This window comes from Chryseolinea soli (assembly GCF_003589925.1).
Lineage (GTDB): Bacteria > Bacteroidota > Bacteroidia > Cytophagales > Cyclobacteriaceae > Chryseolinea > Chryseolinea soli.
In genome coordinates, this window is the sequence record NZ_CP032382.1 from 5,071,190 (window position 1) to 5,128,860 (window position 57,671).

The following is a 57,671-nucleotide window of genomic DNA, read 5'->3' on the forward strand; positions in this document are numbered from 1 at the left end:
GACGCCCTGGCGACGAATTCGAATTCAAAAAGCGTACCTGGACGGGTACTGGAGTTGGGTAAGTTTTTTTCGAAATATTGGGTTAGATTGGGGCGGTCCGATGGGAATTTTTCTTCACAGCCCCTGCCCGTCAGGGTAAATCATTCTACATACTGCCTTGGATTTGGACCGGAGAACGTCACACGAACATTGGCATGGACAGGTGGCCTTTCTCCCGACAGAACATCGGCAACGCACAAGCGTTAATATAGGATGGACTCGCAGGTGCAGGAATGTTCACGCGTCGACCGCTCAGATTTATAAGAAACAAAAAAGATGAACCTCACACACCCCTCTTCCTCCGTCTTCACCAATCACCAGGTGCTGGTCGATGGCCTTTCCATACACGTGGTGGAGGCCGGCAAAGCAGACCGCCCGGCCATCCTGTTCCTGCACGGCTTTCCCGAAAACTGGTCGGCCTTCGAGCAAGTCATGGCCCTGCTCTACCGCGACTTTCGCGTAGTGGCGATCGACCTGCCGGGCGTGGGCACCACGGGCAGCATTTCGTCCACCAGCAAGACCCCCATTGCCCGGCTGGTGAAACGCCTGGTCGACAACCTCCGCTTGCATCAGCTGACCTTGGTTGGTCACGATATGGGGGGAATGGTCACCTATGCTTACCTGCACACTTTTCCAAACACATTGGAAAATGCCATCATCATGAACACTGCCATCCCCGGCATCGATCCCTGGGAGGAAGTGAAGCGCAACCCGAACATCTGGCATTTTGCATTTCACAATGTGCCGGAGTTGCCGGAGATGTTGGTCGGCGGTAAAGAGCGGGTCTATTTTGAATTTTTCTTCAATGCCATCAGCGCCCATCCCGAGAAGATCAACAAACGGGCACGCTCCATGTATGCCGATGCATACGCCAAACCCGAATCACTAAGGACCGCTTTCAATTGGTATCGCTCCTTCACGCAAGATGAAAAAGATAACCGCGAGAGCCGGTCCACGATCGTCGAGACCCCCGTGCTCTACATCCGCGGCGATAAGGAGTATGGCGACATCAACACGTATCTAAAAGGCTTCCGCAACGCCGGTCTCACCAACATCGAAGGCAAAGTGATCGAAGATTGCGGCCACTTCTCACCCGATGAACAACCGGAGAAACTGGCTGAGGCCATCCGGGAGATGCTGAAAGTAAAAGTTTAGCTGGCCTGATCAGATAGGCGCAAAGTTTGTGGGAAACGGTTTGGGGAAATTTTGTAACAACCCGGGGAGGAATTATCCCAAGGGATTTTCTCACGACATAACACAACGATAATACCCGCCGGCCGCATTCCAAAAACTATGGAATTCAGGGACGTTAGAAGTATATATTTCCGGATATAGTTCATTCCTGTTTTATCCAGGGCATTGCCACAATCATGGCACATTTTTTTCCTTTTTCAGTGCAAGGTTATACGTAAAAGGAATGCTTACATGAAGGTATTGATGTTTGGCTGGGAGTTTCCCCCGCACATTTCCGGGGGACTGGGAACGGCTTGCTACGGATTAACGCAGTCGTTGCGGCTGCATGACGTCGAGATCGTACTGGTAGTACCCAAACTTCACGGCGACGAGCCCGACATGAAGTTCGATCTCATCGATGCCAGTCACGTAACGCTTCGAAAAAAAAATGGACGCATGGCCCCGCGCGTTATTGCCGCAGAGCCCCCTTTTGATATTGCTGAGGAGCCCCCGGCTGTGGTTGCCGGGTACCCTCCTGCGTTCGTCGTCAGTGGACCGGAAGCCCATCGCAAGTCGCCGGTGTATACGACGCGGGAAATCGAAGACCTGACAACCCTAGAGATCCCGTCGTATCTCTCACCCTATGTCAACCCGGCTATGAACGTCCTGCCAAAGTCAATGACCGTTTCAACAAAGCGCAGGATGCGGGAAGCGGTGATTCTGGAAACGGATGATAAAAAAGTCGAAAAGAGGATGGAGATGAAGAACGAAGACACGTATAATGACAAGGATAAGGCAAGTGACAATGATAACGTTGATGATCATCCTGATGATACGGGCGCTATGGCGCAACTTCCCGAAGAAGGGTCAGACTTCTATGCGTTCTCCGGGAAATATGGTCCCGATCTCCTTGAAGAAACAAAATATTATGCAGCGGTAGCCGCTGAGGTCTCGCGCCGCCACACCTTCGACGTCATTCACGTGCACGATTGGATGACCTTTCCAGCCGGCTTGGCGGCGAAGGAAGCCAGTGGCAAACCGCTGGTGGTTCACGTGCATTCCACCGAATTCGACCGGTCGGGTGAAATACCACATGCACCGGTCTATGAAATCGAGAAGGCCGGCTTCGAGGGCGCCGACAGCATTGTGGCCGTGAGCGGGTGGACGAAACGCATCATCGAATCACGCTATCATATCGCACCCTCCAAAGTGAAGGTGGCCTATAACGGCGTAATGCCCCGCGAGATCACACCCCTCGTGCACGGCCATCCATTCGGCCCTCACGTGGTCACGTTCCTGGGAAGGCTCACCTATCAAAAAGGTCCACTCTATTTTGTGAAAGCGGCCTATCAAGTGCTGGAAAAATTTCCGGATGCACACTTCATTGTAGCAGGTTCCGGCGATATGCTTCCCCAGGTGATCGAGGAAGTGGCGCACTTGCGCATCTCCACGCGTTTTCATTTCACGGGATTTTTAAAAGGCGACAACGTCGAGAAAGTTTGGTCCATGACCAAGGTATATGTGATGCCTTCGGTGTCGGAGCCTTTTGGCATCACACCGTTGGAAGCGATCCAGGCTGGGATACCCGTGATCGTATCCAATCAGTCGGGTGTGTCGGAGGTGATGTCGCATGTGATCAAGGTGGACTTTTGGAATACGCACGCCTTGGCCAATGCCATTTGCAATGTGCTGGCACACGAGAGCCTGTCCACGACACTGCGCGAGAACAGCAAGTCTGAAATTCAGCAAATAACCTGGAGTAAAGCGGCAAAGAAAATTAAAACCATCTACCATGAGCTCACAACCTAGTCTAACGCCCAAACACATCGTGTTGTATTTCCAGGCACATCAGCCGTGGAGACTTCGCCCGTTCCATTTTTTTGAGATCGGATCGCAGGGTGACGGGTTCGACAACCCCCAGAACGAAGGGATCGTGCGTCGCGTGACCCGGCAGTGCTATCTGCCGGCCAACAAGATCTTGTTGAATCTCATTAAAAAATTCCCACAGATAAAAATCACATTTTCTATTTCCGGCACCTTGCTGGATCAGCTGAAACAATATTGCCCCGAAGGGCTCGCCAGCTTCAAAGCATTGGCCGACACCGGTTCGGTGGAGTTCCTGGCCGAAACGGATTTTCATTCCCTGGCCAGCCTGCTTCCGGGAACGGAGTTTGAAGAACAAGTGCTCGACCACGTGGCCCACTTGCAAGAATACCTCGGTGTTCGTCCCGTGATCTTTCGAAACACCGAACTGATCTATAATAACGACATGGCGAAGAAGGTCCATGCCCTCGGTTTCAATGGCATGTTTCTCGATGGCATCGATGCCGTACTCCAGGGGAAGAGCCCTAACCATTTGTATGAGCATCCTGAAGAAAACGGAATGAAGCTTTTCGTACGCAATTATTTTCTCAGCGACGACATTGCATTCCGCTACCTGGAGTTTGGTAAGAAATTGACGGTAGGAAAATTCATGGCGCGGCTCAAGAGCATACCCCAGGGCGATCCAGTCATCACGTTGGGGCTGGACTATGAGACCTTTGGAGAACACCACAAAGAGGAGACCGGCATTCTCCATTTTCTCAGCGACCTGCTGACGAGCATCGCCAAAGACAAGAACTATAAATTAGTGACACCTTCCGAGGCCATCCGGCAACTCCAGGATACACCCGTGCTCGACGTGCCCGACACCATTTCATGGGCGGATGCTGAACGCGATCTTTCGGCTTGGTTGGGCAACGACATGCAGCAAGACGCCTTTGAGACCATGGCCCACCTGGAAGGACGTATCAAAGCCATGAACGACTCCACCCTCACCGATCGCTGGCGGCGGCTGATGACCAGCGATCATTTCTATTATATGTCGACGAAGCGGAACAGCGACGGCAACGTGCATGCTTACTTCAGTCCATACGCTTCGCCCTACGAAGCCTTTATGAATTACATGAATGTGCTGCAGGATTTTTTGCATACCGTGAAGGAGAAGGAAAAAGAATTGGCCACGCGACCGGAAAGAGGTGCATTAAAAGCGGAGGCCGAACGACGGGAGATGCACACGCCCATTTGGGCGATGAAGTTGGAAAATAGCTATGAGAAATAAGACAGAGACGATCGAGAAAAAGAAGCTGGATGTGTATCCCGGCTTTGCCTATCCTTTAGGTGCTACCTGGGATGGAGCAGGCGTGAACTTTGCGTTGTATTCAGAAAACGCCACTGCCGTAGAACTATGTCTATTCGATTCGCCCGACGATGAAAAAGAAGTTATAAAAATAAAAATCCGGGAACGGTCACACCAGATCTGGCATGTGTACATCCCGGGACTGAAACACGGACAACTGTATGCCTACCGGGTGCACGGTCCCTACGAACCGGAGAACGGCCATCGCTTCAATGCCAACAAACTGCTGATCGATCCCTACGCCAAGGCAATTGCCGGCAAGATCGAATGGGACGATGCCCTGTTCGGCTACATCGTGAACGACGAAGCTGCTGATTTGTCGTTTAGTGAAGTGGATAGCGCGCCTTTTCTACCCAAGTGTGTCGTGAGCGACACGCGTTTTGATTGGGAGAATGACAGGAAGCCTAACATACCCTATCACAGCACCATTATCTACGAAACGCATGTGCGCGGTTTCACCAAGCTTCATCCGGAGATCCCGGAAAACATCCGGGGAAGCTTTGCTGGCCTGGCGCATCCCGTGGCGATCGGATACCTGAAGAAGCTCGGCATCACGGCCATCGAATTGATGCCGGTGCACCATTTCATTGCCGATCGTCACCTGGTGGAGCAAGGTCTGACAAACTATTGGGGCTACAACACCATCGGGTTCTTTGCCCCGGAAGTGCGCTATTCGGCGAGTGGCATGTTGTGTGAACAAGTGATAGAATTCAAGGAGATGGTGAAAGCCCTTCATAAGGCAAACATCGAAGTGATCCTGGATGTGGTGTATAACCATACGGCGGAAGGCAATTTCATGGGACCGACACTTTCATTCCGGGGCATCGATAACGCCAGCTATTATCGTCTATCCGAGGACAAACGATTTTATTTCGACTACACGGGTACCGGCAATACGCTGAACGCGAACCTTCCCAATGTCCTGCGCCTGATGATGGACAGCCTGCGCTATTGGATCCTGGAAATGCATGTAGACGGTTTTCGCTTCGACCTGGCATCGGCACTGGCGCGCGAGTTGCATGAAGTGAACAAGCTCAGCGCATTCTTTGATATCATACACCAGGATCCTGTCATCTCCCAGGTGAAGCTCATTGCTGAACCATGGGACATCGGCGAAGGCGGCTACCAGGTTGGCAAATTCCCGCCGGGTTGGGCGGAGTGGAACGGCAAATACCGCGACTGCGTTCGCGACTATTGGCGCGGTGCCGACAGCATGCTGGGGGAATTCGCCCAGCGTTTTACGGGCAGCCCCGACCTCTACGAAGGCGACTATCGCAGCCCGACGGCCAGCGTCAATTTTATTACCGCGCACGACGGCTTCACATTGCATGACCTCGTATCGTACAATGAAAAACACAACGAGGCCAACGGCGAAGACAACAACGACGGCGAATCGCACAACCGCTCCTGGAACTGTGGTGAAGAAGGCGCCACAGACGACCCCACCATAAAAAACCTGCGCAGCCGTCAGAAACGCAACCTGCTAACAACGCTCTTTCTTTCACAAGGTGTGCCGATGCTGCTGGCGGGAGACGAACTCGGCCGCACACAACAGGGCAACAACAACGCCTATTGCCAGGACAACGAGGTGTCGTGGATCGACTGGGTCAACGCTGATCAATCCTTGCTGACGTTCACAAAAAAACTCATTGGCCTACGCAAAAAGCATCCCGTACTTTGTCGCAGAGGCTGGTTTCAAGGCCGTCCGATAAAAGGTGTAGGCGTGGAAGACATCGCTTGGTTTTTGCCCGACGGAACGGAGATGACCGAAGAACATTGGAGTCACGATTTTGCCAAATCGCTGGGCGTTTTTCTAAGCGGTCACGGCATCCACACGCCCGGCCCAAAGGGAGAGGCTGTGTTGGACGATAGTTTTTATATGATGTTCAATGCACATCATGAGCCATTGGACTATGTGTTGCCCCCGGCGAAATACGCCATCCAATGGAATCAGCTTTTGAATACCGCCACCGGCCAGATTGGCGAAGGTCCCGAGTACCCTCCTCAGGGCACTGTAACGGTCGAAGGACGATCGATAGTACTTCTCCATCACCCCCTCGACACATGATGCAGGCTGTTGACATCGATCGCCGCCGGCTCGGCGTGAATTTTACCGGTGAAGGTCTCGCCACCGTTCGGCTGTGGGCGCCCAAACTGGAGGAGGTACACATTCGATTCAACAATCAAACCATGCCACTCCTCCCGGAAGCCCACGGCTACTGGACCTTGACCACCCCAAACCTGCAGCCTGGCGATGACTACGAATTCATCACCCCCAACGGCAAGGCTATACCCGATCCGGCATCACTTTGTCAGCCCTATGGCGTGCACGGTGCGTCGCGGGCCCTGGACCTCGCCGCCTTTGCGTGGACCGACCACAAGTGGGTTAACCCCAGCCAGGACGATTACATTTTTTACGAGATCCACGTCGGGACGTTTTCACCACAAGGAAATTTTCAGGGTGTTATCGAGAAGCTGCCACACCTCAAGGCATTGGGCATTACCGCCATCGAGCTGATGCCCGTCGCGCAATTTCCGGGCACGCGCAACTGGGGCTATGACGGGGTGTTTCCCTATGCCGTACACACCACCTATGGCGGTGCGAGAGGGTTGCAGGAATTGGTGAACCGGTGTCACACACTAGGCATTGCCGTCGTGCTGGATGTGGTGTATAATCACCTCGGACCGGAGGGAAACTACTTCAAAGAATTTGGCCCGTATTTTACCTCGAAATATAAAACACCCTGGGGCGAGGCCATCAACTTCGACGATGCACACTGCGACGACGTGAGGCGTTTTTTTATCGAGAATGTACTGATGTGGTTTCGCGACTTTCACATCGATGCGCTGCGGCTCGATGCCGTACATGCCATCAAAGATTTTAGCCCCGTTCATATTTTGAAAGCGATCCGGCAGGAGGTGGACGCGTTCATCCAAAACCATTGGTGCATGCACTACTTGTTTGTGGAGCTGGACCTGAACGACCCCCGCTACATCGACCTCGTGAAACGGGGAGGCTATGGCATGGATGCCCAATGGGCAGACGAATTTCATCACGCCCTTCGCGTCACCACCGGGCAGGAGCGAAGCGGCTACTATGCCGATTTTCAGGGTGTGGGTCACTTGGCCAAAGCATATCGCGATGCCTATGTGTACGACGGGCAATATTCGGAACACCGCCTCAAATGTTTTGGCATTCCCGCAACGCAGCAGGCCGGCAACAAATTTATTGTATTCTCGCAAAATCACGACCAGGTGGGCAATCGCATGCACGGCGAACGCACGAGTGCTTTGGTGAGCTTTCGCCTGCTGAAGGTGATGGCCGGGGCGACCATCCTAAGCCCGTACTTGCCGCTGCTGTTTATGGGAGAAGAATATGGCGAAAAAAATCCCTTCCAATATTTTGTACATCATGGCGACCCGCAGCTCATCCGCCATGTGCGCCGCGGGCGTCGTGAAGAGTTCGCTGCCTTCCACACCCGGGGTGAAGCGCCCGATCCGCAAAGCGAATCGACTTTTATCAACAGCAAACTCCAATGGGACCGTCTGCAGGAGGACGAGCACCAGGCGCTGTTCCATTACTACCAGGCCCTGATCGAGCTGCGCAAGAAACATCCGGCCTTCCATCACCTGGACCGCTTTGCGCTGGAAGTTTTCTGCGAGAAAGAAGCGAACGTGCTGGTCCTTCACCGGTGGCACCATTCGGATCATGCATGGTGCGCCATGAATTTTTCAAAAAGCGCACAGCCCGTTGCCCTGGTGGAAGATCAACCACTGCTGAACGTGCTGGACTCCGGCGATGCGCATTGGAAGGGAGATGAACCCTCACCCAGCATCTTGCACGCCGGCAGCTTCATCCTGCCCCCCGAATCCCTGGTCGTATATACCGGAAAATATGACTAATCCCGCCGTCACCTATCGCATACAGTTTCACAAGGATTTCACCTTCCGCCAGTTGGAAGCGATCATTCCTTACCTGGTGTCGCTGGGGGTGGGTGCGGTGTATGCCTCACCGATTTTTGAATCGGTGCCGGGCAGCCTGCACGGCTACGACGGTGTGAATCCCCACCGCATCAATCCGGAGATAGGCACGGAAGACGAGCTCTACAGGACTTGCCGGAAGTTGAGGGAATCCGGCATCGACTGGATCCAAGATATCGTGCCCAACCACATGGCCTTTCACCCCTGCAATCTCTGGCTGACGGACGTGCTGGAAAAAGGAAGGTATTCCGTTTACGCAAACTTCTTTGACCTGGCGTGGGCAGGCGACCTTTTTCATGGCCGCATCATGGTGCCCGTGCTGGGAGCACCCCGCGAAGATGTGTTGTTCAATAAGGAACTGCAGGTGGTCTACCGGCAGCAACGGTTTGCCCTCAAATTTCATAACCATCATTATCCGTTGCATCCCCGGTCGTACGGCCTCATCTTGAACGACAGCCATCCGCCGGAGGCGATCCAACAATGGATGCAGCAGATCGCCGAACTACATGCCATCGACCATGCGGTGCCCTATTCACTCCGTTGGCACGAGCTGTTGTTGCAACTGGACTCCCTGCTCCAAAACGCGAAGGTGGATGCCTATGTCCAAACCTGTCTCGAACAAGTGAACAGCGACGGCCTGGCGTTGAAAAGGATCCTGGACGAACAAACCTACACGCTAACGCCCTGGCAGGTAACGGATCGTCGCATAACGTTCCGCCGCTTTTTCACGGTGAACGAATTGATCGGACTTAATATGCACGACGAAAAAGTGTTCGATCACTATCACCTGCTCATCAAAAAATTTGTCGTCGACGGCGTGTTCCAGGGCCTTCGCATCGACCACATCGATGGACTTTTTGACCCGCAGCAATACATCGAACGCCTGCGCAAATTGGTGGGTGATGATGTATTGATCTATGTCGAGAAGATATTGAAAAACGACGAAACGCTGCCGCCATGGCCCATACAAGGCACTACCGGTTATGAGTTTATGGCTTGGGTAAACCAGCTGATGACCTATGCGCCGGCGGAGAAGAAATTTTCAAACCTCTACAAACACATCCTGAAAAGCGACACGCCCATCGATACGGAAATTGAGGCCAAGAAAGCGCACATCCTGAACACCCACATGCAGGGCGAACTGGACAACCTGTATCACTTGTTTCTCGAATCGAACCTCGTCGACAAAACGCTGTTGACACCGGAAACCCTGGCAACGATTAAACCGGCGCTGGCGGCATTCCTGGTGCATTGCCCGGTGTACCGCTACTATGGTAACGCCTTTCCGTTGGAAACAGGGGAAGCGGAAAAAGTAAAAAGCCTCTTCACGGAAATTCGCGAACGGTCGCCTGCGCTGGGCGAGGGCGTTGCCGTGCTGGAGCAGGCGTTGCTACGTCCCGGGCCAGCGAACGATGAGACCCATGCAAAACGTGCAGCCCAATTCTACAAACGCACCATGCAGTTCACGGGACCGCTCATGGCGAAAGGATTTGAAGACACGCTGTTCTATACCTACAACCGTTTTATCGGCCACAACGAAGTGGGGGATTCACCCGCAATGTTTGGCATGTCCCCCGACGATTTTCATGCCCGCATGGCCGACCGCCAGCGACACTGGCCGCTCAGTCTCAATGCCACCTCCACCCACGACACGAAACGAGGCGAAGATGCACGGGCCCGTCTCAATGCCATGACGAGTCTTGCCGAAGGCTGGGCCGACACCGCGACCGAATGGTTTGCCTTGACAGACCCGTTGAAAGAAGACGGCATGCCCGACGCCAACGACACCTACTTCATCTTTCAGACCCTGGCCGGCGCTTACCCGCTTTCGCACAGCGATAAATTCGCCGGCCGGCTGGAGACCTATTGTGTGAAAGCCCTGCGCGAAGGCAAACTGAACTCCACCTGGTCCGAGCCAAACGAAACCTATGAGGCCACCACCATCAAATTCATAAAGGCGCTGACCAATCTAAGCTCGCCCTTTGGCCTGGCCCTGAAAAAATACCTGGCGACCATTACCGACGGCGGCCTCATCAACTCCCTTGCCCAAGTGGTGTTAAAGTTTACCACCCCAGGGGTACCGGACATTTACCAGGGCTGCGAAGGCTGGGACTTCAGCCTGGTTGATCCCGACAATCGCCAGGCCATCGACTTCGCAAACCACGAGTCCTCGCTGCACGAAACCATGGCCACCACCGAGGGGCACCGGCTGCGTTCCCTCTGGCAAACGCGCGACAACGGCCACATCAAGCAATGGCTCGTTGCCACGCTGTGCAACATCCGCTGGCAAGAGGCAGCCCTGTTTACGGAAGGCGACTATATTCCCCTGCGAATGACCGGCGAACACAGCCATCACGCGCTGGCCTTCGCACGGAGGCGGGGACGCGATTGGATCGTGACCGTCATACCGCTGCACACAGCGTTGCTGGCGCATCGTCAGGATCTGGACATTCTTTTTATCGACTGGGCAAACACGGCTGTGGTGGTGCCGGCCGAGATGCCGCCAGACTGGGTTAGCCTTTTAACGCCGGGCAAGGGCCGGCACGACGGAAAAATACAGTTGTCGGAGATCTTTGCTTCATTCCCCTTGGCGGTGCTGACCTTAAAGGATCAGACCGGCGATCGCGGGGCGGGCGTGCTCTTGCATGTCAGTTCCTTGCGCTCGCCGTTTAGCGTTGGCGACCTGGGGCCCGGCGCTTATGCCTTTGTCGATTTCCTAAAGCAGAGCGGGCAAACCTATTGGCAAATGCTGCCGCTCAACCCAACCCATGCGTCAAGCGCGCACTCACCCTATAGCGCTTTTTCCAGCATGGCGGGCAACACCTTGTTCATCAGTCCGGAGTTGCTGATCAAGGATGGACTCTTGCCGTCGGAAATCCTGCAAACGCATCGCGCGCTCCCAAGCGAAAGCGTTGACTATCGGACGGCCGAAAGACAAAAAGACGAGTGGCTGGACCAGGCCTGGCTTGCCTTTCAAAAAAAAAATGACGCCCCGGCCCGGGAGACTTTTCAGACCTTCATGGAAAATGAAGATCACTGGCTTCACGATTTTGCACTCTATGTGATCCTGAAAACCATCCATCAGCGTTCGTGGAGGGAGTGGCCGGCCGGCTTGAAGAACCGGAATCCCGCGGCGCTGGAAAAAATTGCCGAGCAGTATGCCACGGAGATCCTGAAAATAAAATGGCAGCAATTCATCTTTCACCGGCAGTGGCACCGGTTGAAAAAATACTGCAATGATGCGGGCATAAAGCTTTTTGGAGATTTGCCCTTCTATGTCATCTATGATTCGGCAGACGTGTGGAGCCACCCGGAAATTTTTCAGCTCGACGAAAACAGCGTGCCACGCTTTGTTGCCGGGGTGCCCCCGGATTATTTTAATGATCGCGGCCAACTTTGGGGCATGCCCGTATTTGATTGGGACGCGCTGCGAAACACGGGGTATGCCTGGTGGAAACGCCGTCTCAAAAAGAACATCGAGTTGTTCGACATGATACGCCTCGATCACTTTCGCGCTTTTGCAAGTTACTGGCAAGTGGCCGCAGGAGCCGCCGATGCTGTCGCGGGACGCTGGGAGAAAGGACCCGGCAGGGATTTTTTTCGTGCCATAGAACAGGACTTGGGCGGCGGTCCGTTTGTAGCGGAAGATCTTGGCGAGATCACTCCCGATGTGTTTGCCCTGCGCGACGCTTTTGCGCTTCCCGGTATGAAGGTATTGCAGTTTGCCTTCGGCCCCGACATGCCACGCTCGCTCTATGCCCCCCATAACTACGACACGAACTTCGTCGTCTACACCGGCACGCACGACAACAACACTACACGCGGTTGGTTTTCGACCGAGATCGGAGACAAGGACCGCGACCGCATCAGGCATTATACCAACCTGAGCATCACCGATGAAAATGTTTGCAAAGCATTTATTCGCATGGCATACGCGTCGGTTGCGCGCATCGCGATCGTTCCGCTACAGGACATATTGGGTTTGGATGAGACCGCCCGCATGAACACGCCGGGGAGCACAACAGCAAACTGGATGTGGCGCGTAACAAAAATGCCGGGCAAGGAAACGGAGAAAGAACTCCGGTCGCTCGCCCGGCTTTTCAACAGGATCTAGATCGTGCAGTGATCCTGTCAAGATCATTTGTCAATACATTCGAACTTTTGACTTCGTTAGCGACTGGACTTGCGGGCCGTTTTCCGGGTAATTCTTTTCGCTGTTTTTCGCGCACCCTTTTTCGCCGGACGTCCCATCCGTTTCGCACTGGTCTTTTTAGGAACTTTGGCGCCGGCCGCGCGTGCCTCGGACAACCCGATGGCGATGGCTTGTTTACGGCTCGTCACCTTTTTGCCACTGCGTCCGCTCCTCAGCTCTCCGGTTTTGCGCTCGTGCATGGCGCGTTTCACCTTGCTTTGAGCTTTCTTTCCATACTTTGCCATAGACTTTGTGTTTGGTGTTGATAAGGGATATGAAAAAAGAATGCCAGTGTTGAAATGGGCATGTTCAACACCAAAGGTTTGCCCGGCTTTCAGCCATGAGGCATCTGTGAATTCAGAACAGACGTCTCGGATGTTGTATTTGGAAAGTGGAATTTTTTTCACGTATCAGAAGTAATCTCTACACCCAAAGCCGGTTTTGCCCTTCCTGAGCATGCCGCAAGTAACTTTGCGAGCCCATCAGCCCCTGTATGATTTTTGAACGACGAACTATAGTTAAACTATAAGGACCATGAAGAAGGTAAATATTCTGTTGATGATGGCGCTATACCCAGATAACTTCACACCTAAAATACTAGAAGGCGAAGTCATGGAGTGGATAAAGGATGATAATTTTTTTGCATTCCCTTATGATAACCCCATGTACAAGCAAAACATGAAGCGACTCAAAGGATATCACTATTTACAACGGGTAGATGTGTTTTATGCTGCGTTGACCTGTAACAACTGAGGCGGTGATCCTATTTTGTTTCCTTTTCCACGCTGCCGTTCACAGGCAGGCAAGTGATGAACTCGGCGCCCTTTCCATCTTCACTCACCACGCGCAAAGAGCCCTGGTGATTGTTGATGATCCCCAGGCTGATCGATAACCCCAGACCGGTGCCTTTGCCAACTTCCTTCGTCGTGAAAAAAGGATCCATGATCTTCCGTTGAAGGGCAGGGGGGATGCCGGGACCGTTGTCGGAGATACTTATTTTAATGACATCATCCTGAAGCGCCGTAGAAATGATCAGGTTCCGTGGCCCTTCAACTTTGCCCAGGGCATAGATGGCGTTGTCGATGATGTTCATAAAGACCTGGCTCAATTGCACGGCGCTGGCTAGAATAGGGGGCAAGGTTTTATAATTTTTGATGACGTGGATATTGCCCTCTTTCAGCTTGCTGTTGAGAATGGTCAGTGCCGCTTCCAGCGTTTCGTGAACGTCGATCTTCTCCAGGCCGCGCGCTTGAGGGGACGAGAAAAAAAGCAGGTTCATGATGATCTTATTCGTCCGTTGCACGCCATTGGCAATGGTGGTGAGGATGTCGCGGATATTCTTTACGGCTTCGGTGAAGTTTTTCTGTAATACCGAAGGATCGTCGGCCGCCTTACTCAGGTCGTCGATCTCGCTGGTCAGTGCTTCGACGCCGCCGGAAATAAAATTCAAAGGGTTGTTGATCTCATGGGCAATGCCCGCCGTGAGCACCCCCAACGAAACCATTTTTTCGGATTGCACGAGATGTTCCTGGGCAATTTTCAGATTCTCGATCGATTGTGTCAATTCCTGTTGATGACGCTCGATGACTTCATTTTTTGCCATCAAGGCGCGATGGGAGGCTTTCTTGTTTTGGTAGGCTCCATAAATAATAACCAGCAGAACAATAAACGTAACGATGGAAGCGATCAGTACATTGCGCTGGAATTTGTTGCGCGCCACTTCGAGAGCGAAGATCTCGTTCCTGGCTTTGAGTAAATTTATTTCAGCGTCTCGCCATTCCATTTCTTGTCGTATCGCATCGCGTTCGAAGTTGGCCTTCTCCTTACCCAGAAAAAGCGAATCGCGGATAGCATTGAGTTTTTGCAAGGCGAACACGGCGCTCTTGTAATTTTCCTGTGCATTGGAAAGATCGGCACGCGCTTGCCAATAATAAAGCCTCACGTTGTTGTCTATGCTGTGGGGCAACAACAGCTTTGCCGAATCCAGATAGACTTTAGCTTCGGGATAACGTTTCATCAACGTCAGCACGCGGGCCACGGTGGCAGCCGTGTGGCAGGCGTCGGAGAACTGATGGAAGGCCATCGCGGTCCGGTATCCGAACTTGATTTCTTCCAGCGCGTCGGGATAGCGTTTTAACTTGATGAACAAGTTTGCTTTGCTCCACCGGATGATGCCAAGCCATACAGGGTTATGGAAGTCGATGGCCAATTGCACTGCTTTATTATACCATTCCAGGGATGCGTCCAGGCTATTGCTATAGAAGTAACAAAGTCCCACAGTGTTATGCGCGCTGATGAATTCGGCGGAGTCCTGCTTTTCAGGTTTTTTTATGGTCCTGAAGTTTTCGATCGCCACTTTGGATTGTTCGATGGATCGGGAATAGTCATTTTCGATATAGTAAATGATAGAGAGAAAATAGTTGCTCCGGAATAATCGCCTTTGATCACCCACGGCACGAAACAAAACGGCGGCCTCCTGTATTTTTTCCTGTGCCTCGGGGAGCAAGTTGATGGCTTTATAAAAATAGCTGATGTGCAAGGCCATCCATCCCCGCGTTGGCTTGGAGCAGGATTGCGCGAGCGCATAGGCGGCATTGAAATTTCCAAAGGCTTCTTTTATGCTACCTTTTTCAAAGTAAAGCTGGCCTAAGGCCGAAGTTGTTTTCACAACGACATCGGTTATTCCCGTTTGTTTAGCCGCCAGCAACACGGCTTGACCGTGCAGGATACTTTCCTCAAAAGGTAATGCAAGGGCGTGCCGGTAGAGCGAGTCCAAAAATGTTTCGAGGCTATCATTCTTCAATACGGCAAACTTTCTTTTCAAGACGTCTTCCCTCACATCTTGCGCGGCGGCTGGCGTTGCCCAGGAATTAAAACAAAGAAGGAATGCGATTATGGCGAGTGTTCGAAGCGGGGTCATGTAAAAGAAAGGCGTTGTGCGTTGTCTAACTTAGCACCTTCGCCTGTCAAATGCAATTTTTTTGTAGTGTAAACGCTTGGCAGGGTCAGCCGATACGTAAGACCAACGGAAGATCAATTTTGTAATGGACGAAACTTTTTGACGCATTGGCTTAGATCAACCTAAACCAATCGATGGGATCTCGGGTTCATGGGATACGAAAACGGCAACCACGGGCAACCCAACCTGTCTCGGTTTTTGGAACGATATGAATAAATTTTCAGATGACGATCATTCGCGTGTTGACCAATGAAAAGGAAAGAGGCTGCGGTCACTAGCATGTAGTGAGAGCAGCCTCTTAGCATCGAGTCCTATCATCCGCTGAGTATTATCTCTCGCTTCTGTTCTCCAGGTCGCTTTCCGATGTCGTGTTACCGACTCCTTTTTTACTTCCTGGGAGTAAAAGACCGACGCTTATCGAAGTCCAACCATCGTGCCAATACCAAAAACAAGGATTGCCCTTCATACGGACTTATAATGCCGTAACAACGGTGTGGAAGTGTTTCGTTTATTCTACCCTCAGGGGAAAAAACTCTACGCTCGCTGGTCCATAGCATTGCCAGAATCGCATCTGAGGTATGCGCATCAGATTGGCACGCTCGTGGCCGGACCAACGCAAGCCGCCTGGCGAGGACTAGCTTTTTGTCTGGCAGGGATAATTATTGTCGGCTATCGTGTATAATGTATACGCTTGTTGATATTCTTCCTCAGGGTCAATCGCAAAAAGTTTTTTTCTGGTCTTCATCCCTGCGTTATTCTCAGGCATGAATTTCGCCATAGCTTCCAAAAAACCAGTTTACATATGAAAAAGACAATGCCTCTTTTGCAACGGGAATCCGTCTCCGATCACACCTCTAAACTCGAAAGACTTTTTGAAGACGAATTGAAGGACATTTATTGGGCTGAGAAGGCACTTGTCAGGGCATTGCCAAAACTGTTGCGCAACGTCACGTCCGAAGAGTTGTATAAGGTGCTCGAGGATCACCTCACCGAAACGGAAGACCAGGTCGTGCGCATTGAAGGCGTTTTCGCAACGTTGGGGAAGGAACCCAAAGCCAAAAAATGCGAGGCCATGGCCGGCCTCATCCGCGAGGCAGAAGCGATCATGAGCCATACCCAGCTCGGGGCGATGCGCGACGCCGGCATCATCTCGGCCGTTCAGAAAGTGGAGCACTATGAAATGGCTTCCTACGGCACCTTGCGCACCTTTGCCAGCACACTGGGGTTGGATAAGGCTGTGAGCTTATTGCAGGAAAACCTCGATGAAGAACGGGCCGCCGACAGCAAACTGTCGGAACTGGCCGTATCGGCTATCCATTTCGAAGCCGCTGAACGATGATCTTTGCTTTTAGTGTATAGACCCGCGTAGGGTATCCGTTACTCTTTCCGAACGGGTACCACGCTTTTCGCCTGATCGTTTGCCAGAAAACAACAACCAGATAATTATGAAAACGAAGGAGAAATCAACTTCCGAAAAAAGGGCCGCGGGAAACCGGAACATGGCACTGGCAAAACCGGTGTCGCGCGTGGCCCCGAAAGTGCGCAAGACCCCCGCGCCGGCTACGCCCTCCAAGCCCTCGAAAAAGAAATGGGACCCTGCCGCCTTATATTTCTGAGCGGCGTTCCTGATCGATAATTGTCTTTAGTCTTTTAAATAATCCGTCAACCCACCAAAACGTTATGTTCTTCCTCGCAACGAGAATTCAGCCGCCAGATTGCAAAGACGCAAGGGAAAGTGCAAACGAACAAAAGCACCGTTGCAGTTAACTTTGCGTCTTTGCAACTTTGCGGTTAGTCCTCCAAGCGCTACCTTGTCTCCCCAGTTGCCCCAAGAAAATCCATGAAGAGTCCCTGGCTGGTCGCGTTGCTTTTTTGCCTTGCCCTGAACGTTTCCGCGCAAAGCAACGACAGCCTTATTGCCGTTTTAAAAAAAGAGATCGCCCAAAAAGAAGTATACGTTCAGCACAAGCTCGATGTCATTGCCACCCTTCGCCAATCGCTGGCGCACGTGAGCCGCCTCACCTTGCCCGAGCAATTCGAGCTCTACAATGCGCTCTATCATCAATACAAGGTATTCATCAACGATTCGGCCTTCAAATACGCCACCCGCCTCATCGAAACCGCCGGCAAGCTCAAAGACAAGTCGCGCCTGGGTTATGCCCGGGTGAAACTGAGCTTTATCCTCAACTCGTCGGGCATGTTCAAAGAAACGTTCGACTCCCTCAATGTGGTGGAGCCGCGCTACCTGGACGATACCACCAAGGCAAACTACTATTGGCTGGTGGGTAAAGCCTATTCCGACCTGAACATATACAACAAGGGCAACCTGTATGACGCCTATTACACCAACCTGTCGCAACGCTATTTCGACTCGGCCCTGCTGTGGTGTCCAGCCAAATCCTACCTGCATTATTATGTGACGGCCGTGAAAAACGGGCAGGTTCACAACTACCAGAAGGTGATCGACACCATCGAAGAACTTTTCCGCACCCAAACGCTGACCCACCCCAGGCAGGCGGTAAACTATTATGACCTCGCCGCCGCCTATCGCGGTGTGAACGACCCGGAAAAAAATCTCCGCTGCCTGCTGATGTCCGCTTTGTGCGACGTTCGTGCCGCCACCAAGGAAACCGCCGCCACCTATACGCTCGCGCGGCTGCTCTATGACCGGGGCGATGTGGCAAACGCCTATGTGTTTATCCGGCAGGCCTTGGATGATGCCGAATTCTACGGTGCGCGCCAACGCATGGTGGAAATCGGGTCCATCTTGCCCATGGTGGCATCCGCCGCGTTGAACCAATCCGAATCGCAACGCAGGCTTTGGTTGGGCTATGGTGTGGGGTTGTCGGTCTTGTTTGCGGTGCTGGGATTGTTCGCTTATGTCAGCCTCCGCCAGCTCCGGAAACTGAAGGCCGCCGAGCTCACCATCAAGGAGGCCAACAACACCCTGCAGGAGACAAATCGGCAACTTACCGAAGCCAATAAGATCAAGGAGGAATACATCGGCTACTCGTTCTCCGTCAATTCCGAATATCTGGAGAAAATGGAGTCGCTCAAACGGTCGGTCGACCAAAAATTAACCCACAAAAAGTACGACGACATCAAATTCATCGTCAACAACATCAATGCCCGGCGCGACCGGGAGGAGCTCTACCACAGTTTTGACAAGGTGTTCCTGAAACTGTTTCCCGATTTTGTAAAGACCTTCAATTCGTATTTCCACAAAGAAGACCAGTTCGTCACCAAGGAAGGCCAGCTGCTCAACACCGAGTTGCGAATCTTTGCCCTCATCCGCATGGGCATCACCGACACGGAGGACATTGCCCGGATCATGGACTATTCTGTCAACACCATCTACGCCTACAAGACCAAAGTCCGCAACAAATCCATCCTCCCCAACGAAGAATTCGACCGGAAGATCATGGAAATACAACCCATCGCCTAGAAACCGGCAATAAAGCATTCATATTTTTTTGTGATGGACAGTCGTTCAATTTACTGACAGTCATTTCTTTACTTCCAACAGGGTGCAAGATTTTTCTATATTCTTTTCATACAAGTTGAAAATAGGAAATAGGGAGACGTGATTTGATCATACAACGCAACCACTAACCCCAACCCCAACCGTATGCCGAAAGTATTACCCAGACAAAAAGGCCGGAGGATCGAATTCATCGGCGACTTCACGAACGACTCCATTGTGATTGGAAACTACGGCGATGTATCCCTGGTAGCCCGCGGCAACTTCAACCTCTCGGGCCTCATCTATTGCGGCAGGAACACCGTTGAAATGGAAATTGCCGGCGATGGCCTGATCGCTTTTAAAGGCGTATGCAAGAAACTTATGATCAAACGCGTGGAAGGCAACTGCGTCATCGATCTTAGCGATCTTACCACCCAGAGTGTGTGGTGCGAATCCGCCCGGGGCAAATCGATCGTCACCCTCGGCCGCACCCGGACCATCGAACTGCTGAGTTTGGATGAGGATGCGCTGGTGCGCTACGAAGGCAAACCCCTGCTGCTCAACTACTCGTTGCGGGGCAATTCAAAGATCGAAAATTGGAAGACAGAGCCGGCATAAAAAGGGCAGACGGCTAACGCCAAAACCCGCGGGCTAGGGAAAGCCGGCGGGTTGGATTAGGTTGGTCGAAGGAGCGCTTAGCGTTCCCAGAAATGCGGGGGCTCGATTCCCAGCGAACGGAGATACACATAGCCCTGCGCACGGTGATGGATCTCATTGTCAACCGTGTAGAACGTGATCCAATACACGGGGCCTTCCCAGGCGCCAAAAGCTTTGTCCATCTCCTGGAGTCTTTCGGAGGTCACCTGAGGCCAGAACCGGTTCAAATCTTCGGTCACGGCATCCCAAAGGGCAAGGAGCTCCGCACGCGTGGAAGCCTGGTATTTTTCACTCTGGGCTTCATAGTTCTCCCATTTTCCCGAAACGATGCCCTTAATACCACCGCCGGCCATCTGGATCATTTCCAAAGCCAGTTCCGAAAATGGCCGCATACCCCCGACAGAATAGGTAAAAAGCTTATCCTCGGGAAAAGCGAGGATCGTACGCCGTGTAAGGGCGCGGTGACCCTGCCAATGGGCCAAAAACGCCGGAATGCTGATAACAGAGGATTGTGCCTGAAGGGTTGTTGTTTCCATAAGTAGTTTTGTTTTGTTTCTGAAGTAAAGGAACGAACAGCTGGTGACAGCCCTATGTCAGGATGGGAGGGGAATCTTTATAAAAAGTGAAAATAATTTTTAAGGGAGGGGATTATTGTGGAATTCAGTAGCCAGTAGCCAGTAGCCAGTAGCCAGTAGCCAGTAGCCAGTAGCCAGTAGCCAGTAGTCAGTAGTCAGTAGTCAGTAGTCAGTAGCCAGTAGCCAGTAGCTAGTAGTCAGTAGCTATTAGTCAATAGTCGATGGTTCAAGATATGCTTTTCTTGGACGGCGACGAAAAACTGGGAATATTGAAAACGGTTGCCCACGCCAGTCTACCACGCTGGCCCTATTGCTCAATTGTCTAGAAAACTTGCGAACCTTTCGATCATATCCTTTCCCTCCTGAACGGTGCTGGGTTTCACCAGGTAATCAAGGGCACCCAAACGCAGCGCTTTGTTTCGCTCGATGTCGTTTTCGGACGTAGACAGAATGATGACCGGAATTTCTTTGAGGCGCGGCAGTTGTTTCATCAGCGCAAGGGTTTGAGCGCCGTCGAGTACAGGCATCAGCATGTCCAATACCACCAACCGTGGCAGATCCCCAGGCTCGGTCACGGAATTGAAGTAGGTCAGGGCCTGTTGACCATTTTCCACAAAGATCACTTTATCGGCAATTCCTTTCTCCTGGAAATAGTCCAGCAAAATGAGGTGCTCTTCCGCATCGTCGTCCACAATCAGTATTTGATGGTCATTTTTCATAGATAACCAGGCTTTTTGACAGCAAGAACTACCTGAACGGAAACAGGTTGTTGAAAAACGCGTGACCGTTCTGTGGAGGAAGCGCAGATATCGTGCCGTGAAGAATCAGGAGCCAGTAGTCAGGAGCCAGTAGTCAGTAGTCAGTAGTTAGTACCTAGTAGTCGGTATTTAATTTGTGAATCACTAGTAGTTAGGTGCCGGACCGTATTTCTATTTCTATTCTATTCATATTTTGAATCCAAGCTCCTAACCCGTGAATCCCTGGCTACGGACTACTGAATGCCGAGCACCAACTCCTGACTACTGACTACTGACTACTGAATGCCGAGCACCAGCTCCTGGCTCCTGGCTCCTGTATCGATTGATCTCCTCCTCCCAATCCCGCAATTCATTCGCATACATTTTCAGAAGCATAACCTGGTTGATCTCGTTTCCAAACGAATTATGCCCCGTGAAATCATAGGTAATAGTTGCTTTCGTTTTGTTTTCATCGTGTGCGCTGCAGGTAATGGTGATCGTCCAATGACGGTTTTCGGTATAGACGAGATATTGGATGAGGTACTGGCGGTGGTCATAGCGGGTAATGATCCAGGTGAATTTTTTCTCTCCGTGGCCCTGGGTTGCAAAAGTTGTTCCCTCTTGGATGGTCTCGGTTTCGGGATAGATCAAGATGGGTTGCCAGCCTTCGGACCATTTCCTTTCTTCGAATGCGCCGAACAATGGAAAGACCTGGTCGGGTGGGCCGTTTAGGATGATGGTGGCACTTTTTGTGATTCGCTCGGAAACGAAGTCCGACTCTTTCAGGGGTTGATGGCAGGAACCCAGCAGGGTGGCTGCGCTAAAAATCGTGATCAATTTTTTCATGCCCCAAACTAGCGATGGGGTGAAAGAGCGACTTGTCGAAAATTGGTTTTTTTATTTCCGTAATGCCGAGGGGACGCATCCATATCTTCTTTTGAAAAGATGGCTGAACGATGCGGGACTTTGAAACCCGGCGGCATAGCAGACTTCCGTGACGGAAAACCTTCCGGCTTTCAATTGCTGGTAAGCCTGTTCCAGTCTCAGGCTGGTCAGAAAGTGATGCGGTGTCATGTGCCTCATTTCTTTAAAGAGCTTCAGGAAATGGAATCGGTTCATGCAGGCCGCGGCGGCGATCTGGTCGAGGGAAATTGTTTCGGAGAGGTGTTCACGCATAAATTCCTCCGCTACAAAAATTCGCCGGTAAATTTCTTCGCGCGTTGAACGCTTTATGGCCTTCAGATTTTCTAACCGGTTCCGGGTGTCATGGAGCATTGGGAAAAAGCCGAGTAAAATTTCAGCCAGTATTTCATCTTCTTGAGATGACTGCAAGGTGGAATAAAGCAGATCACTGATGTGAGCATTCATCAAAAAAGGAACAGCAGGAACAGATAGCGTGGCCGATGTTCCCGCAAGTCCGTCATCCAATAGGGACTCAGCAGAACTTGTGGCGGTTTGAAAGACGTGCGTCACAAAGGTCTGGTCAAACGCAATGAGGAAGGTTTGCAGGGCGTGCTTTTTTCTTAGATCGATTTCCAATTTGTCGCCCGGATTCAGCATGTAGAAATGACTGTCCGACGCCGTTACCTTCCGGGTGTTCAAAACATATTGGCCCGACTCTCTGAAATTGGCCACGAGCAGGTGAGGTGTTTCATGTGTTGGGTAATGATAATTTCCGCGCGTCGTGGAGAAGAACACGTGATTCTTTGAGAAGTTGTGCGTGACAACATCTTTCATGGCGGATGCAGGGAGGTTATGGTGAATCATAAATTGCCAGGCAATATAAGTAAGGCTTCGTCTGAAAAAATCAAATCAATGATCGAGTTGTTCGCCCCTGGGTCCATCTACCGGAAAGGGGGTATTCAGGATCTGTCTTTTTATACGTATTTTAAATGTTGTCGACTATCCTTTTTCTAAACCTTTAAAAACCCCTCTTTATGAAAACGAAATGGACCTTGGCTTTGATCTTTTTTCTATTGGTGACTGTTGCCCGTTCACAGACTAACACGAACCTGGGAACGAATGCGGGTAATGCAGGCAGTGAGAATACATCGATTGGCTACTTGGCGAACAACCTCGTGACCGGCACCTTGAATGTCAGCCTCGGTTCGTATGCCGGATACCAGCTGACGACGGGAGAAGGCAATACATTTCTTGGTCGCGCCACGGGAGCGTCCTCGACGAACGCGCACTACAATACGTTTGTCGGATACAACGCCGGGTATTACAATACGGGCGGTCACTACAACACATTTGTCGGCAGTAATGCCGGATTGAATCACACCAACGGTACGAACAATGTGTTCGTGGGATCAAATAGCGGATGGAGCTTGACCTCGTCGTCTAACAACATCGCCATCGGTTATCGCGCGCTGCTCCTTTGCCAGACGGGAAGTTACAACACGGCCACGGGAACAGAAGCATTGTATAACACCCTTGCCGGGGGCAACACCGGATACGGGTACCAGACACTATGGTTCAACACGAACGGCTACGGCAACACCGCCTGTGGAAGTGGAGCCCTGGTGTTCAACACTACGGGATTTAACAATACAGGACTCGGTTACAGGGCCACGATGAGTGCCGGTATCGGAGACGTGCAAAATAGCACGGCTCTGGGCGCCGAAGCCACCATCACCGCTTCCAACCAGGTCCGCGTTGGCAACGCCAACGTTACCAGCATTGGAGGTGTGGTCGGCTGGTCTATCGTTTCCGACGGTCGCTTCAAGAAAGACGTTAGGGAAGATGTTTCAGGACTGGATTTCATAAACGAATTGCGTCCCGTCAGTTATTCACTCGATATTCCGGCGATGGATAAATTTATCGGTTTACCCGACAGCGTAACACAGGCAAGAACAGCTGCCCGAAAAAAATCAACACGCACCACGGGCTTTGTTGCCCAGGAGGTTGAGGCCCTGACGAAGAAGGGCGGCTATGTCTTTGACGGCGTCGATGCACCTCAAAACGACAAGGATCACTACAGCATTCGCTACGATCTGTTTGTGGTGCCACTGGTGAAAGCGGTACAAGAGCTGTCCGCAAAAGTAAAAGAACAACAAAACCAGATCGAGGAGTTGCTGAACCAGGTCAATACACCAGGCAATGTTAACCCAAGCGTTGGTAGCAAGTCCGTGCTTTATCAAAACATCGCCAATCCCTTCTCATCCGAGACGGAGATCAGGATGCTCATTGCCGAAAACGTGGGCAGTGCGCAACTCATTATCTATAATCTTGAAGGTGCCCAACTCAAGTCGATCGAGGTGAAGGGCAGGGGCGAGCAAACCGTTAAGATTTCCGGCAATGAGTTGAAGGCGGGGATTTATGTTTATGGTTTTATTGCTGATGGGAAGATTGTGGATACGAAGCGGATGGTGCTATTGAAATAACAGAGGTATCACCAGTGAGCCATGCCATACGCGATATGTTCGATAAGAGTCGGACTAAATCCTTAATTTCCAGCATGCCATCATGCTATCCCGCTTCGGATCTTTGTTCGGATGGTGTTCGGATCTTGTTCGAATCAGGTTCGGGTTACTTTCGGCATAGCTTCAGTGTAGATTCGACATAGATTCGACGTAGCTTCGGATAGGGCTTTGAGTCAGTCCGGGTTGCGCACCTGGAAAATGGCCTGGCGATGACCGTGGCGAATGGAATGTGTGGGAATATGTGATCACCATTGAAAACGAACTCTAATTTCCTACACCTACCACTGGCGATGGCTTCGCTTTGTTGATAAAGTGCTTAATCCTGATCCTGAAAATATTGTCGGTGCTGCTATAATCATCACTGATCGCCTCGCGCGATAACTGGAGCATATAAATAAACTCGAAGCGCCACGTGTAGCTGAGCCGGTAGCCCAACCCAAACCGGGCGCGGAAGCGGTTGGCGAAGCGTTCACTCACATCGTCTTGAAGTTTCCAGAGGTATTCTACATCGGCGATGAGGTAATACATTTTGTTCTGGAAAACGTCTTTCGCGTTGAGGGGAATGAGCGACTCCAGCCTGAACCGGGGACGCAGGGTCTTGTCCCATTCCTTGGTTTCTACGTTCTGGAAATTGCGTTGCTCCAGGCGGGCGAGAAAGCGTATGGGAACACGCCGGTTTGGGTTGAAGTGGATGCGTGTGCCCACCATGGGGCGGATCTCGAAGGTGTTGTAGTCTTCGGTTTGCCAGGTGTAGGAGAACGTGCTGCCCACCATGAGGTCGATGTGAGCGGTGAGTGAATATTCCAGGGTGGGAGCGTAGTCGAGCGCGCGCCACCGCGGGGTGTTCAGCAGGGTGCTGTAGGTAACGACGTTTTCCAGGTTGAAGACGTTGGCCATGGGATACTCCAGAAAGTATTCGAGCCAGAGTTGTTCGTTGGTCTGCGCTGCCGCGGGGTGTTGTGGGAAGAGGCATGCGATGGTCAGCAGCAACCGGTGAAGGCCGGTGGAGAGTTGGCGTTTGGTTTCGGTTTGTCTAACGCTTGCGGGCATGGTGTCGGGTGGGCGGTCCCTTCATTTTCCTTTCTCGCTTTTTTCGTCATCGTTGCCTTTGATAAACGGAAATTCCAAACTCAGCGAGAACACGCTGTTCACATTGTTGTCACCGTTCAACAAGACGTACGAAAACCCGCGGTAGTAGCGCGCCTGAATATTGATACCCTTGCCGTCGCGTTGAGTCGACAGGCGATAGGTGGCGTTGACGGCCATGCCCCAGTCGACCTCGTGAAATTGGTCTTCGGAGTTCTTGGTAAACGTGCCGGGCGATCCTTCGTAGATCCGCTTCGCCCCGGTAAGAAAATTGACTTGCGGCCCCAGCCCGAATTGCCAGCGGTTGGTGGGCCGGTAATGCAGTAGTACGGGGAACTCCATGTATTTCGACCGCCATAAGGTCTTTACCTCGTGAAAGGCCTCATCGATGGCCGGGTCGCCTGTCACCAGCGATTCGGTGGATTGAAATCCTTTGTAGCTGAACGGTTTAAATTCAGGAATCAGGTACCAGCTTTTCCCCAAGCGAATGTTGGCGCCCAAACCGAAGTGGGCACCCAGTATTGCTTTGCCGCCGGGATAGTTGGTGACGTTGCAGACATTAAATCCGCCGATCAGGCTGAAGTTGAAATTTTCGCTGGCCACTTTGTCGCCGAAGATCATCACAAGAATGGCGGCTTGCCCGTGAGAGAGGGTACATGCGGCAAGCGTCAGAAAAAAGGTCAGTAAAAATTTATTCACATCCGGTTATTTCACGGTATACGACTTGCCCTCCATGCAGGCGGAGAAAGCTTTCTTGAAGTCGTTCATCAATGCCTGCGTTTGCTGTTGCGCGGCCTGCTCGTTTTTCTGTTGTTGCTGCGCGTCGCCGACCTTTTTGGCGCGACGTCCCGCCAGTCCTCCCGCTACGGCCCCGATGGCTGCGCCCTTGCCTGCGTCGCCGGCGATGGCGCCGATCGCTACGCCTGCAGCAGCACCTTTGGCCGCACCCACTACAGCTGTGCCGTCGGGCGATGTATCCACTTTGGCGGCTTCCACCTTGGGCGGATTGACAGGATCGACACCCGTTTGTCCGACAGCCCACTGGTAGCAATCGTATTCATCTTTCGACTGCGTTTGTGCCGATTGTTTGTTCTTCGGAAACACATACAAACCCAGGCTCTTGGCCATCGATGTCGTGGGCTGGTCGGCTTGCGCCTGGCACAGCACGGCGGCGCACAGGGTAACTAAAGTTAATAAAATTTTCATGGCGATTTTTTATTTAGTGTGATACCAACGTAAACTCATAGCCCAGTTGTCGCAATACATCGGCTTCGTTGTAGAAGGTGCGGCTGAGGGTGATCTTGCCGTTCTCGATCCGGTAGACGGCGTTTACGTTGAGCGACACCGGGCCCCTGCCATCTTTGAATTTGATGACCAGGTGGCACCAGTTCGAGACATAATTCCCGGGGTGCGGGCCGTCTTTTAGTTCGGCGGCCAGGTTTACCGAACGCGTATAGTCGATGGACGCATACAGGTTCTCGGTCAGGTATTTCCAATTTTCTACCGCCATTGTCTTGTTGGTGGAATCGGCTACGGAAGGACCGTATCCTTTGTAGTCGTCCGATAGAAATTCGGTCATGGCGTTCGCGTCTCTGCTTTGAACGGCTTTGATGTAGCGCTCCACCACCGCCACGTTTTCTTGTCTGATCTTCTCCAGCGGATCGGTGCGGGGAGCGCACGCGACGACGAGTAAACAAACATAGATGATTTTCATAAATAAGGTATTTAACAAATTGCAAAATCCGATGTCATGCGAAGAATGCGCACGCGACGGCAGAAATTCTACAGCGCCGTGCATCCATCCCAGCCCATCCAAAGCGCCGCCGGTTTTCCCGCAGCGAGCCCACTGGCGGGACACGCGAAAATGAAAACAGCCGCTAACCGCGACGCTTTGAATAGAGCTCTAAACTTATAGATTCGTCAAAACATGACGAGGAAGACCATTACCGGCCTTGCAAAGAGTTTGTAATTCTTCGCACGGATCCTACGTTCTGAATCACAAAAAAACTTGACGCCGTCCACGAAGCACACAGCACAAACCAATAGCCCGCCCCAAGAAGCTTTTCCAACTTGAGAGAGAATTCTGGCTACTGACTACTGACTACTGGCTACTGAATGCCGAGCACTAGCTCCTGGCTCCTGGCTCCTGACTCTTACGGTTCCTGCAACGCCGAAAGCGTCTGCTCCGATGAATCCGCCACACACCTGAATCCCACATTCGACGATCCCGAATCAAACGCGGTCCCTTGTCGCGCGCTAGGCCGGTAGTTAACGCAATACGTAGAGGTACACAAGAACGACCCCCCGCGACTCACGCGCTTCTGAGAATAGGGGTCCTGGGGATCATAAGACTTCGCCGGCCCGCGTGGATTCACGCTTACGCGCGACGCGGCCAGGGTTTTGTAATAATTCACATCGTACCAATCCTGGGTCCATTCCCACACGTTGCCAATGATGTCGTAGAGTCCATAAGGGTTAGGAGGGAAGCTTTTCACGGGCGATGTGCGTTCAAAGCCGTCCTCTTTGGTGTTGCTCACGGGGAAGCTGCCCTGATAGGTGTTGGCCATGAACTTGCCGTTGGGCGTCACCTCACTGCCCCAGCTGTACCGCTCCTGTTGCTTGCCGCCACGCGAAGCAAATTCCCATTCGGCTTCGGTGGGCAGCCGTTTGTGCGCCCACTTGCAATAGGCGATGGCATCTTCGTAGGCTACGTGCACCACCGGGTGATTCCACCGTCCTTCCAGGGTGCTGCCCTCTCCTTCGGGGTGACGCCAGTCGGCGCCGGGCTGCCACTTCCACCATTGCGAATAGTCGTTCAGGATCACGGGTTGGGAAGGTTTTTGGAATGTGAGCGAGCCGGCAACGAGGAGGCTATCCGGCGGTCTGGGTACGCCAGGCGCTACTTGTTTTTTTAACTCCTCCCAATCGGGTTTGCGTTCGGCGACGGTCACGTATTTTGTGGCGTCGGTAAAAGCTTTGAATTGTGCGTTGGTCACCTCCGTCTCGTCCATCCAAAACCCGCTCACTTGCACGGTGTGCGCAGGGCGTTCTTGCTCGTAGGATTCAGGGTCGTCGGTGCCCATGATGAACTCGCCGCCGGGAATCCACACCATGCCCGGTCTTTTTTCAGGCGCACGATCGCCACGGCCTTCATCCGTCGATTTCCCGGAATGGCATCCGGAGATTGCCACCAAAACGGTCGCGCCCACAATACCCGCGAATAGTTTCATACGTAAAAGATTGAGTGCCCAAGAAAGTTACAAAAAAAATCCCGCGACGTGGAATGACGGCGCGGAGCGACCATTCAAATATTGAAGTGGCGTGTCCAATTTCTTGTTGGTGAAGAACACCAACAAGGGCCGGTGGGGCGATGGCTACTGACTACTGAACGCCGAACCCCAAATTCTGGCTCCTGGCTCCTGGCTTCTGGCTCCTAATTACAACGCCTCACCCGAGCTCCTTCCTGCAGCAAGGAGTCCGAAGTGAGGTTGCAATAAACCCAACCGTATTGGACCGATCGGATGCCGGTCCAGGATGGAACGTTAAGATAGAATATCGTCTGAAGAAGAAGCCCATTACGCGTTTTGTTTATGCCCAGTTTTTTTAAGACTTGGCAATTGCACAAGCGATTTGATTTCCCGGAGATATTCGGAAGGGGGTAGGCCGGCAAATTTTTTGAAGGCGGTCGTAAATGAGTTTCGGTTGCTGAATCCACAGTCGTAGGCCAGCCCTTCTAGTGTGAGCACGTGGCCGTCGCCCTTTTTCATGCGGTCCATGCAATATTCAATGCGGTGCTGGTTCAGGTAGTCGTTGAACGATACGCCAAGGTAGCGGTTGAGCAAAGACGAGAGTTGGTAGGCCGGGATGCGAAGGTCGTTGCTTAGATCTTGCAGGGAATAGCCCTGCCGCAGGTAGGGTTGCGTGAGCATGAGCGCTTTCAGCTGCGTGGTGATGATGAGTGCTTTCTCAGCGTCGATCAATTGCTTGTGCTCGTGTTCGGGCGCGGGGTCTTCACGTTGCTGCACGGAGTCAGGAGAAGTGCGCGATTTATCCAGTGTCGGGTTCACGCGAATTTTGCTGGTCGAAGGGAGCGTTTGCATTTCCTGCACATTTCCATACAAGATGCTGGGATGGGTGAACAAGGCAATAGCGGTGAAGATGATGTTGCCGGCCACGGTAAGCTGTATCAGGACGGTTGATGTATCGGGAGAAGTGAACCATCCATAGAAATAACAGAACACGGGGATCACCTGCAAAACGCAATAGGTGATGAGCCAAATTCTCCAATTCTTATTCGCCTCCGTTTTTGCAAATTGTTCGTGATGGTAATACGTTATGACCAGTGCGATCTGCAGCGACCAATACACCACGAACTGCAAGCTCTGCGCCGGGAAGGGGAACCCTGCCGGAAACAACCATCCTTGGGCATACGGGTTCAGGTGATGAAGGTTGATCAGGTCCTGTTGCAGGACCAGTTGTTTGTCGGCGGAGGAAAGCCAAAAGAATGGAAGGCAATCCACCAAATACAAAAACGCAGGTACCAGATGAAGCAAATCGATGACGCGGAATTTTTTACCGGCAATGGCCGAGCGCACATACAGATAAGAAAAGGGTATGTAGAGAAGTGCCAGCAGATTGCCCGTGCGATAGAGATGGGGCAGGCTGGTGATCCATCCGGTTTCCACCAGGAATACGACCACGAGGGCATAGGAAATACTTGCCATCGACACCGCCAGGTATTTGTTGGGCGTCGTCAGATTTTTGGGGTAGCGCCACAAAACATATGATGCGACGAAGCCCAGTGTGAACGCGACGATCTGTACGACAGCGGTAAGTTTGAAATACGTTTCCATAATAACACAGATTTTGAGAGCGTGAATAATTATGGAGTCTTGAAAAGCGCTACTCTCAATCTGAGCGATGGCAGGAAATGTATTTCGGCGGGCCGCAGCAATCTGCTAGAGGCCCGAAAAGATAGAGGGTTTTCATTTTCGGTTGAGGAATTATTGCATAAACAATATAAGCAAAATCCTGAAGCCTTTGGTGATGTTTTCGCGGCTTTCCGGCACGTTGTGCTGACAATCTTTGACAGTGGTAAGGCCTCGTCAAAAAACCAGCACCGGGCTGGACACGAACCGTCTGGTGGTTAGGAAGTTCAACACGGCGCAAAAGGAGAACAGGGTAAGCCGCGGAGAAGAACTTTGCTGCCAAGAAATCGAAATTCTTGACAAACTCACCAGCCTAAACCGATTGGTCATCCCCGGAATTTTGTACTGTGACAGCATGGTTTCGGATTAAAAGGCATCCAGCTTCTTTTGAATGGCTTGTTTGTCGGCCGGTGTTTTAGCCAGGGTCAGGGCTTGTTCGTAGTGGCGTTTGGCTTTGGCAGGGTCGAGGTCGGTGTACAGGTCGCCGAGCAGCATGAAGTAAAAATGATTGCCCGTAAGTTGCAATTTTTCGGCTTCCACAAGCGCCTGTCGTTTTCCATTGGCCCGCGAAAGCGCATAGGTCCTGTTCAGCGCCGCCATGGGTGAGTATTCAATTTGCAGTAGCTGGTTGTAGAGCTGCAGAATGTTTTCCCACTTTTCTTTCGTGCTGTTCTTTTGTGTATGCCAATAGGCAATACCCGCCTCCAGGTGATATTTGGAGAGTTTGTTTCCGCTGGCAGAGCGGCTCAAAAAATAGCCCCCCTTGTTGATCCACTCGGTGTTCCAAAGACTGGTGTCCTGGTCTTCATAAAGGATCAACTCGCCGCTTTCCGTCAGCCGCGCATCGAAGCGGGACGTGTGAAAACACATGAGTGATAGCAGGGCGTTGGCGGCCGGTGTGTTCGTGATCTTGTTTTCCACCAACATGGTGCAAAGCCGCATCGCCTCCAGGCAAAGTTCCTTGCGCACTGTGCTATTTTGGCTTACCGAATAATAGCCTTCGTTAAATAACAAATAGATCGTAGTCAGCACCGCGGCCATCCGCCCCTCCAACTCGGCTGCGTCGGGCAACTCGATCTTTATTTTTTGTTCGCGCAATTTCTCCTTGCCCCGCAACAACCGCTTGTTGATCGTATCCTTGTTGGTGATGAATGCATCGGCGATCTCCTCAATACCAAACCCGCAAAGAATACGCAGCGCCAACCCCACCTGCGCCTCGGTGGGAATGGCCGGATGACATACTGCAAACATCATCTGCAACTGACTGTCGTTTATGTTTTGAGGTGACAGATCGATCTCAGCTTCCAGTGAACTCGTCGCATCTTTTACAACCGGCACGATTTTGTTTTCATACACGTGATTCCGCTGCAAATACGTTTTAGCCTTGTTTCTTGCCACATGATACAGCCATGCCGTTGGATTAGGAGGGACCCCACCGACGCCCCACGCCTGGGTCGCCGTAAGAAACGTGTCGCTGGCAATGTCTTCCGCCACCTCGATCTGTTCGAAGCCAAAGCGCTTGCTGAGCACCGAAACAATTTTCCGGTACTCGATCCTGAACAAATGCGGTATCAATTCGACGTGATCCATAGAAAAAAAGCGCCCCACAGAATGGAGCGCTTCCAGCTTTATTTTTTATTGTCGTGCACCGAAACTACTTTGCGCACCTCGACACTGTTGCCCGCGCCACCCAATATAGGGCACTCCTTGGCCATGCGCAAAGCATCCTCAAAGTCACTCGCCCGGACAGAGATAAACCCCGCCAGCGATTCCTTGATATCCACATAGGGACCATCGGTAACTACACTAGGATGCTTTACGACTTTCCCTTCGGTAGAAAGTCCAGTGCCACCCACAAACTTGTTCTGAGCAGCAATGCCGCCTACCCAGTCCTGGTATTGTTTCATATAGACTTGCATTTGCTCAGGAGAAGGCTGGATTTCTTTGGTGAGAATGTCAAGACGGAATAGTAAGACGTATTCTTCCATATTGTATGAGATTTTTGAATTGTAAGATAGTTAAAGAGGGACGAGGTAGAAAGAAATTTGAACCGCCCTCCTTCGCCAAAGTTTCGGCGGGCAAGAAAATAGACGCAAAACCTGCTCTCGTCCCTGTTGGTGTTCACCCGCCCTTGTTGGTGTTCTTCACCAACAAGAATTGGACAGGCCATTTCAATATTTGAAAGGTCGCCATGCGCCATCGTTCCATGCCAGCCCCATCACACCTGCCCCGCCGGTCTCCCCCCAGTATCCCGTTTCCCAACCAACGGCACATAATTCAACAACACCACCCCGCTTTTAAAATTCTTCACCGAAGTCAACGTCAAGTCAAGCATATGCGTCATCCCTTTGAACGCCGGCGTTCCATCACCGAGCGCGACGGGGTCCAACATGAATTGATAAGAGTCAATAAGCCCTTTGCCGGCCAGTTGAGTTACAATGCTGCCACTGCCCAGGATCGTAATGTTTTTGTCGCCTTGTTTTAGGGTGCGTACGAAGGCGTCGATGTTGTCATTCACGAGTTGGCTGTTGTTCCAGGTGGCTTTTTTCAGGGTTCGGGAGAAGACGATCTTTTTTGAATTGTTCATGCCCTCGGCTACGGCCGGCACGCTTTGTTTGGCTTGCTCGGTGGGCCAATAGCGCATCATCATTTCGTAGGTCACACGTCCGAACATGAGGATGCTTTCCGTGCTGGCGGCGTTGGAGGCAAATTCGCTTTCTTCCTGGCCGTGTCGATGCCAGCTGATATCGTCGTTGAGGCCTTTGTAGTAGCCGTTGAGGGTGATGAAATTGAATACCGATAAGTGTCCCATGATGTTGTTTGTTTTAGTTTTTCAATGATGTTTATCAATCCCTTATCAAATGAGAAGTGGGGAATGGGACAACGGTTTGGAAATTTTTTTAAGAATTTCCGAAAAGCCAAAAATTCGGCGCGAAAGGTGGTATTTGAGGGATTGCGGAATCGCCTCAGCCGCTTTATTCATGACAAACGGCAGGTGCGAAATGTTTATAATTCCTATCTTCCCTTAGAAAAGATTTCCTGACATCCTATGGAATCGTCACAGCAACCCCTCATCTCCCACGCCGAACCGATCCTTCCCGTAGCCGACATCACGGCCACCGTTGACTACTGGCACAAGGTGTTGGGGTTTCCTGAAAAGTGGACCTGGGGTGAGCCCCCCAATCATGGTGGGGTAGTTTGGCATGGTGCGCACGTGCAGTTCACACTCAATCCTTCGCTCGCTGCAGTTTCCGGTCCGCAGGCCATCTTCATCACGGCGCGGCATATCCAGTCCTTGTATGCGCTGCATCAATCCAGGAATGTGGAGATCGTGTCCCCGCTCGAAAATAAACCGTGGGGCATGGCGGGTTACATCGTCCGTGAAATGAACGGCTACTACATCAACTTTGGCGGGGCGTTGATCGGCGATCACGAACACCGTCATGGGCGTGCACCCGTGCCGATGCGCATCGTTCACAGATCGCCAACACCTGCGGAATACTCCTGGCTCAATGTCGCGGTGGGCTGGTCAAAGTCAACCAACGCCGAGGCATTGCCGGACATCCTGTCTTCGCCTGTGCATGCCGTGGTGGCCGAACACACCCAGACCGGCGAGGCCATCGGTTGCGCCCTGTTGTTAGGCGACAACGCAAGTTTGTACTATGTCAAGGACGTGATGGTGCATCCTGATTGGCAACACCGGGGCGTGGGCACCGCCATGATGGAGGAACTCATCCAATGGTTTGATACCAACGCGCCACACAACGCACTGGCCACCCTCATCACCGGTGAGAACCTCGCGCCATTCTATCAGCCGTTGGGATTCACGCCTGCATTTGGCATGATGCGCTGGTCGCGTAAACCGGGATCAGATAAAAAGTAGGTCTTGGACACCGGAATAGGATGGACGTTTGGTAAAAGCGTTGACGTCATTTGTTGAAGGGAAGCAAACGGGAGATCAGACTTTTTGCTTCAGATATTTTCGCTTCCACACTTTATACCAGTGCTTGTTTTTCGGATAGCTGCGATGGGGTGTGGCATTGTTGCACAACAGCGCCACAAAAAAAAGAATGAGCACGCCACTCAACACCGGGCTGAGCACATACCAAAAACCCAGCGCCTGGATCTTCTCCGACCCAATATTGGCGATCAGCGCCGTAGCGCCACCGGGAGGGTGAAGGGTTTTCGTCATCTGCATAAACACAATCGACAAGGCCACCGAAAGAGCCGAAGTGAACCAAACATCGCCAGGAACGATCTTGTGCACGAGCACCCCCGTGAACGCACAAATAACATGACCGCCGATCAGATTCCGGGGCTGGGCCAGGGGGCTGTTGATGATGCCGTAGATCAACACGGACGAAGCGCCGAAAGAACCGATCAGGAAAAGATTGTCGATAGGAGCCAGGTTGCTGTTGAGCCAACCGATGACCGCGATACCGAGAAATGCACCGATGAACGTCCAAAAATGTTCCTGGAAATCCACGAGCGTTTCCTGGTAAATGATCCGGCGGGCCTTAAAAATGTGGCGTTTGACCTTTCTTTTCACGGCCGCAAAGATAAGGCTATGCCGCGCATGCGCGTGAAAAAAATGGGGCTCGCGACTAGGGGTTTATACGGATAGATGATCGGGTGGAACTTCAGCGCGTGTAAAGGGAAAATCGAGGTGACCCGTTTATAATTTTGTCCCCTGAATTAATATAGACGATTTTATGGATTGTTCCTTCAAATGCAAAAACTTCTTTCGCTCTTCATCGTGTTTGAAGTTCTCAAAATCTTGTTCGGTGTCAAATTCTGCGAGATGAATTTCGTAGGGTCTCTCGATCTGGTTTTCTATGAAGGTGTCGGGGGTAGGTCTCACCCGGAACAAAAGTCTGCCGTTGTATTTTGAAATGGTGGGGATGGCTATTTTCTCAAATTCGTCAAAGACCTTTTCTTGTCCCGGGATGATGTAGATAAGTTGCGTTACGAAAATCATTTTTGTTATGCTTTGAGGGAGTGATTTTGGTGATCAGGAGATCAGATGCAAGAAAACTTCTCACCGGAGATGATTTCCTTGTCTTCATTAATTACCAGATTTTGACGGATAAATCAAAGCCCGCAATCAAAAATCGACCAAGTTTGCCACGTGGCGCCTAGACAAAGAATATTTTGGCGATGGCATAAGCGCCGGTAACCCAAATAGGGGAGTGGTTTTGTCAGTTAAAAGACTGCCGGAATTCCAGAGGTGAGAGATTGGTTTTTGTTTTGAACAACTTGCTAAAGGACTGCGGATGTTCAAACCCCAACGCATAGGCGATTTCGCTCACCGACAAATCGGTGGTGGATAGTTTTTCTTTTGCCTTTTCGATCAGCTTCTCGTGGATGTGTTGTTGCGTACTCTGTCCTGTCAATACTTTAAGCAAGCCCGACAGATAGTTGGGCGATACATTAAGTCGTTCGGCAACGTATTGAACCGTGGGTAACCCTTTGTTTATTAACGCATCATCGTTAAAATATTCCGTAAGAATATCTTCCAGGCGATGGAGGATTTTATGGTTGGTGATCTTGCGGGTTATGAATTGACGCTGATAGAATCTTTCGGCATACGTGAGCAACACTTCCAGCTGCGCGATGATGATGTTTTGACTGAATTTGTCAATGTTCGAATGATACTCCTGCTTAATGTTTTGCACAATGCCGGCCATCGTTGCTTCCTCTTTGTCGGAAAGAAACAGGGCTTCATGTACCGAGTAGTCAAAGTATTCGTATTGCTTTATGGTTTTGGCTAACGGCGTGTTCCACAAAAAATCGGGATGGATGAGTAAGATCCATCCCGACCGTTTTGTATCCGCATCTTTCCCAACCTCAATTCCAAAAACCTGGCCGGGTGATATAAAAAACATGACGCCTTCATCAAAATCGTATTCCTGCTGGCCGTATTTTATTTTGGCATTGAAATTTCTTTTCAGCGCGATAGAATAAAAATCGAATACCCAGTTGATCGGATTGTTCTCCACCGAATGCTTGATGGATTCATAATCCACCAGGCTGATCAGCGGATGTTCCGGTTTGGGCAATCCCCTCACACGGTGAAATTCGCTTATCGTTTTGACCCGGTAAAGTTGCTTGGCTGGCATGCTGCGATGATAGTTACTTTTTGTTGAGGTTGTTGTATGGCTGCGTATTTTTATTTGAAAGCGGCGGCAAACTCCTTAGCGAAATCGGTCAGTTTTGTTTTGCCCAACGCCGGGCGGTTGCGATAGTAGTCTTCGAACAACACCCCGCTATGCATACTGGCATTCATCTCCACCAGGCCTGCGGCCACAAGCGGCGGCACTCCAGCGGCTTCTAAACCGTTTTGCGTCTCTTCGCTGCTCTTGATAACCCATTTCAAATCGGGCTTCCCGATGGCGGCACCCAAGATACGTGCCACTTCACTACAGGTCAGTTCATCACTCGCCACATAACGTACGTTAATGCCTTCCGTGAGGGTCACGAGTTCTTTGGCAGCCACGGCGGCAATATCGAGGGGAGAAACCCAAGGCACGCGGTCGTCCGCACCATAATTCGAAGCGATGACGCCTTGTTTTTTTATGGCGCCTACAAAGCCAAGCAAATTGTAGTAGAAGGCGGTCGGTCGCAGGTGCGTAAGGGCTATGCCCGGTATTTTCTTTAGCGCCTGCTCCATATCATGATGGGCGAGAATGATTCCGGAATCCTTATCCAGGTGCGCGCCAACACTACTCAGATGAACCACCCGCTTCACGCCCGATTGTTGAATGGCTTGTGCATAGGTCTCGCCGATCCCGCGATAGTATGCTGTAGGGTCAAGATTACCATTAAAGTGAAAGTTCGGCGGGATCATGCAATATACCGCGTCCGAACCGGTAAAAGTCTTGGTAAGAAACGCAACATCGTCTATTGAGCCGATGGCGGCCGTGGCCCCTAAGGCTTCGATGTCTTTTTGTTTTTCGGGGTTACTGCTGATAACGGTGACCGAATGTCCGTTCTGCACCAATTCCTTTGTTAGTGGTTTACTGATGTTTCCCAGTGAACCGGTTACGATGATTTTCATACCGTCTGTTTTTTATTTCTACAAAATTCAGCAGTATCAAAGGAGGGGACGTAGTCAAATCTATGGTTGTTGTAGTCAAAAAGCAGGACAGGCTGGACGGGTATCACTGCCCATTGGAATTCCAGATATCATGCGTTGTCAACCATGAACCGTCACCTTGGCGTTGAAGGATGTTGATATATTTCGCGGTGGATACCAGCGTGTCGCCTCCGCTATGCGGCACGAGCTTCACCTTGGCAAACCCTACGCCATAGCCAACGTCGCCAGAGACCTTCACCTCTTCATAGCCGCTCTCCAGAAAGGTTTTGTATTGATCAAAGATGCCCTGATAATAGTTGCGCACAGCCTCCCGGCCTGTGGTTGACTTTTTATCGGGAGCCATCAGCAATCCATTTTCTGTAAAGGCGGCCGCGATAACATCGGCATTTCCCTCATTGAACGCCTTCGCGCGAGCCGCACTGAGTGCTTTGATCTTTGAAATATCGCCGGCCTGATCCGGTGTGCTCCGCCGGTCACAGCAAGTCAAGCCGGTTATCAGGAATATCATAGTGATCACAAGTAATTTCTTCATCGCGCTGATCGTTGGTTTTAAAGATTTGCAATCTAGTGAATGAAACTTGAATGTTTTACTTGCTGAATGCTGCACCACGTCGAGTTCTTTTTCCGCTGAATCTAAGAATTTCGTGTCTTTTGTTACCGCGGCGTTATTTTGGATAATTTGATGGAGATTCAGCGACTTAAATATTTAACATTATCTAATAAAATGCTAAAAGCTATGCCGGAAAAGCGTGAACGTGTAGCATATTACTACCTTTGCCGACAGACCATTTAATGGACAAAATTTGATTTAGGACAATGAAAAAATTCAAATCAGAAATCACTGGACACCTGGACATATTTGTAATCGAAAATGAGGACGAATTAGATGGCGACAAAATGCAATGGAAGCAGATTTTAATTCATGGTGATCCGGACGGGCTAAAATCATTCGCAAAACTTTTAATAAAGTTAGCCGACCTCCAACAAGACCATGTTGCCGGACTTCCAATAGGCGCAAGAGAGCACGTTCACTTGCGACCAAAGTTCGACTTATCAAATAGCTCAGAAGCGGTAATTGTGGGAAGACTCGACGCAAAAGGGACCGGTGCCTTTTACGATAGCTATATTTCAAAGGATAACAGTTGATTCACTGAAAATAATATAAGTTACAACATCGTAAGCCTGTCGGGATGTGGCGGAGCGTTGTCGTCCTCAGTCGGCAGATGTGCAATCACTGCTGTGACAAAATATCAAATTCAAACGCGCTATTTCTTTTAAGATAATATAAGTACATTCGATGCACGGAACGTAAAAGGCATGTAAATCCTTTTCAGGATTAAAGGCCAGCGGTTGCTCTGAGCACAATGTCAGAGTTTATTTATCCATCGATAATTTGTAAGCGAGTGCCTTCCACGCACTTCTGATTCAAAACCTGGAAAAGGTTTACGCCCTGAGTCTTAAGGGCCATCGATATTCTTTAGTACCTGCCTGTTATCTGCTTCAGTTTCTTCTCCGAATAATCCATTCTCCATCATACCTGCTTCAAGAAAGGAGGATATATGTCATTTAATTTACAGCCACCGGATTTTCAGCGGCTGGGATCTTTTCTGATCATAAAAGAAGTTCGCGGCGCTGTAGTATTCAAATGGAAATTTTATGTATTCGTACTCCTGGCCTGCTTCGTCATGCCTGTCAAAAACTGGGGATCAGTGCCGGAATCGTTGCTGACCGGAAAATCCTTTACCGTCAATATGCCCGGCGATGAAGAAGATCCGAATGCCGGTGGGGGTGGTGATGACAATAAATGTGATGTCGACCCGAATACACCGGGCGATCAATGTACGTTCAGAGCAGCGATCCAAAATCACAATGCGAACCGCCACCTGGACTTGAATACGATTTCCTTTAATATTGATACGAAGGCACTGGGGTTGGAGCGCGTCATCATCAAGGTAGGAAGTACCGGCCTGGGACCTTTGCCACCCGTCCTTGGTGCCGTCAACATTCAGGGCCTCAATTCAGGCAGTCCACCGGAAGCCGAAGGCCGGATTGAATTGGATGGGAGTATGGCAGGAGACAACGCCATTGGACTTCGATTGCTGGGGGGCAATTGTCACATCAGTTTCTTCGTCATCCATAGCTTTTCTTCTCATGGCATCTTCATTGCCGGTACCCCTCCGCCCGGAGAAGGTGGACACCGCCTGGAGTCTAACTATATTGGAACAGATGTCACCGCCAAACAAGACAAAGGAAACGGTGGCGACGGTATTTTCATTGAAGACACTCCGGACAATATGATCGGGGGAGCAGGTTTACTCCGGAATATTATATCGGGGAATGAAGGGTATGGCATCCGCATTCTGGGAAGAGATCCGAATGTATCGGGGAGTAGCCGTAGCGGAGCACCAAACAACAGACTGGAAGGAAATTTAATCGGTCTTGATTTCCTGGAACAGAATGTCTTGCCAAATGCAAAGGGAGGAGTATTGATAGAAGATGGCCGGGACATTTCAGTGGGAAGTACGCAGGAGAATAAAGGCAATAAAATAGCCGGTGTCAAGAATGGCGTCACGATTCAGGGCAGCCTTTCGCAAGGTATCAAGGTGACGGGCAATTTTATTGGGAAGGACGGAACAGGATCTAAGTTTTTGGTAGGCATTCTTCACCGTGGAAAGCTGATTACCATCGAGGGGAACCTACTGGAAAACATAGACAGCATTGGCGTCGACGCCTTCCTGAACGCTGATGGCGTGTACAATATCAAGGCTAACCGGTTTGAGGGCAAAATGAGGATCGGAACCAAGTTGACTTTCGGGGAGGGGCGAACGATAAATATAGAATACCTCAATAATTACCATAGCGAAAATGGCAAGGGCGTGCAATTTGAAGAGTCTGTCAAAGGCAATATCAATTGGAATGTTGTCGGAAATTTCGCTAACCTGGGAGCCACCGGTGGGAGCCTTGTCATACGATCGAATGGAACAAAAAACTTCAGCAAGAACACCTGGGAACTCCATACGGAAGCGGGATTCAGATACATTGCCGAAATCGAAAAGAATGTATTCGCGACGGTGACCGTTACCGGCGAAGTGTATGACAGAAACGGGCTGGATGGCGTTGGCATCAAGGCCACGGTGAAAGGAGAGCTTGCCTACGCCTTCCTCAATACGACGAGCAAAAGCAATGGAAAAGACGGAACACGGCTGGAACTCTTCGGTGAGCTTGGCGGCCAGTTTACTTTGCAAGCAAACCAGTCAAAGGCCGAGTTGAACGGAGGAGCGGGGTTTAGAATTATAAATGGATCAACCCGGTTAGATCTATTACGCGCTCACTTTGAAAAGGACCTTATCAATGGCAATCTTGACGGGGGACTTTTTTTATTCGATGGCCAACTCAAATTCAGTGTGCTTGAAAACACCATCACGAACAATGGTCCCTTTGGGATCGAACTTGGAGGTGGCACGCAGGCCAATGTTAAAGGCAATACCGTTTCAGGGAATCAGGTTGGCGTGAATATAATGGATCATGCAGAGGCTACACTGACAAACAACACCATTTCGGATAATAGCATTGCAGGAGTCTTCACACAGCAGCAAGGGGTAGCGACGGTGAACAACAATACGTTTACGGCGAATGGCACAGGCCTGGCCCTGGCGGGAAACGGCACGGGTTCTATCCTGGGAAACAGAATATCTGAAAATCTTGGGCTTGGTATTGACCTAGGCAATGATGGCATCACGGCCAATGATGCAGGTGATGCCGATACGGGAACGAACAACCTGCAGAATTTTCCATTGCTGAGTCAGGTAAGTTCCAACGGTGGCAACACCAACATCCAGGGATCGCTTAATAGTACACCCCATAACGTCTTTCGCCTGGAATTTTTTTCCAATGCGAAATGCAACGCTTCGGGATTTGGAGAAGGAGAGACCTTCCTCGGTTTCGAACAAGTCACAACGGATAACGCGGGCAACGCTGTGTTTTCGGTTAATTTCAGCAACACTATCGTTCCCGATGGCGCTTTCATTACTGCGACAGCCACCGATTCGGCCAATAATACCAGCGAATTTTCTCCCTGCTTGTTCTTTGGAACAATAGCCGATTTGGAGCTCACCCTGCAAGCCGATAAAACTAACCCGACCGTAGGAGAACAGGTGACCTTCACCATTACTTTAACAAACAAAGGCCCTGCCGGAGCCACGGGTATAGCCGTGAAGGATGCCGCTCCGATGGGTTTGAACTTTGACAACATTGCGGCAAGTACAGGTAGCTATAATGCAACCACCGGTATCTGGACAGTTGGCGCTCTGAGCCTGGGAAATAGTGCCACCCTTACCATCCTAGCTACCACGCTGCAGGCGGGCCTCGCCACCAACGTGGCAGAAGTATCAGCCAGCGATCAGGGCGACCCCGATTCAACTCCCGATAACGGGGTTGACAGTGAAGATGACCAGGGTTTCATTTCCGTAGAAGTCCAGGAAGTAACAGGTATAGAACAAATGGAACCGTTGGAAAATGTAGGCCTGTATCCCAATCCGTTCTTTATTTCCACAACTATTACGTTTGAGTTGGTTCATCAAAGCAATGTTCAATTGACAATTTATGATGAGAAGGGAATGAAAACAGGATCCGAATTCAGCCAGCTTCTACCGGCTGGAGTACACACCCTTCGCTGGACTCCAGAGCATTTACGTGCCGGGATATATTTTCTTTGCATACAAACGGATACGTCGAGTTCAACGAGTCGGATGCTGTACATGAAGTGAAGGTATGCCGGATTCGCGTTAACCTAAGGAAACAAATATTTAGCATTTGAAAGAGGGTAACTGGTTTATAATCAATCACTTATGGTGAATAGCCCGTAAAAACCCGCTTGATGGCTGTTTTTTAAAGATGACTTAGGGGGATTGCGAATAAAATGTATCTTTGCGCTCCCTTATGGGATCGGGGCGTAGCGTAGCCCGGTATCGCGCTTGGTTTGGGACCAAGAGGTCGTCAGTTCGAATCTGGCCGCCCCGACGAAATGCACTGATAATCAATGAATTACGGTGTTAGTACGGAAAATTAATACAGAAAATCCTAGCTAAGAATTTACTTGGCTAGGATTTTTTTTGTGATTAAAGTATTGCAAGATTACCGTTTCGCTCCATTCACTCTGGAAACCCCTTTAGCTGTGATTAGTATTGAGCAAATGGCGAACATGAACATGCAATCTGAGCGACGAGATATGGAAGTTCTTATATTCACGCGATTATGATCCACCACACTTCCATGTGAAATCAAAGGACGGTTCAATCAATGCTCGATTTCGTATAGACGACGGTTCCCTAATGCCCGGATCCAGCGACATACGGAACACGGTATTGAAGCGGATAAATTTGTGGTATAGTAGGCATCAAGGTAAAGCTTATGATAAAAGTGATTTGGGACAAGCGAAATCAAATGCGAGCGACCAGTAACCAATAACATTTCTATATGCGCGATAACTCAAACGAGCCTCCTGAACGACCAGAGCCAATCGATATTGAATCCACGTTTAATCAATTTGTGAATTTCTACGGCGGGAAGCAAGTGGCTGATATGTTTCAAAACAAGATTACCACCCCTAACGCTGACTACTACTTTCCAGATCAGAATATCATCGCAGAGTTAAAATGCTTTGAGAAGGATATGGCATCGGTTGAAGGATTTGAAAGAATGGAAAAGTTATTCGAAAGCTGGTTGTCGCGCGGATTGATTAAGGGTGAAGAATTCATAGCAATTGCGTTTGGGCGAATCCCCTATCCCCAACAGTGTATCATGGAACTTTGGACGAGTATAAGGAAGTCTGTCGACTACGTACTCGATAAGGCGGTTAAACAAGTTCGCGAAACAAGGAAACTGTTGGGCAAGCCAGATGCGTCTGGTCTTTTATTATTGTGCAACGACGGTAATTATGGGTTGACGCATAGGGAATTACTCGGTGTGATAGGTAATCTAATGGCAAGTAAATATTCCTCTATGGTTGATGGTTTTGTTTATTTCACATATAATCAAACCGTCAGGATTCCCGGGAGTGACATCGATCACCAATTGTGGACGGCCGCATATTCGGAAAATACACCAGATAAGATCGTGAATTTTGTAGACGATCTAGGTTCAAAATATTTTAAGTTCATGGAGGTACATACGGGTGTGCCAATAGCCGAAAGCCGAGTGATGGATGTAAAGGACGGGGTTTCACTAATCAAGGATATGGTCTATGTTCCGAAAGAGAAGGTCTTCAAGAAAGCCGGGAAACAGAGGTCAAAAAAAGGGAAGTAGACACGTATTTAGATGGAAACATCTTAAATGAATCTTCCAGTTGTTACAAAATTGAAGATGTTCGATGTTCTCACGTCATGGGTTAACCCCAAATACATCAAATTTGCTCATACCAGCTATTGTTGGAGAGTTGCAGGTCATTATGAATATGGTGATCCATATTATGATGTTACTAAGATCTCCAGATTTTACTTGCCTCGATCAATAACTTGTAAATAGCATATCTACATCTTCCTATTAAGATAGTACGCTTTTTTTTAAACGATCATGGAATTATGTAACCGTTGTCTGAGAAGTATTTTTGCCAGAATGAGTACACCTTCGTCACCAATCGTGATACTGGATATTTTGTGCTGTCCTGCAATTCTAAGCCGAGTACGCCTCAGCACCGAACGTGAAATCGAAGGTGTAGTCGAACACGTTGACATAGGTGATGGTTTGGTCTTTCAATACTTTGTGATTTCTATCAAGAAGTATGTGCTTCAGACCGTCGGCTATATCCCGTAGGATATTTAATTCAAGTTGAATTTGAGTGTCAGCATAGCCTTTGATCACTGTGTGGTCATTGGGCAGTAGTATTTCTAACCAGTCGTGGTATAGCTGCCAAGCAAGAATGGCGAATGCTTCCGCCTCATGGTGGTTGCCCCGATCCTTTTGAAATAATTGATAATGGTAGTCTATGCGGTTCCAGTAATCAACCAATTGATCCTTACCGAACGCTGATACGCGTGTTGGGATGCTTTTTTGCTTGGACATTAGATGGATGCAGGTCGTCGAGGAAGAGCCTTGCTATCGGGCTAGTTTTCAACTGTCCAAGTGAAATGCCTTTCCGAGAATTTGGCGACAATTTTACTCACGGTTACAAAGTTATCGGTATCCATAGTGAGGCGAGCCAGTTCTCTGTCGTATGAAAAATATGTGATGCTTGGGATCGCATTGAAGATTGCATCGGCAATCTCTTTGAGATCACCAGCATAGACCATCGTTACTGTTTTCATGATTGTACAATTTTACAATGATGAAGGTACGAAAGTTTTTTGGTATTACGCACTTTTGCACTGGTCGCCAATGATGGCGACCGAAGTCTTGGGGTTTTGCTATATTGCGTGTTAAACTTACTAAGCGAGGGTCCCGCATGACGAACATTTATTGGGCAGTATACAAAAACTTAGAAGCGGAGATCGTAAAACTGACGTATGCGATTCACGTTGATGACAATCAATTAGAAGTCTATTCCTCCCTGATCTCGGATTTAATTCTCAGGGCATCTGCGGAAATTGAATCGATTTCAAAAGAACTGTATAAGGCGAACGGTGGGACGAAAACACAAAAGATTAAGTATGACTCGGACGCGCTAGACCATTTAAATGGTCTATGGAAGATTGACAAGAAGGTCGTGCTTATTAGTTCGATAAATTGTTACCAGACATCAAAAATTTTAATTCCATTCGCTAAAAATGAGACGAGCACATTTCATGGAGGTATGACATATTCTTGGAATAACTCTTATCAAAATTTGAAACACGATAGAGCGAATTCACTTCGATTCGGAAGTATAAAATATCTTTTTGATATAATGGCTGCTCTATTCATTTTGAATATCTATTATAAGAGTGAACGTTATCCCCTTAAAAGAGATGCCCAAGCCACTAGTTTTCCAATCGGTCTCGGGTCGGAACTATTCTCAATTAAACTCCATGCATGGTCAAGTTACGATGGAAAAAATAATTATTTGAGAAGGGATGAGTTTGATGAGTGCCTATACTTCACCGGATATACAAAAGACTCTTTGGAGGAGATAGAAAAAGCGCATGAAGAAATGGTGAAACATCAAGAAGAATTATTTTCGAAACATCCCAAATTTATCAACTATCAAAAGAATAATAACATTCAAGATTATAAGGGTAACAACCTCATGTTTGACGTTTTAGGACGGGATGATTACATGAGTTTGATGGGAATCGCAAGTCCTAAGATGCTCGAGGTCTATAAGACAACCGAATTTGAAGGGTTGATTAATAAAGACGACGCTTAGTATAGATTTTCATTTATATAACGATTTCCGACATGCAGCTTGATGTCGGTACCTCGGAGATACTGTTTGAACTCTTGCGATAGGAATTGGCAAACCATGATGTCCAAACAATCGGACATGTGGGCGTAAAGTTCAAATGTAGAGAATTAACGACCGTCTAAACCAGATGTTGGGGTAGTTTTCTGATTTTTTGCATCACCTCACAACAGCATCCTCTTCATTCGGCCCGTAGTGATTCTACCGGATTTGTTCTTGCCGTCATATAAGTTCTGTAACTCACCGTTATAAAAGAGAAAATAACCAGTGCCAGGCCCGGGAGCAAGAAAAATTCAAAACCCAGATCGATCCTAAGAGCATAGTTATCAAGCCAGTTAGCACCGCCATACACAACCGCCGGAATAGCCAGAATATTGGCGATCAACAAAAGGATAACATACTCCCTGGATAGCATGATCATCAGGTTGCCGGTGCTGGCTCCCATCACTTTTCTGACCCCAATTTCCTTAACCTTCAAGGTGGCTGAATAAGAAACCATGGCAAAAAGCCCAATACACGCAATGAAGATTGCCAATGCCGCGAAAGAAAAAAACATTTTTCCGAATTGAACTTCGGATTGGTACTGTCTATTAAAAGCATCCTCTGCGAAAAAATACTCAAAGGGTTGATCAGGGTAAAAGGAGCGAAACTTAGATTCAACCTGCGCCAACGATCCGGTAATATCGGACATGTTCATCCTGACGGAGATATAGGGATTTAGACTCACATTACTAAGGCTTATCACATAAGGAACATGCGGCTCTCTAAGGGAGTGCCAGTTGAAATTCTCCACTACGCCCACGATCGTTTTTTGTTGGTCTCCGATCACCAGTTTTTGGTGTATTGCATTTTCAGGGGAGTCAAATCCAAAGCCCTGAAGGGCTGATGCATTGATGATCACCACTGCCTCTTCCCGCATGCCTTCCGTGAACGAACTTCCCGCTATAAATTTCAATCCGTAGGTCTCGGGGAAACCCCAGCCGGCAAAAATACTTCTTGTATAGGGAATGGCACTTTCGGGCTGTCCAAGCCTTCGATAAGGATTTACGCCGAACTGGCCGGGTATCACGGTTGAGCTGGTGACTGCCGAAACCTCGTGCAGACCCAGCATTTCATGGCAGAACGAATTAAAATTAGACTGTACAACATTGGTGTCAATGGCTACTTGCTGACTTCTTAAAACCAATATTTTTTCCAACGCGATGGTCAATTCCTGGCCCTTCATAAAGGAGGTTTGTCTATAAACCAGATAAGTGCCCGAGATTAGCAGTAGGGACGTTAGAAATTGAAACACGATCAGGCTCTTCCGCAAGTTTATATTTCCCATTCGGGTGATTTTGTTAGCTCCTAACATACTGATGGGTTTGAAAGAGGATAATACAAAAGCCGGATACAACCCTGAAAGCAATGAACCAAAAAGAATAATAGCAAAAAAACAAAACCAAAACATAGGTTTTTGCAACAGACTTAGTTGTATTTCCTTCCCCGTGATGTCATTCAAGAAGGGCAATAACAAAAAAGCAAACCCGATGGAAACGATCGCAGCGATTAGATTAACCCATAGCGACTCGAACAAAAATTGACTGATCAGTTGCTTTTTAAAGGCGCCTATGGATTTTCGAACGCCAACCTCCTTTGCTCTGGATAGGGATCGCGCAGTGGAAAGATTGATGTAGTTGGCCCACGCAATGAAAAGAATAAAGAACGAGATGACGGAAAAGATTCGGATGTTTTGCATGTTTCCCTCGCTGTTGAGGAAGCCTGGATCCGAATACCTATTGGATTTCATATAAATGTCGGCGATCGGCTGCAAAATCACCTTTTTGACGACGCCTTTGTTATCGTGTTGGGCAATTAATCTGTTTAGCTTTTGCTGAATCAAATCAAGATTGGCGGATTCGTCCACGGTAAGATAAGTGACTACAGAAAACCCATCCCAACCTCCTTGTTCCTTGACGGCACCTCCCCATCCCAATTCAATATAGTTTTCCATGGGAATCAGAAAATCGAATTGCAAGTGACTATTCAACGGCAAATCTTCCAATACCCCAGTCACCGTATAGTCACCGGGTGATGGAGGACCGTTGATGTTTAACACTTTGCCCATGGGATCATCGGCGCCGAAATATTTTTTGGCGGTCGCTTCCGTGATAACGACATTGTATTTGTCATTAAATAGAGACTTTAGGGTTCCTTTTTTTAAAGGATAGTTGAACATTTGGAAAAATGAAGGATCAACGAAAAGCAGGTCGTTGATTTCTTCATGAAAAATCAACTGGTTGACGGAATTCGTGACAATGGCCCCTCTGTTGAAGCGTTGCATCCGCATAAACTGCTTGATCTCGGGAATTTCTTCCTTCACACGCACTCCGAACGAATACCCAATAGCGGGAGAGGTTTCCTTGAGGTCGGTGTTAACTTCCTCAAGGATGACACGATAAGTGTTTCTATAATTTTCATGAAACCGATCATAACTCAGCTCAAAGTAAATGTATTGACAAATCACCAGGCAGACGCCCATGCCAACACCCAAACTCAGTATATTAATGACGGAATAGATCTTCGTTCTGACTAGATTTCGGAAGGTGATCAGCAGATAATGTTTATACATAAAAACCGGGTTATTTTGACTTTTAAATGAATGAAAGGAAGCAAACCCCATGATTAAATGCAGCACGTCAAACCAGTGCATTAAGTTTGCATAGGCTCTTCCCCTTGAGGCTCTTCTTTCGCCGTATATTTCTTCGAGGTCGCCAAAAAATTCTTCCAACAAATGCGTATTGATAAATTTTGAAGCGAGCCAATTGGCAATAGGGGGCGTTTTTTTCTTTTCGCGCGGCCGCATCGGATCTAATTCAATTGTGGGATCAAATTCCACATCTTCTGACGGACATCCTGTGCTGCACGTAATTGCTTCATGCCTATTTTGGTGACTTTAAACAACCGCTTTCTCCGGTCGCCACGCTTGTCAGAATTTCCGCCCATTTTGGATTGAAGAAATCCTTTGTCCTGCAAACGATAAAGCGTGATGTGCACCGCTCCAAGGAGGATCGACCGTCCTGAATGTTTTTCCACTTCTTTTTTCACCGATATACCATAGGCTTCTCCATCCAGGATGCACACCGCCAGGAGCACCAGCTCCTCAAATTCACCCAGTCCCTTGCTTTCCATTAGTTATACAATGTATGTTATACAAAGTTATAAGTAATCCCCAAATTGTTAAATGGATGGATGGGAACTTGTGTCCGGATTCGAACTATTTTTCAAGATCAAAGCTGCTGTTCAGATTTCCCCCATTTCCGGGGCGAAGTTGGGTTAGCAAGCGGTTATATATTATGTATCGTTGAACGTCTAAAGGATCGTGGCCAATCCAGCGTTGGGATTTTTAAGTGGTCAAATCCTCCCAAAAGGTTCAGAAATCAATATGAGGTTTATTTATAAGGGGCCTTATAAATAAACCGAAGTGCATCATAAAACGCCGGCATCGGTTCCGTCATATGCGTTTCCTTGGGGTAGTAGTTGTATTCAAAACGCAACCCTATCACGGTCTTCGCTTTCAGCATGGCATCAAATTTCAGCAGGTTAGTATGAAACGTGCTGGAGTCCGATACCCCCTCGCTGGCGTCGCTAAAGAAGAGCGTTTTGTTTAACGATCCTCCTTTTTTTAGTTTTTGATCGGCAAGTTTCAATATATATTCCCGGTCCCACCAAAACGAAGGACTCACGGCGATGTACGCCTGGAACATCTCCGGATGGGTAAGCAGGCAATAGACAGATGCCAGGCCGCCAAAGGAGTGTCCTGCCAGAATGTTGTAAGGCTGGGTCTTGTAGTGGCTATCCACATAAGGCTTCAGCTCTTCACGGATAAATTGCAGGAACCGCTCATTGCCGCCACTCGGTTTCATCCACGAGACCCTGCTGGTGTCGGGTTGACCAAAATAGTTGATGATGCTTTCGGTAGGGGTGAGGTCGCGGGTGCGCTTGGTGTTGACAATGCCCACGATGATCATTTGGGGAATGACGTTCACATCCCACCGGCTAAGATAATCCGTGTATTGTGAGAGCATCTCGAAATGACTTTCACCATCCATTAAATACAATACCGGATAGGTCTTGTTGGGATTTGTAGAGTCCGCCTTGGGATAATGAATATAGATCGTGCGCGTTTCGTTCAACACCCTGGAAGGAAGTTCCAGGACCTGGCTCGTGGTCTGAAGATACGGTGTGATCTTTTGCGCAGTGGCGTGCAAGGTGAAGAACATGAAAAGCAACACCAGACTTTTCGCGACGCGGGAAATAGGGTTCATCATTTGGCTGAGAATAAAAGGAAGCCAGCATCAGACTATAAAAATAAAAGCAGTAACATCATTCCGCTCTCAGGCTTTTTACTGGATTTTCATTCGCAGAGTTGATCGCTTGAAAGCAAACGGTAGCAAAGGCTATCACCACGGCAACACATCCCGCGAAAGCGAATACCAACCAACTGATCTCTATCCGGTAAGCAAAATCACTTAACCATGCGTTCGCAGCTGTCCATGCAATCGGAATGGCAATAATGGCCGCAACAACCACGAGGATCAAAAGGTCTTTCGCCAGAATAAAGACAATGTTGCCCACCGAGCTTCCCAGGACTTTTCGGATCCCGATTTCTTTTCTCCGCCTCTCCGCAGCGAAAGTCATCAAACCGAACAGACCGAGGCAGGCGATGGACACGGCGAGGATCGTGAACGACAACAACAAGTTCGCCTGCCTACGCTCTGCCTGGTATTGACGCCCGAAATTGTCGTCCAAAAAGTTGTATTCAAATGCGCCGGCAGGATTGAATTTTCTAAAAACGCTTTCCGCGTATGCGATCGCCGCGGGCAGATCGGTCTTACTCATACGGACATACACATTGTCTTTATCCATCTCATCCTGCGGAAGCTGAAGGATCAACGGTTCAACCTTGTGTTGGAGTGAATAAATATTAAAGTCTTTCAGAACACCTACGACGGTGAGAAGTATCGGCCGACCGGCAGAATCGGTACCCATCTGTATTTTTTTTCCAACCGCGTCATCCCAAGCGGCGTCGTCTGCCAGCGTTTGATTTACCAGCACCGCATCGGTCTTGTCGGAGGGTATGGCCGCCGACAAATTTCTTCCCGCCGTCACGGCGATTTGCAACGTGAGTACAAACGTGTCATCGATCGTGAAATAGTTGGCCACGCGTTGGCGGTCTTCCATCTTACCTTGGCGTTCGATCGTGTATTGCCGGCCGCCGATGTTGTTGTTGCCAATCGGGTTGCCGGCGGTGGTTGCTTCTTCAATGAGGGGATTTTGCAAGAGCTGCGTTCTCAAAGCGTCCGTCTGCAGCCGCGTTGCCGGATTGTCAAGATGGAATGTGATCACCTGATCTTTGTTGAATCCCAGATCTTTCCGCGAAACAAAACGCAGTTGCTGGTAGATCACCACCGACGCCGCGATCATGGCGATGGTGACCACAAATTGGAAAACGACCAACGATTGCCGGAAAAGTATGGTGCTGTTCAGATCTCCTGCGAGCCCTTTGAGGGAAGGAACCACCCGGAAGCCCGACATGAATAGGGCAGGGTACACGCCGCTCAACAGACCAGCGAAAACAGAGAAGACAAGCAACGCCGCGATCGTTGGGGCCGTTCCAAATTGCCAGATGTCTGCAGCAATCGGTGCGAAAGACTGGAGCAACGGTACAATAAACGTCATCAACACAACAGCAAGGGAAGAGGCGATGATAGTGACCAGCACCGATTCGGAAAGGAACAACGCCATCACTTGGGTTCTTGTCGAGCCCATCACCTTTCGCATGCCGGTCTCACGAAGCCTCAAGGACGCCCGCGCAGTCGACAAATTCATGTAGTTGATGGAGGCGATGATCAGGATCAAGGCGGCGATGGCGCATAATATATAAATATAACGGGCCGGGCTATTGGCCCCGAGCTCAAAGCTAAGATTGGAATGAAGGTGGATGGCAGTCAACGGTTGCATCTCGGCGCGGTACTGCATGCCGGGGGGCATGGAGGCAGCCATGTGCCGGTCGAAGAAACCCGGCAACTTTTGTTGAACCCTTGTAGCATCCTCGCCACGATGCAATAGAACGTACGTATACAGATAGGCGTTCGTCCATAGCCCTTCCAGATTGTTGGGCAGTGGGCGCAATCCGCTAAATGAAAAATGACTATTGGACGGTACATCGTCGATCACGCCGCTGATGACCACCGGTTCGTTTCCAGCCTGCATTGTTTTCCCCAGTGCTGCCGATTCGTTGCCAAAGATCTTGATGGCAAGTGCGCGGGTGATGATCATGGATTGGGGTTGATCCAGTGCCGTGGCCTTGTCACCATACAGGAATGTGCCCGAGAATATTTGGAAGAACGTCTTGTCAACCAGCAACACATCACCCACTTTGAATTCTTTGTTGTTGTACGTGAACGTGCCGCCACCTTCCGCGTCGATCCGGACAAATTCCGCCACTTCCGGAAAGTCTGCCTTCAGGGCGGCGCCATAGGGCGGTGGTGTAGTGGCACCGTTGAATTCTCCACCATCCCACTGCGCATGCTGTGCGATCCGGAAGATGCGATTTGAATGTTCATGGTAGCGGTCGTAGCTCAGCTCATGGCCCACATACAGGCCAATGATCCAGGTAGCGGCCAGCCCGAGCGCCAGCCCGCCGATGTTGATGAACGAAAAGAGTTTATGGCGAAGAAGATTCCGGAAGGAGATGACGAAGTAGTTCAACAACATGCGAAAAGGGTTTTACGGGGCATTCCAATAGTTATGCCATCCCTAATATAAGACATGAGACCGACAAAAATGCCCTTCCGATCTTAAATGACGTCCGGAACCGGGTTAGGTCGGTCGTTTTTGAACGGTGGTGCCTTTCCATTATATTTTTTGGCCGATGGTCTGCGGCCACTCCGAGCGGATCCTTTTCTTATCGATCTTCCCCACACTGGTCTTTGGAATGGCGGCGACAAAAACAAACTCCTCCGGCATGGCCCATTTGCTGAGTTGACCTTGGTCGATGAACGGCCGGATGTGGTCTTTCAAGTCGTCCTGCTCCACGCGAGCTTCGGCGTGCAACACCACCAAGGCGTGCGGCCGTTCTCCCCACTTAGGGTGCGGCAAGCCTACCACCGCGACTTCGGCAACACCCGGATGCAAAGCGATCAGGCTTTCCAGGTTGATGGACGAGATCCACTCGCCCCCGCTCTTGATCACGTCCTTGATCCGGTCGGAGATCTTGAGCGAATGGTTCGCATCGATGGTCGCGACATCGCCGGTATGCAAGTAGCCATTCTTCCAAAGGGCTGCTCCCTTTTCGGGCTCTTTGACATAACCCTGCGTGAGCCACGGCGAACGGACCACTACCTCGCCGGTCTCTTTATCGTCTGCCGCCACCGGCATTCCGGCCTCATTCCAAACCTGGAGATCGGTAAAGATCGTGGGGACACCCGAGCGCGTCCGGGCCGTCAGTTGGGCTTCCAGATCCCCGTCGGCATCGGTCGCCCGCATATAGCTGACGGCTACTACCGGACAAGTTTCGGACATGCCAAATCCTACATTCACATCCACACCCCGCTCCAATGCCAGTTTGGCCAGACCCTTCGTTAAGGCCGAGCCGCCGATCATGACCTTCCAGCCTGAGAGGTCAATCGCTTTTGCTTCGGGACAATGCAGAACCACTTGGAGTATCGTAGGGACGCAGTGCGAAAAGGTGGGCTTTTCCCGTTTCATTAAGTCGGCTACCATCAGCGGAGATAATTTGCCGATATAGACCTGCTTCATCGAAAACATGGTGGCCAGGTACGGAAAGCCCCAGGCATGAACATGGAACATCGGCGTCAGCGGCATATACACGTCGTTGCTCCGACAACGGACGGACGCGCTGTCGACAAACCCAAACGTCGCGGCCAGGTTCAGCGTATGAAGAACCAATTGACGGTGCGAGAAGTAAACTCCCTTGGGATCGCCGGTGGTTCCGGTGGTGTAAAAAGTTGTGGCAACGGCATCCTCGTCGAAGTCGGGAAAATCGTAGTGCGTATCGGCAGCGTTGAGCAGCGATTCATAGTTGGGATAGGTCGTGTTTGTCGAGGGGCCGTCTGTCGTCACCATGATGTGCTTCACGGAGGGCATCTCTCCGGCGAACTTCTCGATGATGGGCAGGAATTCTTCGTGCACGATCAGCACCGTATCTTCCGCGTGATTGATGGTGTACAGAATTTGGGCGGGCGACAATCGCCAGTTGATCGTGTGGAGCACATTTCCAGTCATGGGAATGGCGAAGTAGCACTCCAGGTACCGGTGGCTGTCATAATCCATAACGGCTACCGTTTCCCCGCCTTTCAGACCCAGTCCGTCCAGCACATTGGAAAGACGCCTCACGCGTTCGTTGAAGGTGTAATAGTTGTAGCGTACCAGGTCTTTGTAAACGATTTCCCGCTCGGGTTCCAGCACCAGGGAATACGCCAGCAGACTTTTTATGAGCAGGGGGAACGCATGGGAATTAGCGGCCGGGGGCAACTTCCTTATTTTCATAGCGAGCAGGTTTAGGTAGGTCGACTTACTAAAGTTAACGATTTGTTGCTTTAGAACGATGAAGTTGTCAACCGGATTTTGCCCCGGTATTATCGTTTTATCCTTTACCTGTGGGAGATTTGACTATTTCGATTTCAACGTGGAATGATAAGGCGAGCGCAATTTTAGATGGAAAAACAAAAAGGAGCTCATTGGCTCCCTTCCTAAGAAATGATATTATCCAACCCAAAGATCGACCGTGTAGTGGGTGTAGTAAAAAGGAATAAACGCTTTCCAGGCATTCCTTTTTTCAATCAGGCCCAATTGTAGCAATCTAAAAATAGCAAGGACGGGTCTGTAAATGGCCACGTAGAGCATAAGGGGGACCGCAAACCAAGTCGGGCCAAGATATCGCCCGAGTAAAAAAACAAAGGCGAAGGGGATGATGCAGAGCAGCCAAAAGCTGATTCGATTACGCCAACGATTATTCATGCTTGTTGTAATTTAAAACCCAAGATAAGCAGAACCGGAAGTTCTTCCAAGCAGAATTTGTTTTGGGCAACGGCACCACTGGACGTATGCTTTCCAGCGGGACCGTAAATCCGATCTTATTCGTTCCTCAGCATGGTTGCCGGATTGGTCAGGGCCGCGCGCAGCGTTTGCGTGCTGATGGTGATCAAGGTGACCAACAAGGTGAATGCTCCCGCGCCAACGTAGGTGAGCATGCTCATGTCGATGTGATAGGCAAATTTGTTTAGCCACTCCTGCATAAAATACCAGGCCACCGGCCAGGCCAATACGTTAGCGATCAGGATCAGGATGATAATTTCTTTGCTGAGCAATTGAAGTATGCTTTGCACCGACGCGCCTAATGTCTTGCGGATGCTGACTTCCTTGCTTCTTTGAACAGCATTGAAGGTGGCCAACCCGAACAGACCCAGCGACGCAATAAAAATGGCAACGGTAGCAAAGGCGATGAACAATTCCTGCTGATGCGCCTCGCTGTCGTAGAGGTTGCTATACCGGTCGTCGACAAACTCGTATTTGAACAGGTCCGGCCTGCCCAATTGTTTCCATGCCTTTGCAATGTGGTCGATGCCTTCTTTCATCGCGGAGGCGGAAACAAGAACGGAGACGAGGCGTGGTTTCACATAGGTGATAAAAACAATGGGTGTAATGGGCTCATGCAACGATTCGAAATGAAAGTCTTTAACAACCCCGGTTACGGTTCCGTTGATACCCCCATTGACGATTTCCTTGCCCACCGCTTCATCCGGACGCCATCCTAACAATTTGCAGGCGCTTTCATTGAGGATGAACCCGCTCGCTACGCCTTCCTCGAAGGATTGACCTGCTCGCGTTTCTTTTTGAAAATTTTTGCCGCTGACAATAGGAATATTGTACGTGCCGAAGAAATGCCGGTCGACGCCCACATTCTTCATGATCACTTTCTCAGCCGAAAGATCCGGCCGCGTGACATAATTTGTTTCCAGCAATCGCACGGTGGGAATCCGGCTAGACCGGGTGGCCTCTGCGATGGCCGGATGTTGTGTGATCGTGTTGTAGAATGCATCGTAGCGATCGTCGGCTTCGGAAGGAAAGGAGAAGGCGATGACCTGTTCTTTTTTATAGCCCAGTTCTTTGGTGTTCAGGAAATCAAGTTGCTGGTAAACGATCAGGGTGGCAATGATCATGATACTGGATAAGCTAAACTGTGTCACCACCAGCACCCGCCGGATGCCACCGCCTTTTAAGGTCGATCCGCTTTGACCTTTGAGGATCTGCGCAGGTTTGAAACTCGAGATAACAAAGGCGGGATACAACCCGGCAAGGGTGCCGATGATCAACACAAATCCGATGAGGACAGCGATGTGGACCGGGTTGGTATAATCAATAAGGACGATGGATTTATTCGTGAAGGCATTCAACCACACCAGGCAAGCGGGCAGCGCGGCAAGGGCAATGATCATGGCCAGCAGCGCCGTCAACGTTGATTCGCCGATGTATTGAAAGATCAATTGCCTCCGCCCGGCGCCGGAAACTTTTCTGAGCCCCACTTCTTTTCCGCGTTCCGTGGCACGTGCGGTGGACAAGTTGATAAAATTGAAGCAAGCGATAACGATCAGAAACACTCCGATCGCGCCCATGGCATAGACGTGGTTGATATCACCATTGGTCTCGACTTCGGAGTCCAGGTGGGAGTAAAGATGGATCGAGGTAAGGGGTTGAAGAAATAGGCTGGTGGACGCACTCGGTTTCTGTGCCTGGTCTCTGACCGGCATGTGTCGGTCGATGAATGCCGGGAATTGTTGAGCGGTCTTTTCCGGGTCGAAATCGTCGGTGACCAGCACATAGGTCTGAAAGGAATTGTTCTCCCATTCATTTTTCATTTTTTCTGCACCATAAAACGCATCGTCGTCGAGCGTCTTGAAGGAGACCAACGCGTTTGGATGCCAGTGCGATTGCGGGGGAAAGGCCTTGAAAGTGCCCGTGATCTCTGCCACCTTTTCAAAGAATTTTACTTCCCTTCCCACAACGTCGGTCGTGCCAAAATACTTTTGCGCGATTTCATCCGAGATCATCAGCGTGAACGGTTTGTCGAGCGGCGTTTGGCGGGTGCCGGATAAGATCTTTATGGAGAAAACTTTAAAAGCCGAGGGCTCGACAAAAAACGCATTTTCAATTTCCCGATAGCTGTCCGGTTTACCTTTTTCCAAAGGCGATACCAAGGCCTCAAAACCACCAGCGATACGCGTAGACTCGACGATGTCCGGAAAGTCATTTTTCAACAAGGGGCCAAACGGAGGGGCGAGGTGCCCGAGATGCATCTGGACGCTGCCGTCGGGGTTGATAAAGTTGCGGGTGACCCGGTAGATGCGATCGGCATGTTCATGAAATCGATCATAACGCAGTTCATCATGGATAAAAATGCCGATCAACAGGCACCCCGTGAGGGCCACGCTCAATCCGAAAACGTTGATCATGCTCACCAGCTTGTTCCGGGTAAAGATCCTGACGGCAATTTTAAGATAATGAAGAAGCATAGGGCCTGCGTTTACTACCGGTTGCCTTGCCAATACCAGGCCAACCGCGAAGGAGTACCAATTTCGTCATTCTGGAATTCTGGGAGACATTTAAAGCGGACAAAATTGTTCGGTTTCGAAACTTCCCCTTCAAACAAAAAAGAAGCCGGCGCTTGAATAGTTGCCTTTCGATAAAGTGAAAATTTGTAATTTGATCGTATGATAAAAACACTCTCGCCAAAAGCTTTTATAC

General features: G+C 50.0%; 48 protein-coding genes and 1 tRNA gene (1 of these 49 cut by a window edge). 20 read left to right on the forward strand and 29 right to left on the reverse strand.

Going from position 1 to position 57,671, the window contains the following annotated elements; genetic code table 11:
• The first annotated feature begins 315 nt into the window (after positions 1-315).
• The 6 genes from D4L85_RS21575 (at position 316) to treY (ending at position 12,485) form a co-directional block, all read left to right on the forward strand.
• Positions 316-1,194: an alpha/beta fold hydrolase gene (locus D4L85_RS21575; RefSeq protein WP_119756249.1), complete on the forward strand. Its 879-nt coding sequence runs from the start codon at positions 316-318 to the stop codon at positions 1,192-1,194.
• Between the two features lie 270 nt (positions 1,195-1,464).
• Entirely contained in the window at positions 1,465-3,021 is a 1,557-nt protein-coding gene (locus D4L85_RS21580; RefSeq protein ID WP_119756250.1) for a glycosyltransferase family 4 protein, read from the forward strand.
• Complete coding sequence (locus tag D4L85_RS21585; RefSeq protein ID WP_119756251.1) at positions 3,005-4,312, forward strand: glycoside hydrolase family 57 protein; 1,308 nt, start codon at positions 3,005-3,007, stop codon at positions 4,310-4,312. The genes D4L85_RS21580 and D4L85_RS21585 overlap by 17 nt, the downstream gene beginning before the upstream one ends.
• The gene (gene glgX / locus D4L85_RS21590; RefSeq protein WP_119756252.1) at positions 4,302-6,458 is read left to right on the forward strand and encodes a glycogen debranching protein GlgX; all 2,157 of its coding nucleotides are present in this window, start codon (positions 4,302-4,304) and stop codon (positions 6,456-6,458) included. Before D4L85_RS21585 ends, glgX begins: the two co-directional genes overlap by 11 nt.
• Positions 6,455-8,293 carry a malto-oligosyltrehalose trehalohydrolase gene (treZ, locus tag D4L85_RS21595; protein ID WP_228450574.1) on the forward strand — a complete coding sequence of 613 codons (1,839 nt, stop codon included), beginning with the start codon at positions 6,455-6,457 and terminating at the stop codon, positions 8,291-8,293. Before glgX ends, treZ begins: the two co-directional genes overlap by 4 nt.
• On the forward strand, positions 8,286-12,485 hold the full coding sequence (treY, locus tag D4L85_RS21600) for a malto-oligosyltrehalose synthase (RefSeq protein WP_119756253.1): 4,200 nt from the start codon (positions 8,286-8,288) through the stop codon (positions 12,483-12,485). The genes treZ and treY overlap by 8 nt, the downstream gene beginning before the upstream one ends.
• A gap of 56 nt (positions 12,486-12,541) precedes the next feature.
• On the opposite strand, the gene D4L85_RS21605 is transcribed toward treY, so the two are convergent.
• Entirely contained in the window at positions 12,542-12,808 is a 267-nt protein-coding gene (locus D4L85_RS21605; RefSeq protein WP_119756254.1) for a DUF6496 domain-containing protein, read from the reverse strand.
• A gap of 289 nt (positions 12,809-13,097) precedes the next feature.
• Between D4L85_RS21605 and D4L85_RS21610 the strand changes: the two genes are divergently transcribed.
• The gene (locus D4L85_RS21610) at positions 13,098-13,316 is read left to right on the forward strand and encodes a hypothetical protein (protein WP_119756255.1); all 219 of its coding nucleotides are present in this window, start codon (positions 13,098-13,100) and stop codon (positions 13,314-13,316) included.
• A gap of 10 nt (positions 13,317-13,326) precedes the next feature.
• On the opposite strand, the gene D4L85_RS21615 is transcribed toward D4L85_RS21610, so the two are convergent.
• Positions 13,327-15,483 carry a tetratricopeptide repeat-containing sensor histidine kinase gene (locus D4L85_RS21615; RefSeq protein WP_119756256.1) on the reverse strand — a complete coding sequence of 719 codons (2,157 nt, stop codon included), beginning with the start codon at positions 15,481-15,483 and terminating at the stop codon, positions 13,327-13,329.
• A gap of 841 nt (positions 15,484-16,324) precedes the next feature.
• Between D4L85_RS21615 and D4L85_RS21620 the strand changes: the two genes are divergently transcribed.
• The 4 genes from D4L85_RS21620 (at position 16,325) to D4L85_RS21630 (ending at position 19,603) form a co-directional block, all read left to right on the forward strand.
• On the forward strand, positions 16,325-16,861 hold the full coding sequence (locus D4L85_RS21620) for a YciE/YciF ferroxidase family protein (RefSeq protein WP_119756257.1): 537 nt from the start codon (positions 16,325-16,327) through the stop codon (positions 16,859-16,861).
• Between the two features lie 106 nt (positions 16,862-16,967).
• A complete protein-coding gene (locus D4L85_RS34490) occupies positions 16,968-17,138 on the forward strand; it encodes a hypothetical protein (protein ID WP_160143904.1) in 171 nt (56 codons plus the stop codon).
• Between the two features lie 224 nt (positions 17,139-17,362).
• Positions 17,363-18,967 carry a DUF6377 domain-containing protein gene (locus tag D4L85_RS21625; RefSeq protein ID WP_119756258.1) on the forward strand — a complete coding sequence of 535 codons (1,605 nt, stop codon included), beginning with the start codon at positions 17,363-17,365 and terminating at the stop codon, positions 18,965-18,967.
• A gap of 183 nt (positions 18,968-19,150) precedes the next feature.
• On the forward strand, positions 19,151-19,603 hold the full coding sequence (locus tag D4L85_RS21630) for a hypothetical protein (RefSeq protein ID WP_119756259.1): 453 nt from the start codon (positions 19,151-19,153) through the stop codon (positions 19,601-19,603).
• Between the two features lie 77 nt (positions 19,604-19,680).
• On the opposite strand, the gene D4L85_RS21635 is transcribed toward D4L85_RS21630, so the two are convergent.
• From D4L85_RS21635 to D4L85_RS21650, 4 genes are all read right to left on the reverse strand, one after another.
• Entirely contained in the window at positions 19,681-20,178 is a 498-nt protein-coding gene (locus D4L85_RS21635) for a DinB family protein (RefSeq protein ID WP_119756260.1), read from the reverse strand.
• A 353-nt stretch (positions 20,179-20,531) separates the two neighbouring features.
• On the reverse strand, positions 20,532-20,936 hold the full coding sequence (locus tag D4L85_RS21640) for a response regulator (protein ID WP_119756261.1): 405 nt from the start codon (positions 20,934-20,936) through the stop codon (positions 20,532-20,534).
• Between the two features lie 300 nt (positions 20,937-21,236).
• The gene (locus D4L85_RS21645) at positions 21,237-21,800 is read right to left on the reverse strand and encodes an SRPBCC family protein (protein ID WP_119756262.1); all 564 of its coding nucleotides are present in this window, start codon (positions 21,798-21,800) and stop codon (positions 21,237-21,239) included.
• Positions 21,801-21,851: 51 nt separating this feature from the next.
• Positions 21,852-22,691 (reverse strand): AraC family transcriptional regulator, encoded by an 840-nt coding sequence (locus tag D4L85_RS21650; protein WP_160143905.1) that lies wholly within the window; start codon positions 22,689-22,691, stop codon positions 21,852-21,854.
• Positions 22,692-22,891: 200 nt separating this feature from the next.
• Between D4L85_RS21650 and D4L85_RS21655 the strand changes: the two genes are divergently transcribed.
• A complete protein-coding gene (locus tag D4L85_RS21655) occupies positions 22,892-24,340 on the forward strand; it encodes a tail fiber domain-containing protein (protein WP_119756264.1) in 1,449 nt (482 codons plus the stop codon).
• Between the two features lie 303 nt (positions 24,341-24,643).
• Here D4L85_RS21655 and D4L85_RS21660 read toward each other — a convergent pair whose 3' ends face one another.
• From D4L85_RS21660 to D4L85_RS21710, 9 genes are all read right to left on the reverse strand, one after another.
• On the reverse strand, positions 24,644-25,429 hold the full coding sequence (locus D4L85_RS21660; RefSeq protein ID WP_119756265.1) for a DUF2490 domain-containing protein: 786 nt from the start codon (positions 25,427-25,429) through the stop codon (positions 24,644-24,646).
• A 21-nt stretch (positions 25,430-25,450) separates the two neighbouring features.
• Positions 25,451-26,164: a porin family protein gene (locus D4L85_RS21665; protein ID WP_160143906.1), complete on the reverse strand. Its 714-nt coding sequence runs from the start codon at positions 26,162-26,164 to the stop codon at positions 25,451-25,453.
• Between the two features lie 6 nt (positions 26,165-26,170).
• Positions 26,171-26,671 (reverse strand): glycine zipper domain-containing protein, encoded by a 501-nt coding sequence (locus D4L85_RS21670; RefSeq protein ID WP_119756267.1) that lies wholly within the window; start codon positions 26,669-26,671, stop codon positions 26,171-26,173.
• A gap of 13 nt (positions 26,672-26,684) precedes the next feature.
• Positions 26,685-27,179 carry a nuclear transport factor 2 family protein gene (locus D4L85_RS21675; protein ID WP_160143907.1) on the reverse strand — a complete coding sequence of 165 codons (495 nt, stop codon included), beginning with the start codon at positions 27,177-27,179 and terminating at the stop codon, positions 26,685-26,687.
• Positions 27,180-27,618: 439 nt separating this feature from the next.
• Entirely contained in the window at positions 27,619-28,695 is a 1,077-nt protein-coding gene (locus D4L85_RS21680; protein ID WP_119756269.1) for a formylglycine-generating enzyme family protein, read from the reverse strand.
• 345 nt (positions 28,696-29,040) lie between these two features.
• On the reverse strand, positions 29,041-30,318 hold the full coding sequence (locus D4L85_RS21685) for a helix-turn-helix domain-containing protein (protein WP_119756270.1): 1,278 nt from the start codon (positions 30,316-30,318) through the stop codon (positions 29,041-29,043).
• 441 nt (positions 30,319-30,759) lie between these two features.
• Positions 30,760-31,983 (reverse strand): RNA polymerase sigma factor, encoded by a 1,224-nt coding sequence (locus D4L85_RS21695; RefSeq protein ID WP_119756272.1) that lies wholly within the window; start codon positions 31,981-31,983, stop codon positions 30,760-30,762.
• Between the two features lie 38 nt (positions 31,984-32,021).
• The gene (locus tag D4L85_RS21700; protein ID WP_119756273.1) at positions 32,022-32,381 is read right to left on the reverse strand and encodes a YciI family protein; all 360 of its coding nucleotides are present in this window, start codon (positions 32,379-32,381) and stop codon (positions 32,022-32,024) included.
• A 230-nt stretch (positions 32,382-32,611) separates the two neighbouring features.
• The gene (locus tag D4L85_RS21710) at positions 32,612-33,205 is read right to left on the reverse strand and encodes a dihydrofolate reductase family protein (RefSeq protein ID WP_119756275.1); all 594 of its coding nucleotides are present in this window, start codon (positions 33,203-33,205) and stop codon (positions 32,612-32,614) included.
• Between the two features lie 237 nt (positions 33,206-33,442).
• Between D4L85_RS21710 and D4L85_RS21720 the strand changes: the two genes are divergently transcribed.
• Complete coding sequence (locus tag D4L85_RS21720) at positions 33,443-34,276, forward strand: GNAT family N-acetyltransferase (protein WP_119756277.1); 834 nt, start codon at positions 33,443-33,445, stop codon at positions 34,274-34,276.
• Between the two features lie 75 nt (positions 34,277-34,351).
• On the opposite strand, the gene D4L85_RS21725 is transcribed toward D4L85_RS21720, so the two are convergent.
• The 5 genes from D4L85_RS21725 to D4L85_RS21745 form a co-directional block, all read right to left on the reverse strand.
• Positions 34,352-34,942 carry an HPP family protein gene (locus D4L85_RS21725; protein WP_119756278.1) on the reverse strand — a complete coding sequence of 197 codons (591 nt, stop codon included), beginning with the start codon at positions 34,940-34,942 and terminating at the stop codon, positions 34,352-34,354.
• 126 nt (positions 34,943-35,068) lie between these two features.
• Positions 35,069-35,371: a DUF1330 domain-containing protein gene (locus tag D4L85_RS21730; RefSeq protein WP_119756279.1), complete on the reverse strand. Its 303-nt coding sequence runs from the start codon at positions 35,369-35,371 to the stop codon at positions 35,069-35,071.
• Between the two features lie 220 nt (positions 35,372-35,591).
• Complete coding sequence (locus D4L85_RS21735; protein WP_119756280.1) at positions 35,592-36,512, reverse strand: helix-turn-helix domain-containing protein; 921 nt, start codon at positions 36,510-36,512, stop codon at positions 35,592-35,594.
• A 50-nt stretch (positions 36,513-36,562) separates the two neighbouring features.
• The gene (locus D4L85_RS21740; RefSeq protein ID WP_119756281.1) at positions 36,563-37,450 is read right to left on the reverse strand and encodes an NmrA family NAD(P)-binding protein; all 888 of its coding nucleotides are present in this window, start codon (positions 37,448-37,450) and stop codon (positions 36,563-36,565) included.
• A 103-nt stretch (positions 37,451-37,553) separates the two neighbouring features.
• A complete protein-coding gene (locus D4L85_RS21745) occupies positions 37,554-38,021 on the reverse strand; it encodes a YybH family protein (protein WP_119756282.1) in 468 nt (155 codons plus the stop codon).
• A 284-nt stretch (positions 38,022-38,305) separates the two neighbouring features.
• Between D4L85_RS21745 and D4L85_RS21750 the strand changes: the two genes are divergently transcribed.
• The 5 genes from D4L85_RS21750 (at position 38,306) to D4L85_RS21770 (ending at position 43,792) form a co-directional block, all read left to right on the forward strand.
• Positions 38,306-38,635, forward strand: coding sequence for an Imm32 family immunity protein (locus tag D4L85_RS21750; RefSeq protein ID WP_119756283.1), 330 nt, complete (start codon positions 38,306-38,308; stop codon positions 38,633-38,635).
• Between the two features lie 413 nt (positions 38,636-39,048).
• Positions 39,049-42,255: a right-handed parallel beta-helix repeat-containing protein gene (locus D4L85_RS21755; protein WP_119756284.1), complete on the forward strand. Its 3,207-nt coding sequence runs from the start codon at positions 39,049-39,051 to the stop codon at positions 42,253-42,255.
• 179 nt (positions 42,256-42,434) lie between these two features.
• A tRNA-Pro gene (locus D4L85_RS21760) sits at positions 42,435-42,508 on the forward strand.
• Between the two features lie 254 nt (positions 42,509-42,762).
• The gene (locus tag D4L85_RS35155; RefSeq protein ID WP_160143908.1) at positions 42,763-42,948 is read left to right on the forward strand and encodes a hypothetical protein; all 186 of its coding nucleotides are present in this window, start codon (positions 42,763-42,765) and stop codon (positions 42,946-42,948) included.
• 16 nt (positions 42,949-42,964) lie between these two features.
• Positions 42,965-43,792: a hypothetical protein gene (locus D4L85_RS21770; protein ID WP_119756286.1), complete on the forward strand. Its 828-nt coding sequence runs from the start codon at positions 42,965-42,967 to the stop codon at positions 43,790-43,792.
• 366 nt (positions 43,793-44,158) lie between these two features.
• On the opposite strand, the gene D4L85_RS21775 is transcribed toward D4L85_RS21770, so the two are convergent.
• On the reverse strand, positions 44,159-44,548 hold the full coding sequence (locus D4L85_RS21775) for a hypothetical protein (protein ID WP_119756287.1): 390 nt from the start codon (positions 44,546-44,548) through the stop codon (positions 44,159-44,161).
• 41 nt (positions 44,549-44,589) lie between these two features.
• Positions 44,590-44,790 carry a hypothetical protein gene (locus D4L85_RS21780; protein WP_119756288.1) on the reverse strand — a complete coding sequence of 67 codons (201 nt, stop codon included), beginning with the start codon at positions 44,788-44,790 and terminating at the stop codon, positions 44,590-44,592.
• 137 nt (positions 44,791-44,927) lie between these two features.
• Here D4L85_RS21780 and D4L85_RS21785 point away from each other — a divergent pair, with 137 nt between their 5' ends.
• Positions 44,928-45,827 carry a hypothetical protein gene (locus tag D4L85_RS21785; RefSeq protein WP_119756289.1) on the forward strand — a complete coding sequence of 300 codons (900 nt, stop codon included), beginning with the start codon at positions 44,928-44,930 and terminating at the stop codon, positions 45,825-45,827.
• 217 nt (positions 45,828-46,044) lie between these two features.
• Here the strand turns inward: D4L85_RS21785 and D4L85_RS21790 are convergent, their stop codons facing one another.
• The 7 genes from D4L85_RS21790 to D4L85_RS21820 all read right to left on the reverse strand — a co-directional run bounded on the left by D4L85_RS21790 (position 46,045) and on the right by D4L85_RS21820 (position 57,439).
• The gene (locus tag D4L85_RS21790; RefSeq protein ID WP_160143909.1) at positions 46,045-48,741 is read right to left on the reverse strand and encodes an ABC transporter permease; all 2,697 of its coding nucleotides are present in this window, start codon (positions 48,739-48,741) and stop codon (positions 46,045-46,047) included.
• Positions 48,714-49,034 (reverse strand): helix-turn-helix transcriptional regulator, encoded by a 321-nt coding sequence (locus D4L85_RS21795; RefSeq protein ID WP_119756291.1) that lies wholly within the window; start codon positions 49,032-49,034, stop codon positions 48,714-48,716. The genes D4L85_RS21790 and D4L85_RS21795 overlap by 28 nt, the downstream gene beginning before the upstream one ends.
• A 260-nt stretch (positions 49,035-49,294) precedes the next feature.
• Positions 49,295-50,173 carry an alpha/beta hydrolase gene (locus tag D4L85_RS21800; RefSeq protein WP_119756292.1) on the reverse strand — a complete coding sequence of 293 codons (879 nt, stop codon included), beginning with the start codon at positions 50,171-50,173 and terminating at the stop codon, positions 49,295-49,297.
• Between the two features lie 55 nt (positions 50,174-50,228).
• Positions 50,229-52,622, reverse strand: a complete 2,394-nt coding sequence (locus D4L85_RS21805; protein ID WP_119756293.1) for an ABC transporter permease — start codon at positions 52,620-52,622, stop codon at positions 50,229-50,231.
• 141 nt (positions 52,623-52,763) lie between these two features.
• Positions 52,764-54,416 (reverse strand): fatty acid--CoA ligase, encoded by a 1,653-nt coding sequence (locus tag D4L85_RS21810; protein ID WP_119756294.1) that lies wholly within the window; start codon positions 54,414-54,416, stop codon positions 52,764-52,766.
• A gap of 216 nt (positions 54,417-54,632) precedes the next feature.
• Positions 54,633-54,887 (reverse strand): hypothetical protein, encoded by a 255-nt coding sequence (locus tag D4L85_RS21815; RefSeq protein WP_119756295.1) that lies wholly within the window; start codon positions 54,885-54,887, stop codon positions 54,633-54,635.
• Positions 54,888-55,003: 116 nt separating this feature from the next.
• Positions 55,004-57,439, reverse strand: a complete 2,436-nt coding sequence (locus D4L85_RS21820; RefSeq protein ID WP_119756296.1) for an ABC transporter permease — start codon at positions 57,437-57,439, stop codon at positions 55,004-55,006.
• A gap of 198 nt (positions 57,440-57,637) precedes the next feature.
• Here D4L85_RS21820 and D4L85_RS21825 point away from each other — a divergent pair, with 198 nt between their 5' ends.
• On the forward strand, positions 57,638-57,671 hold the 5' portion of the coding sequence (locus D4L85_RS21825) for a ThuA domain-containing protein (protein WP_119756297.1). The gene runs 713 nt beyond the window's last position; the window shows 34 of its 747 coding nt (coding positions 1-34); its start codon is at positions 57,638-57,640; the stop codon falls past the right edge of the window.

What these genes read in the sequence shown, in the direction of transcription:
- D4L85_RS21575 (WP_119756249.1), top strand. Translation starts at nt 316, where the DNA reads ATGAACCTCACACACCCCTCTTCCTCCGTCTTCACCAATCACCAGGTG.
- D4L85_RS21580 (WP_119756250.1), top strand. Translation starts at nt 1,465, where the DNA reads ATGAAGGTATTGATGTTTGGCTGGGAGTTTCCCCCGCACATTTCCGGG.
- D4L85_RS21585 (WP_119756251.1), top strand. Translation starts at nt 3,005, where the DNA reads ATGAGCTCACAACCTAGTCTAACGCCCAAACACATCGTGTTGTATTTC.
- glgX (WP_119756252.1), top strand. Translation starts at nt 4,302, where the DNA reads ATGAGAAATAAGACAGAGACGATCGAGAAAAAGAAGCTGGATGTGTAT.
- treZ (WP_228450574.1), top strand. Translation starts at nt 6,455, where the DNA reads ATGATGCAGGCTGTTGACATCGATCGCCGCCGGCTCGGCGTGAATTTT.
- treY (WP_119756253.1), top strand. Translation starts at nt 8,286, where the DNA reads ATGACTAATCCCGCCGTCACCTATCGCATACAGTTTCACAAGGATTTC.
- D4L85_RS21605 (WP_119756254.1), bottom strand. Translation starts at nt 12,808, where the DNA reads ATGGCAAAGTATGGAAAGAAAGCTCAAAGCAAGGTGAAACGCGCCATG.
- D4L85_RS21610 (WP_119756255.1), top strand. Translation starts at nt 13,098, where the DNA reads ATGAAGAAGGTAAATATTCTGTTGATGATGGCGCTATACCCAGATAAC.
- D4L85_RS21615 (WP_119756256.1), bottom strand. Translation starts at nt 15,483, where the DNA reads ATGACCCCGCTTCGAACACTCGCCATAATCGCATTCCTTCTTTGTTTT.
- D4L85_RS21620 (WP_119756257.1), top strand. Translation starts at nt 16,325, where the DNA reads ATGAAAAAGACAATGCCTCTTTTGCAACGGGAATCCGTCTCCGATCAC.
- D4L85_RS34490 (WP_160143904.1), top strand. Translation starts at nt 16,968, where the DNA reads ATGAAAACGAAGGAGAAATCAACTTCCGAAAAAAGGGCCGCGGGAAAC.
- D4L85_RS21625 (WP_119756258.1), top strand. Translation starts at nt 17,363, where the DNA reads ATGAAGAGTCCCTGGCTGGTCGCGTTGCTTTTTTGCCTTGCCCTGAAC.
- D4L85_RS21630 (WP_119756259.1), top strand. Translation starts at nt 19,151, where the DNA reads ATGCCGAAAGTATTACCCAGACAAAAAGGCCGGAGGATCGAATTCATC.
- D4L85_RS21635 (WP_119756260.1), bottom strand. Translation starts at nt 20,178, where the DNA reads ATGGAAACAACAACCCTTCAGGCACAATCCTCTGTTATCAGCATTCCG.
- D4L85_RS21640 (WP_119756261.1), bottom strand. Translation starts at nt 20,936, where the DNA reads ATGAAAAATGACCATCAAATACTGATTGTGGACGACGATGCGGAAGAG.
- D4L85_RS21645 (WP_119756262.1), bottom strand. Translation starts at nt 21,800, where the DNA reads ATGAAAAAATTGATCACGATTTTTAGCGCAGCCACCCTGCTGGGTTCC.
- D4L85_RS21650 (WP_160143905.1), bottom strand. Translation starts at nt 22,691, where the DNA reads ATGAAAGATGTTGTCACGCACAACTTCTCAAAGAATCACGTGTTCTTC.
- D4L85_RS21655 (WP_119756264.1), top strand. Translation starts at nt 22,892, where the DNA reads ATGAAAACGAAATGGACCTTGGCTTTGATCTTTTTTCTATTGGTGACT.
- D4L85_RS21660 (WP_119756265.1), bottom strand. Translation starts at nt 25,429, where the DNA reads ATGCCCGCAAGCGTTAGACAAACCGAAACCAAACGCCAACTCTCCACC.
- D4L85_RS21670 (WP_119756267.1), bottom strand. Translation starts at nt 26,671, where the DNA reads ATGAAAATTTTATTAACTTTAGTTACCCTGTGCGCCGCCGTGCTGTGC.
- D4L85_RS21675 (WP_160143907.1), bottom strand. Translation starts at nt 27,179, where the DNA reads ATGAAAATCATCTATGTTTGTTTACTCGTCGTCGCGTGCGCTCCCCGC.
- D4L85_RS21680 (WP_119756269.1), bottom strand. Translation starts at nt 28,695, where the DNA reads ATGAAACTATTCGCGGGTATTGTGGGCGCGACCGTTTTGGTGGCAATC.
- D4L85_RS21685 (WP_119756270.1), bottom strand. Translation starts at nt 30,318, where the DNA reads ATGGAAACGTATTTCAAACTTACCGCTGTCGTACAGATCGTCGCGTTC.
- D4L85_RS21695 (WP_119756272.1), bottom strand. Translation starts at nt 31,983, where the DNA reads ATGGATCACGTCGAATTGATACCGCATTTGTTCAGGATCGAGTACCGG.
- D4L85_RS21700 (WP_119756273.1), bottom strand. Translation starts at nt 32,381, where the DNA reads ATGGAAGAATACGTCTTACTATTCCGTCTTGACATTCTCACCAAAGAA.
- D4L85_RS21710 (WP_119756275.1), bottom strand. Translation starts at nt 33,205, where the DNA reads ATGGGACACTTATCGGTATTCAATTTCATCACCCTCAACGGCTACTAC.
- D4L85_RS21720 (WP_119756277.1), top strand. Translation starts at nt 33,443, where the DNA reads ATGGAATCGTCACAGCAACCCCTCATCTCCCACGCCGAACCGATCCTT.
- D4L85_RS21730 (WP_119756279.1), bottom strand. Translation starts at nt 35,371, where the DNA reads ATGATTTTCGTAACGCAACTTATCTACATCATCCCGGGACAAGAAAAG.
- D4L85_RS21735 (WP_119756280.1), bottom strand. Translation starts at nt 36,512, where the DNA reads ATGCCAGCCAAGCAACTTTACCGGGTCAAAACGATAAGCGAATTTCAC.
- D4L85_RS21740 (WP_119756281.1), bottom strand. Translation starts at nt 37,450, where the DNA reads ATGAAAATCATCGTAACCGGTTCACTGGGAAACATCAGTAAACCACTA.
- D4L85_RS21745 (WP_119756282.1), bottom strand. Translation starts at nt 38,021, where the DNA reads ATGAAGAAATTACTTGTGATCACTATGATATTCCTGATAACCGGCTTG.
- D4L85_RS21750 (WP_119756283.1), top strand. Translation starts at nt 38,306, where the DNA reads ATGAAAAAATTCAAATCAGAAATCACTGGACACCTGGACATATTTGTA.
- D4L85_RS21755 (WP_119756284.1), top strand. Translation starts at nt 39,049, where the DNA reads ATGTCATTTAATTTACAGCCACCGGATTTTCAGCGGCTGGGATCTTTT.
- D4L85_RS21770 (WP_119756286.1), top strand. Translation starts at nt 42,965, where the DNA reads ATGCGCGATAACTCAAACGAGCCTCCTGAACGACCAGAGCCAATCGAT.
- D4L85_RS21775 (WP_119756287.1), bottom strand. Translation starts at nt 44,548, where the DNA reads ATGTCCAAGCAAAAAAGCATCCCAACACGCGTATCAGCGTTCGGTAAG.
- D4L85_RS21780 (WP_119756288.1), bottom strand. Translation starts at nt 44,790, where the DNA reads ATGAAAACAGTAACGATGGTCTATGCTGGTGATCTCAAAGAGATTGCC.
- D4L85_RS21785 (WP_119756289.1), top strand. Translation starts at nt 44,928, where the DNA reads ATGACGAACATTTATTGGGCAGTATACAAAAACTTAGAAGCGGAGATC.
- D4L85_RS21795 (WP_119756291.1), bottom strand. Translation starts at nt 49,034, where the DNA reads ATGGAAAGCAAGGGACTGGGTGAATTTGAGGAGCTGGTGCTCCTGGCG.
- D4L85_RS21800 (WP_119756292.1), bottom strand. Translation starts at nt 50,173, where the DNA reads ATGATGAACCCTATTTCCCGCGTCGCGAAAAGTCTGGTGTTGCTTTTC.
- D4L85_RS21805 (WP_119756293.1), bottom strand. Translation starts at nt 52,622, where the DNA reads ATGTTGTTGAACTACTTCGTCATCTCCTTCCGGAATCTTCTTCGCCAT.
- D4L85_RS21810 (WP_119756294.1), bottom strand. Translation starts at nt 54,416, where the DNA reads ATGAAAATAAGGAAGTTGCCCCCGGCCGCTAATTCCCATGCGTTCCCC.
- D4L85_RS21815 (WP_119756295.1), bottom strand. Translation starts at nt 54,887, where the DNA reads ATGAATAATCGTTGGCGTAATCGAATCAGCTTTTGGCTGCTCTGCATC.
- D4L85_RS21820 (WP_119756296.1), bottom strand. Translation starts at nt 57,439, where the DNA reads ATGCTTCTTCATTATCTTAAAATTGCCGTCAGGATCTTTACCCGGAAC.